Raw genomic sequence first — 54,960 nt, 5'->3', positions numbered from 1 at the left:
TCGCCCGCAGCCTGGTGCTCACCGGCATCTTGCTGGCGCTGTTCTACATGATGCTGACCAAGCCGCTGGTGACGGTGATCGGCGCACTCAGCGGCCGCGACCCGCGCAAACCCCGGCAAACGCGCCTGGAATGCCCCCACGGACACGAGCATGACGAAATCGGCGTGCTGGTGAAGGTCGCCAACCAGCAGTTCGTCAGCATGGCCACCGAGATCGAACAGCGTCGCACCGCGGAAAACCGCCTGACCCAGTACCTGAACGAGCTGGAAGACATTGTGTCGGCACGCACCAACGAGCTCAAGGCCAGCAACAGCAGCCTGAGCCTGTCCAACCAGGAGCTGGAACAAGCCCGCAGCCGAGCGCTGGACATGGCCCAGGCACGCGCCGCCTTCCTGGCCAACATGAGCCACGAAATCCGCACCCCGCTCAACGGCATGCTCGGCATGATCGCCCTGGCACTGGACAACCCGCTGCCCAGCGAGCAACGCCAGCAACTGGCTATCGCCCATGACTCGGGCAAGGTGCTGGTAGAGCTGCTGAACGATATTCTCGACTTGTCCAAGTTCGATGCCGGCCAACTGGAACTGGAACGCATTGCGTTCGACATGGGCTCAATGGTGGAAGACACCGCCAACCTGCTGTCGCAGAACACCGCGCAAAGCGTGGAGCTGACTTGCCTGATCGCCAGCGACTTCCCCAGCAGCGTGCTCGGCGACCCCACGCGTGTGCGGCAGATCGTCAGCAACCTGCTGTCCAACGCGCTGAAGTTCACCCGTTTCGGCCGCGTCGATGTGCGCTTGGTGGCCATTGTCGGTGGTGTGCGTCTGGAGGTACGGGATACCGGCATCGGCATCCCTGAAGACGCCCAGGCGCGCATCTTCCAGCCTTTCACCCAGGCCGGTGCGGGCATCACCCGCCAGTACGGTGGCACCGGCCTGGGCCTGGCGCTGACGCGCAACCTGTGCAAGGCCATGCAGGGCCACCTGCACATTCGCTCCGAGCCAGGCTTTGGCAGCTGTTTTACTGCCGAGTTGCCGTTGACCGTGCACACCGAAGCCATCCCGCCGGCGCCCTTGCATGGCCGCGTGGCAGCACTGAGCGCAGCCGGCAGCGGGCTCAATGAACTGTTGCAGCACTTGCTGCCCGCCTGGGGCCTGACCTACCAGCGCCATGACAGTTGCGCCACGCTGGATGCCGGAGCGATCGACCTGTTGATCACCGACGACGTCGAGCACCTGTTCGAGCTGCGCCCGGCATTGAATACCCCGATTCTGCTGGTGACTGCCTACGGCAACTTCCTGCCCAACGAGCAGTCCTTGGCCTTGGCCCCGCTGCACCAGTTGGCCCGGCCATTGGCACGCAACGCCCTGTACCAGACCCTGCGCCGCACCTTGCAAGGCCATGAGCCCGAACACCCGCTGGCCATCCCGGCCATTACCCAGGAGCAAGGCCGTGCGAGGATTCTGCTGGTAGAGGACAACCCGGTAAACCAGCTGGTGGCCAAGGGCATGCTGGCCAAGCTCGGCTGCCAGGTGCAACTGGCCACCCAGGGCGCGGAGGCCCTTGAGCTGCTGGAGCGTGAGGAATTCGACCTGGTGCTGATGGACTGCAACATGCCGGTGATGGACGGCTACGAGGCCAGCCGGCGTATCCGTCAAAGCGGCCGCTGGCCCGCGTTGCCAATCGTCGCCCTCACCGCCAACGCGATGCCCGAAGAGCGCGAACGCTGCCGGGCGGCGGGCATGAACGACTACCTGGCCAAGCCATTCCGCCGCGAAGAGCTACTGGCCCTGGTCGACCACTGGGTGCCCTTCAGCGGCTGAGCAAACGCTCGATGTCCGCCTCCAGGGCCTGTGGCTTGGTGGTGGGGGCATAGCGCTTGACCTGGCCACTGGCCGGGTCGACCAGAAACTTGGTGAAGTTCCATTTGATCTTCTGGCTCCCCAGAATGCCCGGGCCGCGCCGCTTGAGTTCGACGAACAGAGGGTGAGCGCCCGGGCCGTTGACCTCGACCTTGCGAAACAGCGGGAAAGTCACGCCGAAATTACGCTCGCAGAACTGCGCAATTTCCCGCGCATCGCCAGGTTCCTGCTTGCCGAACTGGTTGCACGGAAAGCCCAGTACCACCAGGCCACGGTCGCGGTATGCCTGCCACAGTTGCTCCAGGCCCTTGTACTGCGGGGTAAAACCGCACTGGCTGGCGGTATTGACCACCAACAGTACCTTGCCCGGGAAGTCGCCGAGCTTTTTGTGCTCGCCACCCAAGGTTACGCAGGGGATGTCCAGTATCGATGCAGCCATTGTCGGGCTCCGGTCAGTCGCGCGGGCGCAGGTCGATGCACACCGAGTTGATGCAGTAGCGCAGGCCGGTCGGTGGCGGGCCGTCAGGGAACACATGCCCCAGGTGCGCATCGCAACGGGCGCAGGTGACTTCGGTGCGAATCATGCCGTGGGATGTGTCGCGGATCTCGATCATCGCACTGTCCTCAATCGGCGCGTAGAAGCTCGGCCAGCCGCAGCCGGCGTCGAACTTGGTCTGCGCATCGAACAGCGCCAGGCCGCAGCAGATGCAATGGTAGATGCCATCGCGGCGCTCGCTGTTGTACTTGCCGCTGAATGGCCGTTCGGTGCCCTTGAGGCGGCAGACCTGGTACTGCTCGGGGTCGAGCATCGACCGCCATTCGTCCAGGGTTTTTTCGATCTTTTTCATGTAGAAACCTCGGCAGGCTGAATTTCACCCCACACCGTCTTTTCCGGGGCGCGGGTGGCACGTATATTAGTTGGCTTCGTGTGCCAGGCGTTCAGTCTGGCACCCGCTTCCTGCCCTTTCAAACCTTTCGGCGGGGCGTAGCGCGTTTTCTCAATCGGGATCCCATCATGCAGTTCAGCAAATCGAACAAGCTCGCCAATGTCTGCTACGACATTCGCGGCCCAGTGCTCAAGCACGCCAAACGCCTGGAGGAGGAAGGCCACCGCATCCTCAAGCTGAACATCGGCAACCCGGCGCCGTTTGGCTTCGAGGCGCCTGATGAAATCCTGCAGGATGTGATCCGCAACCTGCCCACCGCGCAGGGCTACAGCGACTCCAAGGGCCTGTTCAGCGCCCGCAAGGCGGTGATGCAGTACTGCCAGCAGAAGGAAATCGAAGGCGTCACCATCGAGGACATCTACCTGGGCAATGGTGTGTCCGAGCTGATCGTCATGTCGATGCAGGCGCTGCTCAACAACGGCGACGAAGTGCTGATCCCGGCCCCCGACTACCCGCTGTGGACAGCCGCCGTGAGCCTGGCCGGCGGCAAGCCGGTGCACTACCTGTGCGACGAGCAGGCCGACTGGTTCCCCGACCTTGAGGACATCAAGGCGAAGATCACCCCGAACACCAAGGCGCTGGTGATCATCAACCCGAACAACCCGACCGGCGCCGTCTACTCCAAAGAACTGCTGCTGGGCATGCTGGAACTGGCCCGCCAGCACAACCTGGTGGTGTTCTCCGACGAGATCTACGACAAGATCCTGTACGACGAAGCCGTGCACATCAGCACCGCCTCGCTGGCCCCGGACCTGCTGTGCCTGACCTTCAACGGCTTGTCCAAGTCGTACCGGGTGGCGGGCTTCCGCTCTGGCTGGCTGATCATCTCCGGGCCCAAGCACCACGCACACAGCTACATCGAAGGCATCGACATGCTGGCCAACATGCGCCTGTGCGCCAACGTGCCGGCCCAGCATGCCATCCAGACCGCGCTGGGCGGATACCAGAGCATCAACGACCTGGTGCTGCCACCGGGGCGCCTGCTGGAGCAGCGCAACCGCACCTACGAACTGCTCAACGATATCCCCGGTGTCAGCTGCGTGAAGCCGATGGGGGCGCTGTATGCGTTCCCGCGGATCGACCCGAAAGTTTGCCCGATTCTCAACGACGAGAAGTTCGCCCTTGACCTGCTGCTGTCGGAGAAACTGCTGATCGTACAGGGGACGGCGTTCAACTGGCCGTGGCCGGACCACTTCCGCGTGGTGACCTTGCCACGGGTGGATGACCTGGAAGCGGCAATTGGCCGGATCGGCAATTTCCTGAAGGGGTATTCGCAGTAGGGTTCGATGGGGGCGCCGGGGGGCGACGACGAGAGTTTCGACGAGGGGTTCGACGAAAGGTTGATGGTGGGGCGTAGATCGAGCGCCGCCCGCGCGGCGCATCGCGGGTAAACCCGCTCCTACGTTTGTTTCGGGCCAGTCCATCCTGTGCCAGGCGCGCGCGATCGCCTTGTTTGTATGACGCGATATCGAGCCATGCGCCAGGGCGTTCGCGCGCAAATCCCACAGGCATAATTGGCCCGAAACAAATGTAGGAGCGGGTTTACCCGCGATGCGCCGCGCGGGCGGCGCTCGATCTCACAGGCGCCACCCCACTTGCGGCAAACACCCAGCGGCCTTCACGCAGCCCCAAGCCGAATGTTTCTTACATCCTGCAACGCTCTATCCCACAGCCTCCACGCCATCCTCTGCCATACTCCGCCGTACACAGTTTGAAATAGTCCCCCGATTGAATCGGCGCGGCAGGCCCCTTATATACCCCGCAGTAAGCGACAACTCATCCGTCAGGAGAACGTAACAACCATGATGCGCATTCTGTTGTTTGTAGCCACCAACCTCGCGGTGGTGCTGGTTGCAAGCATTACCCTGAGCCTGTTCGGTTTCAACGGGTTCATGGCCGCCAACGGGGTCGACCTTAACCTCAGCAGCCTGCTGGTGTTCTGCGCCGTGTTCGGCTTTGCCGGCTCCCTCGTCTCGCTGTTCATCTCCAAGTGGATGGCGAAGATGACCACCGGCACCCAGATCATCAGCCAGCCGCGCACCCGCCACGAGCAGTGGCTGCTGCAAACGGTCGAAGAGCTGTCCCGCGAAGCGGGCATCAAAATGCCCGAAGTGGGTATCTTCCCGGCGTACGAGGCCAACGCCTTCGCCACTGGCTGGAACCGCAACGACGCGCTGGTAGCGGTGTCCCAGGGCCTGCTGGAGCGTTTCTCGCCCGATGAAGTGCGTGCGGTGCTGGCCCACGAAATCGGCCACGTTGCCAACGGCGACATGGTCACCCTGGCGCTGGTACAGGGCGTGGTGAACACCTTCGTGATGTTCTTTGCACGCATCATCGGCAACTTTGTCGACAAGGTCATCTTCAAGAACGAAGAGGGCCAAGGCATTGCCTATTATGTGGCGACCATCGTTGCCGAGCTGATCCTTGGCATCCTGGCCAGCATGATCGTGATGTGGTTCTCGCGCCGCCGCGAATTCCGCGCCGACGAAGCCGGTGCGCAACTGGCCGGTACCGCGGCAATGATCGGCGCCCTGCAGCGCCTGCGCGTGGAACAGGGCCTGCCAGTGCACATGCCCGACACCATGAAGGCCTTCGGCATCAATGGCGGCCTCAAGCACGGCCTGGCCGGGTTGCTGATGAGCCACCCACCGCTGGAAGACCGCATCGAGGCCCTGCGCCAGCGCGGTTGATCCACCTGATAAAACAAAGGGCGACTTGGGTCGCCCTTTTTTATTCTCCGGCCTTACGCAGTTTCTGTGGGAGCGGGCGCGCCCGCGAACACCGGCAAAGCCGGTGCCATCTACCGCGTCGCCTGTTTCGCGGGCACGCCCGCTCCCACATGGGCCGGGGCAGCCTGCCCTACCTGCTTACCGGCTGAGCCGGTACACCCGCTCCAACAAACTCGACGCCCCGGCCTGCACAAACTTCGGGCTCTCCTCAATCACCTCCACAGCCTTTAACTGCTCCACCTGCCACCCCGCAAACCCCTGTCTCAGCTCTTCATCCCCGACCGAAAACGGCGGCCCGGCCAACAATGACTGGTCATAGTCCAGCGTCACCACCAACCCCCGGCAGCTTGTCGGCAGCAACCCCGACAACAGCTGCATATACCGCGCACGCATCTGCACCGGCAGCGCAATCACCGCCGCCCGGTCATACAGCCCCACGCAGTCAGCCACATCCTCTGCCCGCAAGGCAAAGAAGTCGCCACACCACAGCTGCACATCTCCACTGCACCAAACCTCGAATGCACCCTGCTGCCGCACCTCGGCCTCAAGCCCGTGCTCACGGAAGAAATCCTCCACCGCCCGCCGCGACAGCTCCACACCCAATACGCGATGGCCCTGCCCTGCCAGCCAGGCCAGGTCCAGGCTCTTGCCACACAACGGCACCAGCACGCGGCTGCCGGGCGCCAACTGCAACTGTGGCCAATACGTCTGCAGATAGGGGTTCACCTGCGCTTGGTGAAAGCCGATCTGGTTGTCGGCCCACCGTTGCTGCCAGAACGCTGGCTCCATGATTACTCCCGATTTTTAGATGATTTGTCAGTAAAACTTGGTTTGGATTTCGATCTGTACTTAATCGAAGATGGTTGCATCTTAACCTTCAGGACCCCGCCATGCTGCCCAGCCTGTTCATTTCCCATGGTTCCCCCATGCTTGCCCTGCAACCCGGCGCCAGCGGGCCGGCGCTATCCGGGCTGGCCAACGCGCTGCCCCGGCCAAAAGCGATCGTGGTGGTGTCGGCGCACTGGGAAAGCCGCGAGCTGCTGGTTACCGGCAGCGCACAGCCCGAAACCTGGCATGACTTCTACGGCTTCCCACCGGCCCTGTATGCGGTGCAGTACCCGGCGCCGGGCGAGCCCGGGCTTGCCGGGCAGGTGTGCGAGCGGTTGAAGGCTGCGGGGTTACCCGCGCGCCTGGACATGCAACGCCCATTCGACCATGGCGCCTGGGTGCCACTGTCGCTGATGTACCCGGATGCCAGCATTCCCGTGGTGCAGGTTTCACTGCCCAGCCACATGGGGCCGGCGCTGCAGCTAAAAGTGGGCCAGGCACTGGCGGGGTTGCGTGCCGAGAATGTACTGCTGGTGGGTTCGGGCAGCATTACCCACAACCTGGGTGAGCTGGACTGGCATGCGGGGCCGGATGTGATCGAGCCGTGGGCGCTGGCGTTCAGGGATTGGGTGGTAGGCCGGCTGCAGGAGGATGACCAGGCGGCGCTGCTGGATTACCGACAGCAGGCGCCGTTTGCGGTGCGCAACCATCCCAGTGATGAGCATTTGCTGCCGCTGTTCTTTGCCCTTGGGGCCGGGAGCAAGTTCGGCGTGGTGCATCAGGGGTTTACCCTGGGCGCGCTGGGGATGGACATCTATCGGTTCGACTGAAGGGCCTCTTCGCGGGCAAGCCCGCTCCTACAGGTACTGAAATCTGTGGGGTACCTGTAGGAGCGGGCTTGCCCGCGAAAGGGCCGGTACAGGCAAAAAAAATCCCCGACCTAAGCCGGGGATTTTTTCGTTACGCCAGGATCAATCTTCGCGGTAGCGACGCAGCTTCAACTGCTTGCCAGCCACGCGGGTGTCCTTGAGCTTGGACAGCAGCTTCTCGAGGCCGTCTTCCGGCAGCTCGACCAGGCTGAAGCTGTCGCGCACCTGGATGCGGCCGATAGCGTCACGCGCCAGGCCACCTTCGTTGAGGATCGCACCCAGCAGGTTCTTGGCAGCGATGCCATCACGGGCACCCAGGGCGGTACGGCAACGCACGCGGCCTTCAGCCAACGGCAGCGGCGCACGGCGCTCACGGTCACCACGGTCAGGACGCTCGCCACGCTCACCGCGCTCGGTACGCTCACCACGCGGGGCAAAGCTAGGCACCAGCGGCTGCTCACGCTCTACCGCCGCCAGGTCCAGCGCCTGGCCATTGGTGGCCTTGCGCAGCAGGGCCGAAGCCAGTGCACGCGCGCTGCAACCCAGGTCGGTGGTCAGGCGGTCGAACAGCTCGCCGTGGGTGGCTTCTGCTTCGGCTACCAGCGGCGCCAGGCTCGAGGTCAACTTCTTGATGCGGGCATCCAGCACAGCCTGGGCATTCGGCAGGCGCGCTTCGGCAACCTTCTGCCCGGTTACACGCTCGATCACCTGCAGCATGCGGCGCTCACGCGGGGTAACCAGCAACAGTGCACGGCCATCGCGACCGGCACGGCCAGTACGGCCGATACGGTGTACGTAGGACTCCGGGTCGTATGGCATGTCAACGTTGAATACGTGAGTGATGCGCGGCACGTCCAGGCCACGGGCAGCGACGTCGGTGGCGACGACGATGTCCAGGCGGCCATCCTTGAGCGAGTCGATCACACGCTCACGCTGGTTCTGGGCGATGTCGCCGTTCAGCGCAGCAGCCTTGTAGCCCTTGGCTTCCAGCGCGGCGGCCAGGTCCAGGGTGGCTTGCTTGGTACGCACGAAGGCGATCAGCGCGTCGAACTCTTCCACTTCCAGCAGACGCAGCACAGCCGGGATCTTCTGGTCCGCATGGACCATCAGGTGGGCCTGCTCGATCGCGGTAACGGTCTGGGTCTTGGTCTGGATCTTGACGTGCTTGGGTTCACGCAGGTGACGCTCGGCGATCGAACGGATCGACGACGGCAGGGTTGCGGAGAACAGTACGGTCTGACGGGTAGCCGGGATTGCGTCGAAGATCACTTCGAGGTCGTCCATGAAGCCCAGCTTCAGCATCTCGTCGGCTTCGTCCAGTACCAGGTACTGCACAGTCGACAAGACTTTTTCGTCACGACGCAGGTGGTCGCACAGACGGCCCGGGGTGGCCACGACGATTTGCGCGCCGTTGCGGATCGCACGCAGCTGTGGGCCCATCGGGGCACCACCGTAGACGGCGACAACGTTCACGCCCGGCATCTGCTTGGCGTAGGTTTCGAAAGCGGTAGCAACTTGCAGCGCCAACTCACGGGTTGGCGCCAGGATCAGGGCTTGCGGTTCGCGCTTGCTCACATCGATCTTGTTCAGGATCGGCAGGGCGAAGGCAGCGGTTTTGCCGGTGCCAGTCTGCGCCTGGCCGATCATGTCGTGACCGGCGAGGATGATCGGGATCGATTGTTGCTGAATGGCGGACGGCTCTTCATAGCCGGTAGCCACAACGGCAGCAACAATGTTCGGGTTAAGATCGAGAGCGGCGAAGCCGCCGGTTTCCTGGGTCATGGGTCTGCCTCTAGGTGCATCCGCAAAGACCCATGCTCCAAAGCTGCACATGCCTTGAAAGACCGTCAGGTCACCCAGGCAGCTTTGGCGGCGGGGATTTGCGAAAACGATTGAAAAAGAAAACTTGGGAAGGTCCGCCTAGCGGACGCGCAGCCGAAGCTGGACTCGGAGGATTTGCACCACCTGATTTTGAGGTCCGCTAAAAGACCGGCGCGTACTATACCTGAAATAGTCACGTACGTGAGGAAAATTTTCATGGGTGCGGGGCCAGTATCGGGCCACCAAGCACGACAGGCTGAATCGATAATCCCCTGAAGCCTTGCGCGCTCGGTATCGGAGCGGTTGAGCCTTTCAGGTAGCCGGCCGAATCTCGCGGATCAGCCCATCGAGGCTGTACCCCAAAAGGGGCGCCAACGCCTCGGCCCGGGCTCTCAAACCGTCCAGGTCCAGCGACTGCTCCAGGTCTGCCGGCACCAACAGAATCACATTACCCTCCTTCACAGGCAGTTCCCAGTAATGCCGGTGGTACAACCCGCGCAACAACGCCGCGCCCAGCGGCCTGCCATCATCGGTGGCCCACTGGTTGATCACCAACCAGCCGCCTGGGTTCAGGTGTTGCTGGCAGTTCTCCAGAAAGTTCCACGCCAGGTGCCCGACCCCAGGACCATGGTCGGTGTACAAGTCAACGAACAGCAGGTCGGCCTTCTCTGCCGTGGGCAGCAGCTCCAGGGCATCACCGATGCGCACATACAGCCGTGGGTCGTCGTCCAGGCCCAGGTAATCCATGGCCAGGCGCGGCACATCCGGGCGCAGCTCGATGGCCTCGATGTCTTCCAACGGCAGGAACTTCATGCAGGCCTGGGTCAGCGTGCCGGCGCCCAGGCCCAGAAACAGTGCACTCTCAGGCAGTTCGTGGCACAGCGCCCCCACCAGCATGGCGCGGGTATAGTCGTACTCCAGCCAGCTGGGGTCGGCCGTGAACACACAGCTTTGCTCGATCGCATCGCCGAATTCCAGAAAGCGGTAGTCGTCTACTTCGTACACGCTGATGACGCCAAACGCATCTTCCACCCGTGCCAGCAGCCGCTCTTGCCGTTCCGCCGTCATTCCACCACCCACCTGCGCAAAAACGCGCATTGTCCGCCAACACCCTTGATGCAACAAGCGCAGCGCCAACTGTTACCATGGCCCATCGCCTACAACCGACAAGACCGAGCCCAAGATGAACCAACCGTGGAGCCCCGACAGCTGGCGTGCCCTGCCGATCCAGCAGCAACCGACCTACCCCGATGCCGCGCACCTGCTGAAGGTTGAACAGACCCTGGCCAGCTACCCGCCGCTGGTGTTCGCGGGTGAGGCGCGCGAGCTGCGCCGGCAGTTTGCCGAAGTCACTGAAGGCCGTGCCTTCCTGCTTCAGGGCGGCGATTGCGCCGAGAGCTTCGCCGAGTTCTCGGCTGCAAAAATCCGCGACACCTTCAAGGTGTTGCTGCAAATGGCCATTGTCATGACCTTTGCCGCCGGCTGCCCGGTGGTGAAAGTGGGGCGTATGGCAGGGCAGTTCGCCAAACCGCGCTCATCTGGCGATGAAACCATCGGCGACGTCACCCTCCCCGCCTACCGTGGCGACATCGTCAACGGCATCGGTTTCGACGCCAAAAGCCGCATTCCGGACCCGGAGCGGCTGCTGCAGGCCTACCACCAGGCCACCGCCAGCCTCAACCTGCTGCGCGCGTTTGCCCAGGGCGGGTTTGCCGACCTGCATCAGGTGCACAAGTGGAACCTGGACTTCATCGCCAACTCGGCGCTGGCCGACAAGTACCACCAGTTGGCCAATCGCATCGATGAAACCCTGGCGTTCATGCGTGCCTGTGGCCTGGACAGTGCGCCGCAACTGCGCGAAACCAGCTTCTTCACGGCCCACGAAGCGCTGCTGCTGAACTATGAAGAAGCCTTCGTGCGCCAGGACAGCCTGACCGGCGACTACTACGACTGCTCGGCGCACATGCTGTGGATCGGCGACCGCACCCGCCAGCTCGATGGGGCCCATGTCGAGTTCCTGCGTGGCGTGCACAATCCGATCGGGGTCAAGGTTGGCCCGAGCATGAACCCCGAAGAGCTGATCCGCCTGATCGACACGCTCAACCCGGCCAACGACCCGGGGCGCCTGAACCTGATCGTGCGTATGGGCGCGAGCAAGGTTGGCGACCACTTGCCGGGGCTGATCCGCACTGTCGAGCGCGAGGGGCGCAAGGTGTTGTGGAGCTCCGACCCGATGCACGGCAACACCATCAAGGCCAGCAGCGGTTACAAGACCCGCGATTTTGCGCAGATTCTGGATGAGGTGAAGCAGTTCTTCCAGGTACACCAGGCCGAGGGCAGCCATGCTGGCGGTATCCATATCGAGATGACCGGGCAGAACGTCACCGAATGCATTGGCGGTGCCCGGCCGATCACCGAGGATGCGTTGTCTGACCGGTATCACACCCATTGTGATCCGCGGATGAATGCCGATCAGTCGCTGGAGTTGGCGTTCCTGATTGCCGAAACCCTCAAGCAGGTGCGGCGGTGAGGCTGGGGCGCATGCCTTGAGTTTTGTAGCGCCTGGGAGATCGAGCGCCGCCCGCGCGGCGCATCGCGAGCAAAGCTCGCTCCTACATCTGTTTCGGGCCAATTTTTCCTGTGGCATTTGTGCGCGAACGCCTTGGCGCATGGCGCGACATCACGTCGAACTAACAAGGCGGTCGCGCGCGCCTGTCACAGGCGTAACTGGCCCGAAACAAATGTAGGAGCGAGCTTTGCTCGCGATGCGCCGCGCGGGCGGCGCTCGATCTCCCGGACGCTGAAAAGCTGAAGCCAGGCGCTTGGACCCAACTCACTTCCTCAGTGGATCATCCCAGAAATGCCGCTCGGCCTCTTGATGGATATCCGCCCGGCTCAACCCCAGATCGTGCAAGGTTGCATCACTGAGACTGGCCAACTCCTGACGCTGACGGTACAGCTCCAGCCAACGCGCCGGGCGCTGCAGAGCCGCGTGCCACAGGTAGCTCAGGGAAAAGGCAGGTTGCTGGATGCTGCTGACATGACCTTTCATCGTGAAGCCCTCCGTGTTGATGGCCTCAGTCTCACGCCAGGCATAAGATCAATCCAACGAATGTTTCTGATGCGATGCATCTCGGAGATTGATGCAATGTCCCAGTACCAAAGCCTCGACGCGGACGTCCTGCGCACCTTCGTAGCCATTGCCGAGCAAGGCGGCTTTACCCGCGCAGGCGAAGTGGTCAACCGCACCCAGTCAGCAGTCAGCATGCAGATGAAACGCCTGGAAGAAGACGTTCTGCAGCGCCAGCTCTTCGAACGTGATGGCCGTCAGGTGCGGCTGACCGCCGAAGGTCAGGTCCTGCTGGGATATGCCCGACGCATTCTCAAGTTGCATGGCGAAGTGTTCAACACCCTGCGCATGCCGCACATGGTTGGCCTGGTGCGCATTGGCACACCGGACGACTACGCCATGCGCTTCCTGCCGACCATCCTGTCGAGCTTTGCCCAGGCCTACCCGCTGGTGCAGGTGGAAGTGCATTGCGATTCGTCCAAGCACTTGATGCTGCGCCAGGATCTGGACCTGACCATCGTCACCCGCGAGCCCGGCAACGAGATTGGCCAGTTGCTGCGCCAGGAACGCCTGGTGTGGGCCGCGGCAGAAGGCTTTTGCCCGCACGAACAGCGGCCGATGCCGGTGGCGCTGTTCAACACCGACTGTTTCTGTCGCGCCTGGACCTGCAATGCGCTGGAGGCACAGGGCATCGATTACCGTATTGCCTACACCAGCCCGAGCCTGGCAGCGATCTTTGCCATCGTCACCGCCGGGCTGGCAGTGACCGCGCAGCTGCAGAGCCTGATCGGGGGCAACATCCGCATACTGGGTGAAAGCGAAGGGCTGCCACAGTTGCCCATGGCCAATGTAATGCTGGTGCGCAGTACGCAGACCCCCTCGCCAATCACCGACTGCATGGCCGACTACATCATTGAGGGTTTCAAGTGATCGGGGGCCGAAAAACGGCCCCAACATCTCAAAGCTCAAACCCCAGCATAACCGCACAGACCACCAGAAACACACAGAACATTGCCCGCAATACCTTCTCCGGCAACGCGTGGGCCAGCTTCACGCCCCAGCTGATGCTGAGCAAGCCACCCACCGCCAAGGGAATCCCAACCCCCCAGTCAACGCTATGGTGCACGCCATAGGTCACCAGCGTGACCAAGGTACTCGGCGCCGCCAGCGCCAGTGACAACCCCTGCGCCACCACCTGAGTAGCGCCAAACACACTGGTCAGGATCGGCGTGGCCACCACGGCCCCACCCACGCCGAACAAGCCGCCCATGGTGCCGGCAAAGCTGCCCAGCACACCCAGCCACGGCCAGGCATGACGCAGCTCGGCACTCGGCGGCGACACCTTCATGAACATCCGCACCACGTTCCACACCACCAGCGCCACCAGAAAGCCGACAAAACCCAGGCGCATGGAATGCGCATCAAGCCCCACCGCCCAAATCGACCCCAGCCAGGCGAACAAGAAGCTGCATGCCGACAGCGGCAACGCATGGCGCAACGCGATGCGGTTGCGCTGGTGATAACGCCACAGTGCCAGCAGCACGTTCGGCACCACCATCACCAACGCGGTCCCCTGCGCCAACTGCTGGTCCAGGCCAAACAGCACGCCCAGCGCCGGAATCGCAATCAGCCCGCCACCAATGCCAAACAAGCCCCCCATGGTGCCCAGGGCCGCGCCCAGCACGATATACAACAACCACTCGATCATCAGGGCCTCGTCCGCCTGTACCAATAATGCGAGCATGCTAACGACTGTGCGCTGGCGGGGAAACGCACAGCAGCGCACAATGGCTGTGCGTTTTTCGCAAAAGCAAGGTAGCCATGAGCCCCGATACCCTGACCGACCAATTGAGCCTGTTCCTCGATGTGCTGGAAACCGGCAGCTTTTCTGCCGCCGCCCGTCGCCACCCGCTGACCCCGTCTGCGGTAGCACGGCGCATCGACAACCTGGAAAGCGCCGTCGGCAGCCGCCTGTTTACCCGCAGCACCCACGCGGTGCGGGCAACGCCTGCAGGCAACGCCTTTGCCGAGCGGGCCAGGCGCATCATCGAGGAGTTGCGCCTGGCCCGGGCTGAAGCGGTGTCATTGAGCAATGCCCCGGAAGGCCTGATCCGCATCGACGCACCTGCCGCGTTTGGCCGCCGCCACCTGGCCCCGGCCATTGCCGACTTCCTGGTGGCCTACCCGGGCCTGGACGTGCAACTGCGGTTGATCGACAGCTTCGTCGACCTGCATGGCAGCCACCTGGGCGAGGTCGACCTGGTGTTGCGCGCCGGCCCTTTGGCCGACACCCGTCTGGTCGCCACGCCGCTCGCCTACATGGTGCGCATCGCCTGCGCCAGCCCCGCCTACCTGGCCAGCCGCGGCATCCCCACCTGCCCCAGCGAACTGCCCGGGCATGACGGGCTGGACTGGGATGGCCTGGCGCCGCCGTTCGCCTGGCGCTTCAGTGTGGCCGGGCAAACCCGCCTGTATCGCCCCGCGCGCATGCGCATGGCCGCCAACAATGCCGAAACCCTGCTGTTCGGCGCCCTCGCCGGCCTGGGGATAGCCCACCTTCCCACCTGGCTGATCAGTGAATACCTGCTGCGCGGCGAGCTTATCCCGTTGTTCTGCGACGGCGGCTTGCCTGAAGCCGAGACCAGCGGCATTTACGCGCTACGCCTGGCACATGAAACGAACTCTCGCAGCCGTTTGCTGCTCGAATTCCTCAAGAGCCGATTCAGCCCGATACCACCCTGGGACCTGGCCTTGCGCAGTGAACTGCGCGATTAACTCGCGCACTGATTATCAGCGTGCCAGAATTTTCCATTGATCACTTTCAAGGACCTGCATGAACGCCGACACCCAAGCCTCCTGTGACGAGCTGCTGCTGGACAATCAGGTCTGTTTTGCCCTGCACTCCACCTCGTTGCTGATGACCAAGGTCTACAAGCCGCTGCTGCAGGCGCTGGGCCTGACCTACCCGCAATACCTTGCCATGCTGGTGCTCTGGGAGCGTGACGGCCTGACCGTGGGCGAAATCAGCCAGCACCTGCTGACCGACCCAGGCTCGCTGACCCCGCTGCTCAAACGCCTGGAAAGCGAAGGCCTGTTGCAGCGCAACCGCAGCCGCGAAGATGAACGGGTAGTCATGGTGCAACTGACCGACAAGGGCCGCGCCCTGCAACAGCAGGCCAAAGCGGTGCCGCAGTGCATTCTCAAGGCCAGCGGGCGCAGCCTGGAGCAGCTGCAGCAACTGCAAGCCGACCTGCTGAACCTGCGCGACAACCTGCAAAAAAACCTCTGAACGCTATGCTGTGAAATGGCCGTTCCGATGAACGGCGATGATTTATCTTGCGCACTAACTAATTGCGCGCTAATTTAAATCCCACACCAACCCCCGCCCTCCTGCAAACGGGAGTGCACAGCACATTAGCGAGGCTCAAGATGCAAAAGGTCACTCCGCTGTACATCGCAGAAGCAACCTCCACCGGTGGGCGCGACGGCAAATCCCGCTCCAGCGACGACAAGCTCGTCGTCAGCCTGAGCACCCCCAAGGAACTGGGCGGCGCGGGCGGTGACGGCACCAACCCCGAGCAGATGTTCGCCGCCGGTTACTCGGCCTGCTTCATCGGCGCCTTGAAGTTCGTGGCCGGGCAAGAGAAGAAAGCCCTGCCGGCAGATACCTCGATCACCGCCAAGGTGGGCATCGGCCAGATCCCGGGCGGTTTCGGCCTGGACATCGACCTGCACATCAGCCTGCCGGGCCTGGCCCAGGCCGAGGCCGAAGGGCTGGTGGAAAAGGCGCATCAGGTGTGCCCGTACTCCAATGCCACCCGCGGTAATGTGGATGTACGCCTGCACGTAACCGTCTAAGGCGCAAAGGCTTGCGCGATCCCCTATGGGAGCGGGTTTACCCGTGAAGAAAACACCGCGGTGGATGGCACGGGCTTCGCCCGTGTTCGCGGGCAAGCCCGCTCCCACACGGATCTGCGCCAGCTTTTAGAAATTGAGCACGACAGTTGCACCCACAAAAGCACGAGCACACAGGCATAAAAAAACCCGGCTTGCGCCGGGTTTTTTGCGTCTCGCAAGAAGCATTACTTCTTGGAACGGCCTTTGAAGCTGTTGTCGCGAGTGTCGATGTCGATCCACTCGTCGATCTGGATGAAGTCGGCAACCGAGATCTCGGTACCGTTCGCCAGCTTGGCAGGCTTCATGACTTTGCCGGAGGTGTCACCGCGAGCAGCGTTCTCGGTGTAGACAACTTTACGGCTGATGGTGGTCGGCAGTTCAACCGACACCAGACGGCCTTCGAAGAACACGGCTTCGCAGACGTCTTCCATGCCTTCTTCGATGTACGGCAGAACGGCTTCGATGTCTTCGGCGTTCAGCTCGTACATGGTGTAGTCGGTGGTGTCCATGAAGGTGTACTCGTCACCATTGATGAACGACAGGGTCGCTTCTTTGCGATCCAGGATCACGTCGTCCAGCTTGTCGTCCGCACCGTATACGGTTTCGGTCTTGTAGCCGGTCAGCAGGTTCTTCAGCTTGGTCTTCATGATCGCGCTGTTACGGCCCGACTTGGTGAACTCAGCTTTTTGAACCAGCCACGGGTCGTTGTCGATCCGCAGTACGGTACCGGGTTTCAGTTCTTTACCAGTTTTCATTACGAAGTATCCGAATCTGGATGGATTTATAAAAATCGAGGCCGCGTATCATAGCGAATTTCGGTAAAAGTGTACTAGCGCTTCGGCAAGGTCCGGCTGAGCGGCCTGTCGCGCCCCCCAAAGGCGGGCATGCTGCTGCAGTTCCGGCCAATGCTGGCGGGCCGCCCGCCAGGCCTGGCCCATGTCGAAATCCATGTTCCAGGCACGCCACAGGCCCAGCAGGGCTGCATCGGCATCGTCTGACAGGCCGCAGCGATAATGCGCGAGGAACGCTTCGAGTTTTTCCCAATGGGCATTCTCGTCCTGCACATAGATGTGCCACAGCATCGGCTGCCCCGCCCACTGCGCACGCACGAACGAGTCTTCGCCACGCACGGCATTGAAATCGCAGCTCCATAGCAGCCGGTCGAAGTCGTCCTGGCTGACGAAAGGCAGCACCTGAACGGTCAGCGCCCCACGGGTGCGCACATCACCCACATGCAGCGGCCCCTCGCCCAGCCACTGGCTGAGCCCCGCGACGATGCGCCCCTGCGGGACCAACAGGTGGCAGGCCTGGTCAGCCGCGGCCAAGGCATCAAGCCAGTTGCCCAGCTGTGGGTTTTCATAGGCGAACAGCGAGATCAGCAGCGCACCCGGCAAAGGGTCTACACCAAGCCCCTGCAAAAAGGCACGGCGCGCATCCGCCGACTGCTGGAACGCATCACGCCGGGCCAGCAGCGAACCCTCGCGCAGCAAACCGCCCGTTTTGTCGGTAAAGCCCGGGAAGAAAAAAACCTTGCGCAAACCGTTGGGCTGCGGCGAAGGCAACCCATGGCAACCCTCCACCCAGTCCTCGGCACTCAGGTACTCAAGGTTGAGCCAGAGCGGCGGCTGCGAACGGGCACGCATGGCCTCGACATACCCCGCCGGCAACTGGCAGGCGAACGCGCCGATCACCACATCGGCGGGGGCCACCGGCAACCACCCTGCCGGCCAGTGGCGCACATCCACACCGTGCTGCCACTGTTGCGCCGCCGTGGCATCGGCGCCAGGGCACATGGGCGTGAAAGCGTTGAGGTCATCCACCCACAGGCGCACCGCCAGGCCGTGCTCGGCCACCAACTGCCGGGCCAGGCGCCAGGTCACGCCGATATCGCCGTAGTTGTCGACGACGCTGCAGAAGATGTCCCAGGTGGCTTTCATGCGCCCCTCCCGTGCTGGTGCAAAAACCGCGAATTCTGCGCATTAATTGCCGCCGACAAAAGCACCTGCGCAGAAAAATGCCCAAGTGCATGCGACAATGCCCCCCTACCACGCTGCCAGGAGGCTGACATGCCGCGCCACCGTGAACTGAAGATCACCCTCAAGCCGTTGCCGTTGATCATGTGCGTTGCCTTGGGCTTGTGGCTGGGCGCCATGGCCATTGCCGTGAGCCTGTGGCTGGCCCAGCAGTTGTGGCCCCAGCAGGTGCAACCGCTGGCCCAGGTTGTAGCCCCCCACGCCTACCGTGCCGCTGCAACACCCGCGCCGACCACTGCCCAGGATGGCCAGGCCGAGATGTTCGAACGCTACAAGGACATCCTGCACAAACAGGAGCTGCAACAGGCCGCCGATGCCGCACAGGGCAACCCGCGCAACCTCAACAGCCCCAAGTGCCAGTTCTGGCTGCAGCAAAACCGTACCGCGCCCACCGAAAAAAGCCAGGCCAACGTGCTGGAGTTCTGTTACTGACCATGGACAAGCCCCACCTGCTGGCGCTGATTGTCGCCACCCTCGAGCATGACCTGGACGTGCTGACCCGCGCGGCGCAAACCGCCTACGAGGCCGCCACCGCCGAAGAGAACATTGCCGAGAACAAGTATGACACGCTGGGCCTGGAGGCCTCGTACCTGGCCACCGGCCAGGCCCGCCGCAGTGCCGAGATCCGCCAGGCGCTGGTGATCTACCAGCAGTTGCTGCTGCGTGACTACGACCCGGCGCGCGGCGTGCAGGTAAGCAACCTGGTGACCCTGGAAGATGAAGAGGGCGGGCAGCGCCGGCTGTTTCTGGGGCCTGAGGCAGCGGGGTTGAAGATTGGCGAAGGCAGCGGGTTGGTGACGGTGATTACCCCGCGTTCGCCGCTGGGGCAGCTGTTGCTGGGCAAGCGGGTGGATGACGAGGTGAGCTTGGGGGCGCAGGTATCGTTCATTGTCGATGTTGTCTGAACCGGCCGCTCCCACAAGGATCCCACTGTCTTCAAGGCTGTGATATCCCTGTGGGAGCGGGCGGGCCCGCGAAAGGGCCGGCACAGGCAATAATTCTCTAAAGGGCCTGCAAGGCATCGAACCGCCCCGCCAGCCCCTGCTCGGCAAACTGCTCCACCACAAAATCGACGAACGCCCGGGTCTTGCCCGGCAACAGCTTGTGCTCGGCGAAATACAGGCTGATATGCCCATCGTCCACATACCAGTCCGGCAACACCCGCAGCAGCCGCCCGGCCAGCAAGTAGGGCACGGCAAACGGCAGGCTCACCAGGGCAATGCCCAGCCCCTGCTCGGCCACCGCGCATGCCGCGTCCGAATCGCTCATGGTCATCGCCTGGCGCAATTGCAGCGGCTGCTGCACCTGCCAACGGCTGGTCAACGGCCACGAGCGCACCCGCCCGGTCTGCGGTGACCGGACCAGGATGCCGTCATGGCGTTGCAGCACCTGCGGGTCTTCTATCGGCGCGTGCCGCTGCAGATAGGCTGGCGCCGCCACCAATACCCGGTGCGCCGGGGTCAGCTTGCGCGCCACCACCCCCGGTGGCAGTTCAAAACCACCACCAATCGCTGCATCGAAGCCCTGGCCGATCAGGTCGACCTGGCGGTTGTCGAAATGCCAATCCGGGGTAATCGCCGGGTAGCGGCGCAAGAATTCCCCCAGCAACGGCAGCACATACAAACGCCCGAATACCGTGCCCATGCTCACCCGTAACGACCCGGCTGGCTGGCCTTCGGCACTGGCCAGGTTGGCCACGGCGTACTGAATGGTGCGAAAGCTGTCACTGACCTCGCCGAGAAAACGCTGCCCCGCTTCGGTCAAAGTCAGCTTGCGGGTACTACGCTGGAACAACCGCACACCCAGGCGCGCTTCCAGTTGCGCAACGTGCTTGCCCACGGCGGCCGGGGTAAGGCTCAGGCGCCTGGCGGCTTCGGCAAAACTGCCGACCTCGGCACTGCGGATAAAGCATTCCAACGCGCTGAACGATTCCATGGCCATGATTAGCAACCAAAGGTTTACTCTGCTGATAGTGATTACCATCTTATCAGTAGGCAATCGAGCGCCGATACTGTGCCCATCCAAGGCATTTCGGCCTGGCTTCCAGCAGGAGAACAGCATGTCCAAGCAACTTACACTCGAAGGCAAAGTGGCCCTGGTTCAGGGCGGTTCCCGAGGCATTGGCGCAGCCATCGTGCGGCGCCTGGCCCGCGAAGGCGCGCAAGTGGCCTTCACCTATGTCAGCTCTGCCGGCCCGGCTGAAGAACTGGCTCGGGAAATTACCGAGAACGGCGGAAAAGCCTTGGCCCTGCGGGCTGACAGCGCTGATGCGGCAGCCGTGCAACTGGCGGTGGATGACACCGTGAAGGCCTTCGGCCGGCTGGATATCCTGGTCAACAACGCCGGTGTGCTGGCAGTGGCCCCGGTGACCGAGTTCGACCTGGCCGACTTCGATCACATGCTGGCCGTAAACGTACGCAGCGTATTTGTCGCCAGCCAGGCCGCGGCACGCTACATGGGCCAAGGGGGTCGTATCATCAACATTGGCAGCACCAACGCCGAGCGCATGCCGTTTGCCGGCGGTGCACCGTACGCCATGAGCAAGTCGGCACTGGTTGGCCTGACCCGCGGCATGGCACGCGACCTCGGGCCGCAGGGCATTACCGTGAACAACGTGCAGCCCGGGCCGGTGGACACCGACATGAACCCGGCCAGTGGCGAGTTCGCCGAGAGCCTGATTCCGCTGATGGCCATTGGGCGGTATGGCGAACCAGAGGAGATTGCCAGCTTCGTGGCTTACCTGGCAGGGCCTGAAGCCGGGTATATCACCGGGGCCAGCCTGACGGTGGACGGTGGGTTTGCAGCCTGATTGAAGGGTTGCCTGTGCCGCGACAGCGCCGGCACAGGCTTAGCCTTTCTTGGCCCTCAGGCACTGTTCCATTACGTCCAGAAAAGCCCGGGCAGCCGGTGTGGGGCTGGACGACCACACCGCATACAAGTGCCGCACCGGCGCATCCACCAGCCGCGCTATTGCCACCCCTTCGATGCCCTGAGCTACCCGCTCAGGCACCAGGCCGACGGCCATGCCCCGCTGCACAAATTTCTCCACCAGGCGAACATGCCCGATCTCGAACTGCACCCTGCGCTGCAACCCCACCGCCTGAAACGCCTCGTCGGTTTGTCGTCGCGCCCCGGTGCCTTCGGGGAAATCCACCAACACTTCGCCTGCCAGGTCAGCCAGCGCCAGCTGTGCCCTGCCCGCCAGGCGGTGCGCCAACGGCAACACAGCCACCAGTTCTTCCCTCGCCAGCAACCGATGCTGCACCCCCTGCACCTCCTCGCCCTGCCACAGCCCGATAAAGCCCACGTCCAGGCGCCGCTCGAGCACATCAGCGATCAGCGATTCGCTCTTGGCCGTGAGCCAGCGCACATCCACATCCGGATAACGACCGTGGAATACCGCCAACAGGTCGACCAGGTCCAGCGCGGTGAGCGAACTGATTTCACCAATCGCCAGCCGCCCGCGCACCTGGCCGCAGGCCGCCGCAACGTCATCGGCAATGCGCCGGGCCGCCTCCACCGCTGGCCGTGCACTGAGCACAAAAGCTTCCCCCGCAGGTGTCAGGCGCACCCGTCGCGAACTACGCTCGAACAGGCTCACCCCCAGCTGCGCCTCCAGCCGCGCCACCTGATGGCTAAGGGCCGACTGCACCACATGGCAGCGCTCCGCCGCACGGGTAAAACTGCCGGTGTCGGCCACGGCAAGGGCATATTCGAGCTGCTTGAGGTTCATCGATCTATCTGCTTTCAAGATGAATAGGTTGAAAACTATACATTGGTGTCATGCCAGACACTTGCTGATAATCATCACCACACACGACTGCCCCCACGAGAATTGCATGCACACCCCCACTCTCAGCCGCGCCCTGATCCTGCTGATGGCTACCGCCACAGGCCTGGCCGTGGCCAGCAACTACTACGCCCAACCGCTGTTGCACAGCATCGCCCAGCAATTTGGCTTGAGCACCGCCAGTGCCGGCAGCATCGTGATTGCCGCGCAACTCAGCTATGGCGCCGGCCTGTTGCTGCTGGCACCGCTGGGCGACCTGTTCGAGCAGCGCCGGCTGATTACCGTGATGACCGTTGTCTCCACCCTGGGCCTGGTCATCAGCGCCTGTGCACCCAGCCTGCCCTGGCTGCTGCTCGGCACGGCGCTGACCGGGCTGTTCTCGGTGGTGGCACAGATCCTCGTGCCGATGGCAGCGACCCTGAGCGAGCCGCATCAGCGTGGGCGCGCGATCGGCACGCTGATGAGCGGCCTGCTGCTGGGCATCCTGCTGGCGCGTACTGCTGCCGGCTTCATGGCCGAGCTGGGTGGCTGGCGCAGTATCTACGTGCTGGCCGCCGTGCTGATGGCACTGACCGCGCTGGCGCTATACCGCAGCCTGCCGCAGCACCACAGCCACGCCGGGCTGAAATACCCTGCACTGATCGGCTCCGTGTTCCGCCTGTTCATCGAAGAACCCGTGCTGCGCCTGCGCTCGCTGCTCGGTCTGTTGGCATTCAGCCTGTTCGCCCTGTTCTGGACACCCCTGGCGTTTCTGCTGGCGAAAGGCCCCTACCACTATTCGGATGCAGTGATCGGCCTGTTCGGCCTGGCCGGTGCGGCGGGTGCGTTGTCGGCCAACTGGGCCGGGCGCCTGGCGGACCGTGGCAAGGGGTCGCTGGGCACCACCGTGGGCCTGGTGGTATTGCTGCTGTCGTGGGTGCCGCTGGGGTTTGCCGAACAGTCGCTGCTCGCCTTGCTGCTGGGCGTGCTGATGCTCGACCTGGCGGTACAGCTGGTGCATGTGAGCAACCAGAACGCGGTGATCGCCCTGAGGCCCGAGGCACGTACGCGGCTGAATGCCGGTTATATCACCTGCTACTTCATTGGCGGGGCGCTTGGGTCGTTGCTGGGCACACAGCTGTTCCAGCGCCAGGGCTGGATGGGGATTGTGGTGGCCGGGCTGGTGATTGGCGGGCTGGGATTGCTGGTGTGGGGCCTGGCCGAGCGTAAGCGCAAGAACACCTTGCAGGTGGCCTGATAAATGACCACTGGATTCTTCGCGGGCACGCCCGCTCCCACAGGTGCCTCACAAACCTCAGGGCAGTGATACACCTGCGGGCGTGCCCGCGAAGAGGCCATTAGCCACGGCGACAAAGTACCGCACTACCCTCCGTCGCAATGCCGTTGACTTGCCTGCCGGGGCAGCGCTCAGTAAGCGCTGGAAAATGCCCTTTCCCTGACAGGATGACTTTATGACAAGACTCACGGTGCAATCCGGCGATTTCTTGCAAGGTGAAGGCGAGTATCGCAATGGATCGCTCACACTCAAGACCGCGCGCAGCCCCTCACCCGGTGAACGGATTTCCCTGGCACGCATCAGCGACTTGCGGCTGGCCAGCCTGGAAACCAACCGCAGCCTGGGCAGCGCCTTGGGCTGGGGCGTGGCCGGCGCCCTTGTGGCAGGGCCAGTGGGGCTGCTGGCCGGGCTGTGGCTGGGTGGCAAGGAAGAAGAAGCGACCTTCCTGGCCACCTTCAAGGATGGACGCAAGCTGATGGCCATTACCGATGGCAAGACCTGGTCGAAGATCGATGACAACTGGCGGCAGCACAAGCGGCCGATCAGGACAGGCTGATTATCACGGGGCCCTGATCGTTTTATGGGGAAGGCGGCTGGTAAGATGCCGCCTTTTTCATGGCCTGTGCCGGCCTCTTCGCGGGTAAACCCGCTCCTACAGGGATATCACCACCTGGGGTATCGCCACCCGGTGCATCACCAATCGGTGTTTCACCACCCGGTGTATCGCCAACCGGTGTAGGAGCGGGTTTACCCGCGAAAGGGCCGGCACAGGTATCGCGCATCCAGGAGCCCCATCGCATGCCCCCGCATCACCCCCGCCTGCCCCTGAGCCTGCTCAGCCTGGGCCTGGCCCTGCAGTGCCCGTCTGTGCTTGCCGAAGACAGCGTGGTGCTTGCCCCCTTGCAGGTCTCCGACACCTTCGCCAGTGATGGCTACCAGGCACGCCAGGCGGCTGTGGGCGGTTTCCAGCCCGCGCCGCTGCTCGACACCCCCGCCTCTGTCAGCGTATTCAGCCAGCAACTGCTGGAAGACCGCCAGGTACGCACGCTCAGCGAAGTGTTGCAAAGCGATGCGTCAGTCGGCGAAAGCTATGCGCCCATCGGCTACTACGAAAACTTCAATGTGCGCGGCTTCGAGCTGAACGCCGCCAGTAGCTATCGCATCAATGGCCAGACCATTGCCGGGGAGCAGAACGTAGCCCTGGAGAACAAGCAGCAGGTGGAACTGCTCAAGGGTCTGTCCGGGCTGCAGAGTGGCGTGTCGGAGCCGGGCGGCCTGGTCAACTATGTGACCAAGCGCGCCGAAGACATACGCAGTGTCACGGTGTCGACCAACGAACAGGGCGAACGCTATCTGGCCACCGACCTTGGCGGCTGGTTCGGCAGCGAAAAGCAGTTCGGCCTGCGCGCCAACCTGGCCCATGAAGACATCCGCGCCTACGTCGACCACGCTGACGGCAAGCGCGACTTCGCCTCGCTGGCGTTCGACTGGCAGATCAGCCCGGATGCCACCCTGCAGCTGGATGCCGAGTACCAGCACCGCGAACAGGCGTCGGTGCCGGGTTACCAGCTGCTCGGAGGCACTGAAGTGCCCCACGGCATCGACCCGGAAGACCGCCTGGCCTACCAGCATTGGGCAAAGCCTGTGCAGAACGACTCGCTGAACCTGGGCGGGCGCTTCGAATACCGCTTCAACGATACCTGGACCGGCACCTTGAGCGCCTCCCGCAGCAAAGTGGTGATCGACGACTACAGCGCGTTCGCCTGGGGTTCGAGCGAGGGGGCGTTTTTCGGCAGCAATGGTGACTACGACATCTATGACTTTCGCAGCCCCGACGATACCCGTCGTACCGACGAAGCACAGGCCATGCTCAATGGGCACTTCGATGCCTTGGGCGTGGGGCATGAGCTGACCGTGGGTACCAGTGCGCAACGGCGTACACTGGATCAGCGCCCGTACTACAACGAGTGGCTTGGTACCGGCAACATCAACACCGGCGCCCCTGCATTCGCCCCGTCCGACAAACCCGTAGGCGCCAGCGAACGTCGACTGGACAGCCGCCAGTACGGCTTGTTCATCAGCGACCGCATCAGCTTCAACGAGCAATGGCAGACCGTGCTGGGCGCCCGTGAAGTGCGCCTGGATGAAAAGACCTGGGACGAGAACGGCGTTGCCGGGCGCCACACACGTCAATACGAGCTGCTGCCCAACGCTGCGCTTATCTACAAGCCGCAGCCGAACACCACGGTATACGCCAGCTACGCCAAAGGCCTGTCCGCCGGAGGCACGGCCCCTTGGTTCGCCAGCAATGCAGCTGAAATCCTTGCGCCCACCACCTCCCGCCAACTGGAACTGGGCCTCAAGCACGACTGGCAAGGCCTGAGCCTGAGCGCCGCACTGTTCCAGATCCGCCAGGCTTACCAGTACGCGCGCCCGGACGGCACCGGCAACTTCACCTACGTGCAGCAAGGCCAGCAGAAAAATACCGGCCTGGAACTGGGCGCCAGCGGCTGGGTGACCCCGAAGCTGCAGGTACAGGCCAGTGCGGCAGCCATCCGGGCACGGGTGCAGAACAGCGGTACCGAAGCCTATGAAGGGCACCAGGCGATCAACGTGCCTAAATTCCGGGCGGCGCTGCATGCGGAATATACCCTGCCGGTTCCGGGGCTGGCGCTGCTGGGAGGGGCGCGGTACAGCGCCAGCAAGTATGCGAGCCAGGCGGGCAATGTGGAGGTTGGCGGGTACACCGTGTTCGATCTGGGTAGCCGTTACCGTACGCGGGTCGGCGGGTATGACACGGTGCTGCGGCTGACGGTGGATAATGTGTTCGACAAGCGTTACTGGCGCGATGTGGGGGATTACCTGGGGGACAACTACCTGTTCCAGGGGGCACCGCGTACCGCTCGGCTGTCGGCTTCGATCAGCTTCTAGATTGCCGGGGCCGCCCCCACAGGAAATCGGGTACGCCTGTGGGAGCGGCCTTGTGTCGCGATGGGCTGCGCAGCAGCCCCAATGGCCCTGAAAACAAAAAGCCCCCGTGCTTTTCAGCGCGGGGGCTCTTCGTAGAATGTGGCGGTGAAGAAGGGATTTGAACCCTTGATACGATTTCTCGTATACACACTTTCCAGGCGTGCTCCTTCGACCACTCGGACACTTCACCGTTTCTCTTCAAGCCTTGCGGCCCGTCGAGGTGCGCTAATTTAGTGAAAGACTTTCCCTTTGGCAAGCATTTTTTTCAATTTTTTCATGTATTTGCACTTGGGCTGCCGTGAGCGCTGACCGACCGGTCAGCCTTGCTGCTTTACCTCGCCCCTGACGCTGGGTAACGTCGTCGCCACGCCAACAAAAGGACTCTGCCATGAGCGAGCTGATTACCTACCACGCCGAAGACGGCATCGCCACCCTTACCCTGAACAACGGCAAGGTCAATGCCATCTCGCCGGACGTCATCACTGCCTTCAATGCAGCGCTGGACCGCGCTACCGAAGCGCGTGCCGTGGTGATCATTACCGGGCAGCCGGGCATTCTGTCGGGCGGTTACGACCTCAAGGTGATGACCAGCGGCCCCAAAGAGGCCATCAGCCTGGTCACCGCCGGTTCCACCCTCGCCCGCCGGCTGCTGTCGCACCCGTTCCCGGTGGTGGTCGCCTGCCCCGGCAATGCCGTGGCCAAGGGCGCTTTCCTGCTGCTGTCGGCCGACTACCGCATTGGTGTCGAAGGGCCGTACAAGGTATGCCTGAACGAAGTGCAAATCGGCATGACCATGCACCACGCCGGTATTGAACTGGCCCGCGACCGCCTGCGACGCTCGGCCTTCCACCGCTCGGTGATCAACGCCGAAGTGTTTGACCCGCAGGGTGCAGTGGATGCCGGCTTCCTCGACAAGGTCGTGCCGGCCGAGCAGTTGCAGGAAGCGGCAATGACCGCGGCGCGGGAGCTGAAGAAGCTGAACATGCTGGCGCACAAGAACACCAAACTGAAAGTGCGCAAAGGGCTGCTGGAGGCACTGGACAAGGCGATCGAGCTGGACCAACAGCATATGGGCTAGCCGCACGGCCCCTTTCGCGGGCAAGCCCGCGCCTGCACATCCGCCCTCTACGCGGGGAAATCCGCAATTCAACGGGCATACGCAACCTGTGCAGGAGCGGGCTTGCCCGCGAAAGGGCCGGAACAGGCCTGCACCAAGGTTTGCCCCAACCAGTGCACACCCGTACACTGCCCGGCGACTGTCTGGTGTGAGTCGTACCATGCTTTATTCATTGCGCATGTTCCTGCTGGGGCTGCATTTTCTTGCCGTTGGCGTCGTGGGCCTGATCATTGGTCTGTGCCGCCCCTTCAACCCTGACAACAGCCGCGTTTTCGCCCGGCTCTACAGCTTGCCGGCCACTTGGCTGATGCGCATCAAGGTCAAGGCTGAAGTCGGCCCATTGTGGGACCACCCGCCCGGCTGTGTGATCGTGGCCAACCACCAGTCCAACTTCGACCTGTTCGTGCTGGGCCAAGTGGTGCCACAACGCACCGTCGCCATCGGCAAGAAGAGCCTGGGCTGGATCCCGCTGTTCGGCCAACTGTTCTGGCTGGGCGGCAACGTGCTGGTCGATCGCAAGAATGCCTACCAGGCGCGCAAGGCCATACAGAAGACCACCCGGGTTCTGCAGGACGACACCTCGATCTGGATTTTCCCCGAAGGCACCCGCAATGCCGGCGAGCATTTGCTGGCGTTCAAGAAAGGCGCATTTCACATGGCCATCGAGGCCGGTGTGCCGATCGTGCCGGTCTGCGTCAGCCGCTATGCCAGGCGCCTGAGCCTGAACAGCTGGCGCCAGCGCACGGTGATTGTGCGCTCGCTGCCGCCCATTGCCACGACGGGCATGACGCCGCAGGATCTGCCAGCGCTGATCGAGCAGTGCCGGGGGCAAATGCAGCAGTGCATTGACCGCATGGAAAAAGAACTGGCCTGATCCGGGTTGCTCTGGCGCCGGGTACAGCCCAAGCTGTATCCGTGTTCAACCGAATAAGCGGACAACCATGGGTCGAGTCGTGGCATCGGCGGTGTACAGCGCCGGCAGAAAGGTCACCAACATCAGCATCGACGAAGGCAGCGAGTGGGCGCGCAAGCCGGGGCATTTCGTGTGGATCGGCCTGGAAGAGCCCAATGCCGAGGAACTGGCCAACCTGCAGTCCCAGTTCAACCTGCACGAACTGGCCATCGAAGATGCCCTGGAGAAACACAGCCGGCCCAAGCTGGAAACCTTCGGTGACGCGTTGTTCATCGTCACCTACTCGCCCGTGCGCCACGAAGGCAAGCTGGAATTCATCGAAACCCATATCTTCGCGGGCAACGGCTACATCATCACCTGCCGCAACGGCCACTCCAAATCCTACGCCATGGTCCGCCAGCGCTGCGAGGCTCGGCCCCTGCTGCTGGAACATGGCGAAGACTTCGTGCTGTACGCCCTGCTCGACTTCGTCACCGAGAACTACCAGCCGGTCAGCGAGGCCATTCATGGCGAGATCGAAGAGCTGGAGGAAAGCGTACTGGGCGGCTCGCTGCAAGAAGACGACATCCGCCGCCTGCACAGCCTGCGCCGCGACATCCTGCGCCTGCGCCGCTACGTGGCGCCCATGGTTGAAGTGAGCGAAGAACTGCAGCGCCTGAGCTTCCCGTTCATCGACAAGAACATGCGTCCGTATTTTCGTGATGTGCAGATTCACGTGACACGGCAGATGGAAGACTTGGCCGGGATCCGTGACATTGCCAGCCAGACCATCGAGATCGGCATGCTGCTGGAGTCGTCACGGCAAAGCATCGTGCAGCGCAAATTCGCGGCCTGGGCGGCGATTCTGGCGTTCCCTACGGCGATTGCCGGGGTGTACGGCATGAACTTCCAGAACATGCCAGAGCTGAGCTGGCACTACGGCTACTTCGCGGTACTGGGGGTGATTGCGACGGGGTGTGCCGGGTTGTATGCCAGCTTCAAGAAATCGGGTTGGCTTTGATGGCCTCTTCGCGGGCGCGCCCGCTCCCACAGGTTGCGCACAATGCTGGAAGTTGTGCATCACCTGTGGTGGCGGGCGTGCCCGCGAAGGGTTGTCACCGATTACGCGGCGCTGTCGCTGGCCTTTGATGGCTGCTGGATAAACCGCAACATCCACTCCCCTACCAGATCGCCCTGGTGCTCGGTGGCCAGGCTGGCTATGGCCTTGTGGTACACCTCGTCACCCAAGTATTCCTGGCGCGCATCGAGCAGTGCGCGGGAGTAGTCGTGCACGAACTCCGGGTGGCCCTGGAAGCACAGCACCTGGTCGCGAATGTGGTACGCCGCATTCGGGCAGAAATCGCTGGAGGCGATCACCGTGGCGCCTTCCGGCAGTTCGGTCACCTGGTCCTGGTGACTGATCAGCAAGGTCAGCTCCGACACCTCCGGGTCCATCCACGGCGCATGCGCCGCCAACGAGTAGCGGTGGATACCCACGCCCCAGCCTTGCTCGGCCCGCTCGGCCTTGCCACCCAGGGTCAAGGCCAGCAACTGGTGGCCAAAACACACGCCCAGCAGCTTCTCACCGCGCTCGTACAGTTTGAGCAGGTAGGCCTTGAGGGTCTGGATCCACGGATCGGTACCGAACGAATCGGCCTTGCTGCCCGTCACAAGATAGGCATCGAACTTTTCACTGTCGGCGGGATAGTCGCCGTGCATCACGTTGTACACACAAAATTCGGCGGCAATCGGCTGACGCGAGAAGAGCTGCTCGAACATCCTGCCGTAGCCCTGGTATTGCGCCGTCAACTCCGGTCGCAGGACATCGGTTTCAAGGATGCAGATGCGTAACGACATAGGGGTAGTCCTGAACGACATGGGTGGGAATCTGCTGTAGAGACTGCCGCGAAAGGCACGTACAAGCAAGTAGGCTGCGCTGACGAACGGTCACATTTCGTCGGTGCGTGCGTGGCACTTGCGCCAGTGTCTAGATAGAGCATGCCAGCTGGCTGGCACTTGGCCTCATAGCCAAAAGAAATGTTTTTACCAAGCATTTAGAACAAAGGGTTCTCAAGCATGGATAACGCACACCCTACTGTTGGATGTATATCCACTTTCAAGAGGCAAGCAGTCAGGCGCCACGCAGCGCCACTGTGATCGACCCGAAACGCGACAAGGAAGCCAACGGGTATTCAGGAATAACAACAAGAAGGCGGTCCGCCATGTTCAGACAATCGAAAATTCGCCAAGCTGGGCTCATTCTATTCGCCACCACATTGCTATTGATCTTGCCGAACCTTACACGTTTGTTTGGCTGACGGCGGCGGTGGCGCCAAGGGGCAACGCACAGGTAACCTGCTGGCCTTGATGGTCGGAGATTGCCTATGCGCCACTGCCTTGCCTTGCTAGCGTTGCTCCTGAGCCTGCCATTGTCGGCGGCGCAACTGCACCTTGAACTGGGGGCTACACCGCGCCAGTGGAGCAGCGCCGAACTGCTTGGCCATCCTGAGGCCCAGGATATCAGCATCGAACAGGACGTTTCCTACAAACGCCCCGTGCGCTATCGGGCGGTGCCGCTGGCCACGCTGCTGGAAGGTGTGAGCGCGAGCGATCACCTGCAGGCCGTGGCGCTGGATGGCTTTGCCGCCGAAATGCCCGCTGCGGCATTGCTGCAGCCAGGGCCGGCGCGGGCCTGGTTGGCCGTGGAAGACCCAGGCAAACCGTGGCCGCCACTGGGTCAAGGCAAGCCAAGTGCCGGGCCGTTCTACCTGGTGTGGACTGCACCGCAGGCCAGCGGCATCCGCCCTGAACAGTGGCCCTTCCAGATCGCCACCCTTCGCAAGCTGGCCCCGGTGGACCAGCGGTTTCCCGCACTGCTGCCCGACCCGAAGCTGCCGGCCGACAGCCCGGTGCGCCAGGGCTTTGCCCTGTTCCAGCAGAACTGCCTGGTGTGCCACCGGTTGAACGGTGCGGGAGATGGGCAGGTGGGGCCGGACTTGAATGTGCCGCATAACCCGACCGAGTATTTTCAGCCGGTTTATTTGCGCAAGTTGATACGCGACCCGCAGAGCCTGCGGCAGTGGCCGCAGGCGAAGATGCCGGGGTTTGCCGAAAGCGTGTTGAGTGAGCAAGAACTGGATGCACTGCTGGCGTATTTGGGGCACATGGCAGCACGTAAGCCTTGAGGGCCACTTCGCGGGTGAACCCGGCCCTACAAGGTGATGGACACACACCGGGGGTTGAACACAGACCGTCGTAGGAGCGGGTTTACCCGCGAAAGGGCCGGTCCTGCTGGCCAATACCCCTGGCCATTCATCGTTGCCGCCGCCACCGTATTCGCGGGTGAACCCGGTCCTACAACGACAGGTGGTCTCCACCATCCATCAATGTGTAGGCGCGGGTTAACCCGCGAAGGGGCCAACACAAAACTGTCAGGCCGTGAGCCGTTCGTGCTTGACGCCCCACCCTTCCACCTCACCCCCATACGGTGTCACCAACTGCTCGAAGGCCTCTTCAAAGTCGCCAATCCCGCCATGGGTGGCGTACATGACCTTGCTCAGTTCCAGGTGCCAGGCACCGTCGCCCAGCTCCTTCACCTGGGCATTGAGCGATTCCCCGCGAAACTGCCCGGCTGCACGACGGGCCCCTGCTTCGTCCGGGAATACGGCATAGAACTCGATGGGGTGGATTTGGGTGAAGTCGAAACCGCCTGCTTTCATCTGGCGCAGGACGTTGCTGCTGATATCGTCGTTCTGGCTGCTCATGAATCGTCCTCCTGAATAAAGCAATGGATAGACTTTCCGTGCACTACGCACCTGCCGGCAACGGCCGGGCAGTTCGAGCTGATGCAAGACGCGAATTATTGAGGCGGCGCCAACCCACAGAACAGGCAGGCCCTCCACCAGCGTAGCGCCTGCCAAGGCACCACGCAAACGTGTGGTTCAGGGTGCTTCGTGAATGCTGGTGATGGTCACACCACTGTGCTCTTTGAGCCAGCGAGCGGTCGGGGAGATGATACGGTCCTGGAAGTCGTTGAGGTCCAGCTCGTCCATCACCGGAAACAGGTGTGAGCGGATGGCCCGCGCAGCGTCCTCCTCACTGGGGCAATGCTCGGCATGCAACAGCAATGCGGACGGTTCGCCCTTCTGGTCGGCAAAGATGACTTCCCACTCTTTCATTGAACGGCCCCTCTCAGTCAACGAACACCAGGTGTGTGATGCCTGAATAACTGACCTTGGGGCGGGGAGAATGTTCAGTCCGGGAAAATTGTGCGGAGCCTATTCGCGGGCTTGCCCGCTCCCACAGGACCCGCACAAGGTTCGAACCCTGTGCAATGCCTGTGGGAGCGGGCAAGCCCGCGAATGGGCCGCAACGCGGCCCCGGTTTACTTCTGCGTGCTGTGCACTGCGCCAGCGGTGTTATCCAGCAGGCTCTTGGTCGCAGTCTGGATATACGCTTCCAGCCTCTTGAGCATTTCCGGCTGGTCCGGGCTTTCGATCAGCTCGGCCTTGAACTCGCTGCCCAGCTGGTAGCGGTACATCCGCGGGCTCATGTCCTTGGACTCGATCAGGATACGGTCACCCTGCACCAGCCCGACGATCTGCTCGCTGCCCGACGGCTTGATCATGCCCACGCCCTGGTCACCCTCAGGCAGGTTGAGCAGGTCGCGCCCCCAGCACTGATGGCGCGTCTTGCCGCCCAGGCGACCCATGATGGTCGGCACGATGTCAACCTGGGTACCCACGGTGTGGTTCACCGCCCCGAACTTCTCCTGAATGCCCGGGGCAATCAGCAGCAACGGCACGTTGAAACGGCCCAGGTCCAGCTCGGTAACCTGCTGGTGGTTGCCAAAGCCATGGTCACCGACGATGACGAACAGGGTGTCCTTGAAGTAAGGCTCTTTACGCGCCTTCTCGAAGAACTGGCCCAGCGCCCAGTCCGAATAACGCATGGCGGTCAGGTGCTCGTCCAGACGGCCCTGGCCGGTAACCTTCTCTACCGGCAAGTCCTTGGGCAGCGCATACGGCGTGTGGTTGGACAGCGTCTGCAGCAGCGCGTAGATCGGCTTCTTGCCATCATGCTTGGCCAGCTCTTCGTTGCCGCGGTCGAACATGTCCTGGTCGGACACACCCCAGGTCGGGTCGGAGAACACCGGGTTGACGAAGTCATTACGGCCGATGAAGGTGGTCATCCCCTGGTTGCCAAAGAACCCGGACTGGTTATCCCAGGCAAAGTCGCCGTTGTAGACATACACGTCGTCGTAGTCACGGGCGCCGAGCAGGGCCGGCAGGCCCGACAGCTTATGGCCGCCTTCCGGGGTCTGCATCAGGTATTCGAAACCTGGCAGGTTGGGGAAGCAGGCCATGGTGGCGAACATACCCTGGTGGGTATGGGTGCCGTTGGAGAAGAAGCGGTCGAACAGCAGGCCTTCTTTGGCCAGCTTGTCGAAGTACGGGGTGATGTTGTTGGGGCTGCCCAGCGCACCTACCGAGTGGCCGGCGAAGCTTTCCATCAGGATCACCACCACGTTCTTGATCGGCAGGGTCCGGTCAGCCGGCGGCACAAAGTCGCGACGGATAGCGGCTTCGTCGGCGTCGACCAGTGTGTCGTCGGCCGTCAGCAGCTGCTCACGCACACTTTGCGTGGCCACGTCCTGCTCCAGTACTGGCTTCCAGATGTTGGCTCGGTCCTCGCTGAAGCGGCTCTTGGCGGCGTCGATCAGGGTCAGGGTACCGTTCAGGCCCAGCTGGTTGACGAAGTTGGAGTCAGTGGTAAAGGCATCACCCCAGCGCATCGGCGGGCCCTGGCGCAGGGTGCCACGGGCAGCGACCACGGCCATCAGCAAGATCACCATGAATACCGCCAGGCGCTTGTACCACGGGGCAACGCGGTACAGGCCTTCGACTCGGGTAGCGCGATCGATACCTTTGAACAGCAGGCTCAGTAGCCAGGTACCGAGGGCCCAGGCCAGCAGGTAGCGTACCACCGGGAAACCGTACCAGAGCATGCTCATGACGGTTTTAGGGTCTTCCTGGATGTACTGGAACACCAGGCCATTGAGGCGCTGGTGGAACTCGCGGTAAAAGTCCATTTCCATCAGGCCGAGGAACATCACCACGCTCGAAGCGAGGGTCAGCCAGAAACGGAACACACCACGCCGGGCCATGGCCCAGGGGCTGAGCATGGCCAGCAGCAGCGGGATGCTGATGTATACCACCACCCGCAGGTCGAAGCGCAAGCCGTTGAGGAAGCCTTCGGCAACAGTCGCATAAGGGGTATCGCCGACCATGTCGTTGTTGTAGGCCAACAGCGCCAGGCGCACGAGGCTGAGCATCAGCATGATCACCAGGCCGCTGAGCAGCGTGTAGGCCAGGTGGGATTTCAGGGTCGGCGAAAACGACGTTCGCGCGCCCTGGTGCTTCAAGGCGTCCGTGTTAGCCATGAATGGGAAGGTCCTAGGATTGCGGTTTGCGAAGAGGCGATGGCGCTAGACCAACGCAGCATTATGCGGGTGCGGATTCTGTTTAAACCCATGTGAAAATTTTGTCACGGCCCTATTTCTGGCTATGTCAGTACCGCGCCTAGAGCCGCACATTCCCCCGCGGTCCGGCAATCGCCCAGATAACCAGCCCCACCACCGGCAGCAATGCGATCAACAAGATCCACAACACCTTGATGCCCACCTCGCTGCCACTCTTGATCACGTTGAGAATGGCCCAGATATCCAGCGCCAGAATGATCAGCCCGACCAGGCTGTTGAAGGTAGATCCCATGTCTGAATTCCTGTCCAGAGGCTTTGCTGCACAGCATAGTCAGCTATCGCGCCAATAGAAGGGAATCCTTGGCGGATGTCACAGGTCCCTCGGTAGACTGACTGCATTCATTGATTCGAGGTTCGCATGCCATCCGCCCACAGCCAAAGCGCCGCCCCACCCTCACTGCTGCAAGCCTGGCGCCAGCAGGTTACCGATACCCCCTGGCTCAGCGCCGGCCTGGGGCTGAGCCTGCTGGCGGTGTGCGTGCTGCTGGCCGCCAGTTTCTGGAACGCGGTGAACGGCGACCATGCCGACAACCTGCACCTGGCCATGCTGGGCGGGTTATCCGGCTTTGGCGCCACTGCGCTGGGCGCGGTGCTGGCAGTGGTGCTGCGCGATGTCAACGCGCGCACCCAGGACGTGATGCTGGGCTTTGCTGCCGGCATGATGTTGGCCGCCAGCTCGTTTTCGCTGATTCTGCCGGGCCTGGAGGCTGCCCGCGAGATCACGGGCAACGGCCCGGCCGCCGCGTTTACCGTGGTGCTGGGCATGGGCTTGGGTGTGCTGCTGATGCTGGGCCTGGACCGCTTCACCCCGCATGAACACGAAAGCACCGGCCCGTGCGGGCCCGAAGCCGAGCGCATCAGCCGGGTGTGGCTGTTCGTGCTGGCGATAACCCTGCACAACCTGCCTGAAGGCATGGCGATTGGTGTGAGCTTTGCCAATGGCGACATGAACATCGGCCTACCGCTGACCAGTGCCATCGCCATTCAGGACATCCCCGAAGGGCTGGCCGTGGCGCTGGCCTTGCGCGCCACGGGGCTTTCGAACCTGAAGGCGGCGTTGGTGGCGATTGGGTCGGGTCTGATGGAGCCGCTAGGGGCGGTGATCGGGCTGGGGATTTCTACCGGCTTTGCCCTCGCCTACCCGATCAGCATGGGGCTGGCGGCAGGGGCGATGATCTTTGTGGTCAGCCACGAGGTGATCCCCGAAACCCACCGCAATGGGCACCAGACAGCGGCGACCCTGGGGTTGATGGGCGGGTTTGCGGTGATGATGTTTCTCGACACTGCGCTGGGCTGAAGATTGATGTTTCGTGAGCCGGCCTCTTCGCGGGCTCGCCCGCTCCCACAGGGTTATCACAGGGCCTGATGCGGTGGAGTACCTGAGGGAGCGGGCATGCCCGCGAACAAGCAATTACTGGTATCAGATGTGGACGGCGACTTTCAAAGCCTCCAGCGCCGGCTCAACCTTGATGCCCAGCTCTGCTCCCAGCTCCATTACCCGCGCCAGGTCCTGCTGCCCCACCATGACCATCTGCAGTTCGTCATCCAGCAACTGGCTGAAGTTGAGCAGCACATAACCACCCGCCTCCTTGTTCAGCGCGCCCATCTGCACCTGGATGCGGTTGAGCGCAGTCAGTGGTTCGGTACGGGCCAACTGCTTGGGCTTGAGGGTAAACGGCACGCTGTTGTCGAACGAGTCGCTGATCTGCTGGAACAGGTCCTGGTAGCTGTCAGCCTGGAACACCACGGTATCCGGCAGGCTGCCGAGCACCACCCATTCGCCCAAGGGAATCGGGAAAGTGTCGTCGTAGTTGATGTCGGGGTTGGCGGCCAGGAAGGCGACAGGGTCGGCGTAGGCCTGGGCGGCCTCGTCGGCGATACGCTCGATGTCTGCCTCACGCATGCAGCCGGCGCCAATGAGGCTGATGAATTCGAGCAACTGAGTTTTCATGAAAGGGGGCCTGCGACGGGTGAAAAGGCGCCAAGGATAGCCGCAAATGCCCCCTGGCGGTTAGCCGGCCAGCGTTTGCAGGCGCGCCGCGGTGTCTGCTGCACCCATGGTTTGCGCCGCCATCAGGGCGGTGATGCCGCGGGCATCCTGGTGCGCCGGGTTGGCCCCTTGTGCCAGCAGGTAGTCGAGGATTTCGCTGCGATTGAACATGGCCGCCAACATCAGCGCGGTGCGACCGTCCTGCGCGGCAGCGTCCACCGGCACGCCATGCTCCACCAGCAGGCGAATCATCGCCAGGTCCCCTTTGAATGCGGCACCGGCAATCGGCAGCTGGCCATTGTCGTTGGCAATCAGCGGGTCGGCACCTTGCGCCAGCAGCACGCGCACCGCATCGTGGTGACCGTGGTAGCTGGCCAGCATCAGCAAAGTATCGCCCTTGTGGTTACGCAGGTTGGCCGGCAGGCCACTGGCAAGCAGGCGCTCGAGCATGTCGGCATCGCCCTGGCGGGCACGTTCGAACACCTGCTCGGCGAACGCAGCGGTTTCGTCATCGGTCATGGTGGCGGGTGCGGTCTGGCTGGGCATAGGGAACCTCCTGGCATAATTGATGGCCCAAGTGTTCGTCAGGCATGCCAGGGCAGTCAAAGGTTCAGATTCTATAGGGCTGATAGGCACGTACTGACCCGTGCAAAATGCACTGTGCAAAATGCACGACCATGCAGCTTGCACGATACCGCTTCTGAAAATTCTCCGTAACAGCCTGTATTTACTGGGTTTTTCGCCAAACAGGATTCTGGCACGGTCACTGCAACCATCAACTCATGTCTGCCACACACCAGCCAGGAGTTGATATGGACCTCATCCAGCAAAAGTTCGCCTCGGTATTTTCGGCCTATCAGGTAAATACCCAAGCCCGGCCCGATGGCGGTGTACTGCTTACCCTGCGCGCAGCGGATGGCAAGGTTACCCGCCGGGTGCTGACCTATGGGCAATTGCACAGTGCCGAACAGCTGTCCTGGGCGATCAGTGCCATCCGTCGTGACCTGGCTGAAGAAGCAAGCGAATTGCCGGTCATCTCGATGCTGCAGAGCCAGCAGCGGTTTGCCCTGCCGACTTACCGCTGAGGGGTGTATTGCCTGAACTGGCCTCTTCGCGGGTGAACCCGCTCCTACATTGACTGCGCGATGCCTAAGGGCGGCGCAACCGCTGTAGGAGCGGGTTCACCCGCGAAGAGGCCGGCAATGCCATTACAACTCATCGATCCCCAGAAACGCTCGCGCCGTTACATCCCCGGTAAACCGCGCCTGCATGCCCTGCTCGCTGCCGTACAAGCGAAACGCCAGGCAAAACGGTGCATCCCCCAGCTCAACCCAGCGCCGCGTCCCGGCCGGCACCAGCAGCTGGTCACCTTTTTCGCACAGCACCGAATACACCCAGTCGCCCAACCGCAGGCCAACCTGCGCCCGCCCGCTGACCACGGCGAACAGCTCGTCGACCTCATGCACATGTTCATCACGCACATCGACCTGTGCCGGGTCTTCACCGTCGCGGTTGAGCAACGCGAAGGCCTTGCTGCCATGCGCCGTCATCAACTCATCCAGGTACACGCGGCAAGCATCCAGCACCTCGTCCTGGGCCGTGCCCGGGCGCACCCGCAGGCCAGGTTCGGCATGCACGAAGCGCACGCCCTGTTCAGCCAAGGTGGCAGCAATATCGTCGTGGTGAGTCAGCACCTTGTTCGGCAGTGCCGGGCTGGCGGGGTGGAAAACGCTGAGAATGCTCATCAGGGGCGGGTCCTGGTCGGTTGCGAACAAAGGGCAATGATAACGGCTGCGGCCAAGGCTGCGGCACTGGCCATACCAAAGGTGAAGGTGGGGCCCAGCAGCTTCCAGCTGTAGCCTGAGTACAGCGCCCCCAGCGCACCGCCGGTACCCGACAGCGCTGCGTAAAGCGCCTGGCCCTGGCCCTGCTGGCGGGCGCCGAAGCTGGCCTGGACGAACGCGATACTGGCAGCATGGAAGCAGCCAAAGGTGGCCGCGTGCAGCAGTTGGGCGAAGATCAGTACTGTCGGCTCCTGGGCCAGGTTGCCCAGCAGCAGCCAGCGCAATGCCGCCAGCAGGAAGCTGACCAACAGTACACGCTGCACGCTGAATCGGGCGAACAGGCGGCTCATGACCATGAACATCAGCACCTCGGCCACCACCCCAAGCGCCCAGAGCAGACCGATGGCACCGCGCGTGTAGCCCAAGTGCTCCAGGTGCAGGGTAAGGAAGGTGTAGTAAGGCCCGTGGCTGAGCTGCATCAGTGCCACGCACGCGTAGAACGCGATCACCCCCGGGGCACGCAACTGCTGCAGGAAGCCCCCCGTGCCGCTGCGCCCGCCCTGCTCCACCGCCTGGGCATTGGGCACCCACAGGCTGGCGGCAACGATGCCGGCCATGATCGTGACCAGCGCCACCGGGTAGATGTCCAGGCTCAACCATTCGAACAAGCGGCCCAGGCCGACCACGGTGAGGATGAAACCGATCGAACCCCACAGACGTACCTGGCTGTAGCGCGACGTCTGCCCGTGCAGGTGGGCCAGGGTAATGACCTCGAACTGCGGCAGCACCGCATGCCAGAAGAACGCGTGCAGGGCCATCACCAGCGCCAGCCAGGCGTAGCTTTTGCCGAAGAAGATCAGGGCGAAGGTGGCCAGGGTGCACAGCGCGCCAAGGCGTACGATCAACAGGCGTTGGCCCGTGCGGTCGCCCAGCCAGCCCCACAGGTTAGGGGCGACGCAGCGCATCAGCATGGGGATGGCCACCAGCTCGCCGATGCGTGCCGGGGAGAAGCCCAGGTGGTCGAAGTACAGCGCCAGGAAGGGGGCGGTGGAGCCCAGCAGGGCGAAGTAGAACAGGTAGAAGCTGGACAGGCGCCAGTAGGGGACGGGTTGCATGGGATGGCCTTGTGGGGACCTGGGCCGGCCTCTTCGCGGGTGAACCCGCTCCTACGCGGATTCCACCCTGTCACTGCACCTGAGGGCAGTGATATCCCAATGTAGGAGCGGGTTTACCCGCGAAGAGGCCGGTGCAGTTGGATCAGCGCTGGCCCAGCACCGGGGTATTCACTTGCACATCGGCATTCTGCGCACGGTGGCGCAGCAGGTGGTCCATCAACGCGATGGCCATCATCGCCTCGGCAATCGGCGTGGCGCGGATGCCCACGCACGGGTCGTGGCGGCCTTTGGTGATGACGTCCACCGGGTTGCCATCGACATCAATCGAGCGACCCGGGGTGGTGATGCTGGAAGTGGGCTTCAGTGCCAGGTGGGCAACGATCGGCTGGCCCGAGGAAATACCGCCCAGAATGCCGCCTGCATTGTTGCTGAGGAAGCCGTCCGGGGTCAGTTCGTCCCGGTGCTCGGTGCCGCGCTGGGCGACACTGGCAAAGCCGGCGCCGATCTCCACGCCCTTGACCGCGTTGATGCTCATCAGCGCATGGGCCAGCTCTGCATCCAGGCGGTCGAAAATCGGCTCGCCCAGGCCGGGCATCACGCCTTCCGCAACCACGGTGATCTTGGCGCCCACCGAGTCCTGGTCACGGCGCAGCTGGTCCATGTAGGCCTCCAGCTCAGGTACTTTGTCCGGATCGGGGCTGAAGAAGGCGTTCTGCTCCACCGACTCCCAGGTCTTGAACGGGATTTCGATCGGGCCCAACTGGCTCATGTAGCCACGCACGGTGATGCCCTGGGTGGCCAGGAACTTCTTGGCGATAGCACCGGCGGCCACGCGCATGGCAGTTTCACGGGCCGAGCTGCGACCGCCGCCGCGGTAGTCGCGGATACCGTACTTGTGGTGGTAGGTGTAGTCGGCGTGGGCCGGGCGGAACAGGTCCTTGATGGCCGAGTAGTCCTTGGACTTCTGATCGGTGTTGCGAATCAGCAGGCCGATCGAGCAGCCGGTGGTGCGGCCTTCGAATACGCCGGAAAGGATTTCTACCTCGTCGGCTTCCTGGCGCTGGGTGGTGTGCCGGCTGGTGCCGGGCTTGCGCCGGTCAAGGTCGTGCTGCAGGTCGGCGAGGGAGATTTCCAGGCCCGGTGGGCATCCATCGACAATGGCGACCAACGCCGGGCCATGGCTCTCGCCAGCGGTGGTGACAGTGAACAGCTTGCCGTAGGTATTGCCGGACATGGACGCTCCGCGAGTTCTGCCTGAAATGGACGAAAGCAGCAGTATACAGATGGTTGGGCGGACTGTGCTGGCCTCTTCGCGGGTAAACCCGCTCCTACGCGGTCACCACCAGATTCCAATGGTGTGCAGCCCCCGTTGGAGCGGGTTCACCCGCGAAGAGGCCGAACCTGCCATGCACACCCGAGAACCTTCCCGCAAACAGTGGGTCAAACCCACATCTCCCCAAGTAGTACCGCATGATGTCGCGCCTCGTCGCCTTGTTCTTCCTGCTGTGCACCGGCCTGGCCCAGGCCGCCGCCCCCACTGTGCTGCAACGCCCGATCGACCTGGACACCGGCCAGGGCGTGCTGCATGGCAGCCTGCTGCTGCCGCAACAGGCCACCCCGCCGCCCGTGGTGCTGATCATTGCCGGCTCCGGCCCCACCGACCGCGACGGCAACAACCCGGCCTCCGGCAAGGTCGACAACCTCAAGCGCCTGGCCCTGCTGCTGGCCAACGAGCACATTGCCAGCGTGCGTTACGACAAACGCGGGGTGGCCGCCAGCCAGCCGGCCACGCCTGACGAACGTGACCTCAGCGTGGAGCGCTATGTGGCCGATGTGGTCGCCTGGAGCCGCAAGCTCAAAGCCGACCCGCGCTTCGGCCCGCTGATCCTGATTGGCCACAGCGAAGGCGCGCTGATTGCCAGCCTGGCCGCCGAGCAGGCAGGGGCCAGCGCGGTCATCACCCTGGCCGGCAGCGGCCGGCCGCTGGCCGAGGTACTGCGCGAACAACTCGCCAAGCGCCTGCCGCCGGCGCAACTGGCCGGTGGCAGTGCCCTGCTCGACCGCCTGCAGGCCGGGCAGACCAGCCTGGATGTGCCAGCGCCGCTGCGCCAGGTGTTTCGTCCCAGCGTGCAGCCGTACCTGATTTCGCTGTTCCAGCAAAACCCGGCAGCCGCCTTTGCCCGCCTGCCCATGCCGGCGCTGATCGTGCAGGGGCGCAATGACGTGCAGGTGGACGTGGCCGACGCCCAACGGCTGAAAGCGGCCAAGCCAGATGCGCAACTGGTCCTGATCGATGGCATGAACCACATGCTGCGCATCAGCCCCAAGGGCATGAGCCAGCAGCGCGACAGCTACCTCAACCCCGAGCTACCGCTGGCGCGCGAGCTGGGTGAGCGAATTGTGACATTCATCCAGCATTTGCCTGCGGCGTAAGTCAAACAGGCTCAGGTCTCGGGCATGCCTGCCGATACAGCAGGCATAGCTGAGGACAACCCCTGATGACCACCTCCCCCACCGCCGTCGAGCCGGCCGAAGAACCCCGTGAAATCCCCGCCCTGCCCTGGGCCGAGCTGACCGTCGAGCATTTCCAGCTGCTACGCCTGGCAGCACTGCCGACCGACCGCAGCACCGGCGCGCGGCCGCTGCGCTTTGTGCAGTTCGGCTATGCCGAGCGCCATGACAAGGCGCACAGCCTGCTGCGCATGGAAATCCAATTGCCCGGCCAGAAGGTGCACAAAGAGCAGAACCGCCTGGACATCCGCGTCGACCATGCCGAGCGCCTGGTACGCATTGGCAATGAACATGGCCTGCAAGTGGAACCCGTGAACCGCGGCATCGGCCGCTTCATGCTGGCCCAGGCCGCCCAGTGGCTGCAGCGCAAGTGGTCGCACTACCGGGTGGAAGGCATGGCGCTGCCGAGCAAGGATGCCCTGAACGAGGACTCGCGCCTGCGCCGTGACCACTGCTTGCGCGGGGTGGGTATCGAGGTGCAGTACGAGGACAGCCAGCAGCTGAAAGGCCGTACCGCGGATATGACGGTGGGCCAGCTCAAGGCCGTCTGGAGCAGCGAGCGCCTGCAGCGGGTGGAGATTCTGGATGCCGCCAGCCTGCTGCAGCAGGCGGACCAGCAACTGCTGGAAAAGGAAGGGCAACTTCGCGAGCGGGATGAGCGCGTGGCCAAATACCAGCGCGAAGACGGCGGTTTGCGTTTCACCATTACTTGCCTGGTGGCGTTTGCCGTGTTCCAGGCAGGGCTGTTGATCTGGATTGCAACCCGCTAAGACCGCATCAGCCGGTAAAGATTGGGGCCGCTTCGCGACACAAGGCCGCTTGTGTCTTGCTCAATTTCTAAAAGTTGGCGCGATCCGTGTAGGAGCGGGCTTGCCCGCGAACACGGGCGAAGCCCGTGCCATCGACCGCGGTGTATTCTTCGCGGGTAAACCCGCTCCCACACGCTTGTGTTGCGATGGGCTGCAAAGCAGCCGCAAATAGCCTAAACGCGGGCCTTGAACAATTCCTGATGCTGGCGGCACTGCTCGGCAGTGAGCATGAACACCCCGTGCCCGCCACGCTCGAACTCCAGCCAGGCAAAGTCCACCTCGGGGTACAACGCCTCGACATGCACCTGGCTGTTGCCCACTTCGACAATCAGCAAACCCTTCTCGGTCAGGTGGTCAGCCGCTTCGGCCAGCATCCGCCGTACCAGGTCCAGGCCGTCGCTGCCGCAGGCCAGGCCCAGCTCGGGCTCATGGTGGTACTCGGCCGGCATGTCGTCGAAGTCTTCAGCATCGACATACGGCGGGTTGGACAGGATCAGGTCGAAACGCTGCCCCGGCAAACCGCCAAAGCCATCGCCCTGCACGGTGTACACGCGCCCGTCCAGGCCATGGCGTTCGATGTTCTGGTTGGCCACTTCAAGGGCCTGGAACGACAGGTCGGCCAACACCACCTCGGCCTCGGGGAACACGTCGGCAGCAACGATGCCGATGCAGCCCGACCCCGTGCACAGGTCCAGAATGCGCGCCGGGTCGCTGGCCAGCCACGGCTCGAAACGTTTTTCGATCAGCTCGCCAATGGGCGAACGCGGCACCAGCACCCGCTCGTCGACGATGAACGACATGCCGCAGAACCACGCCTCGCCCAGCAGGTAGGCGGCCGGCACACGCTCTTCGATACGGCGCTTGAGCAGGTGCTGAAGGCGTACCCGCTCGTCGTCCTCGAGCATGCAGTCCAGATAGCTGTCGGCCACCTCCCATGGCAGGTGCACGGCACCGAGCACCAGCATGCGGGCCTCGTCCCAGGCATTATCGGCACCGTGACCGAAGAACAGATCATGCTCGTGGAAGCGGCTGACCGCCCAGCGGATGTAGTCGCGCAGCGTGCGCAGACGGGATGTGATCACGGGGTACTCCTATTTTCAGACCGGACAAAAGTCTAACAGCCCCACCCGCACATTTGTTCCTTTGCCTTGCCCAAAGGCTAGCCACAAGCCAGTAACCATGCCGCCTGCGTTGTCAACCATTCCCATTGGCGCCAAGGCAGGGGAGAATAGGTATACAAAAGCCCTATCCAAGGAGCCCTTGATGTCCGTTCCAACCACGATGTTCCGCCTCACTGGCCGCGACTATCCGCCGGCCAAGCTGAGCCACGCCAGCCTGATCATCATCGATGCACAAAAGGAGTACCTCAGTGGTCCCCTGAAGCTGTCGGGCATGGACGAGGCCGTGGCCAACATCGCCAGGTTGCTCGACGCCGCACGTAAAAGCGGCCGTCCGATCATCCATGTTCGCCACCTGGGCACTGTCGGGGGCCGCTTCGACCCCCAGGGGCCGGCTGGCGAGTTCATTCCGGGGCTGGAGCCGCTGGAAGGTGAAATCGTCATCGAAAAGCGCATGCCCAACGCGTTCAAGAACACCAAGCTGCATGAAACATTGCAGGAGCTGGGCCACCTTGACCTGATCGTCTGTGGTTTCATGAGCCATTCCAGCGTCAGCACCACCGTTCGCCGCGCCAAGGACTATGGTTATCGGTGCACTCTGGTAGAAGACGCGTCGGCCACCCGCGACCTGGCATTCAAGGACGGCGTCATTCCGGCCGCACAGATTCACCAGTGCGAAATGGCCGTGATGGCTGACAACTTCGCTTGCGTGGCACCCACCGCCAGCCTGATCTGAGCGGCTTGCAGGACCGCCCGGCAGCCGGGCGGAACCCGATGGGCAGCAGCAGGTCGAATTCCGGATATCCACCGAGGAGAGCGGAATGAAGCTTAAAGGCAGTTTCGACGCCAAGCGCCTGCGCCCGCGCGAACCGCGTAACTGGGGCGCCCGCCTGGCGGCCGGCCTGTCGGCCCTGCTGGCGACGCTGGGCGTGTTACTGGCCATGGCCGGCGCCGCCGGCCTGCTGGGCAACTACCCTGCCCTGCAGGAATTGAATGCCAACAAACCGTTGTCCGGCACCCTGACCGTGGCCGGCCTGCTGTTGCTATGGCTGGGCGTGCGCTTCTGGCGGCGCAGCCGTATCCGCTTGCGCCGCGGGCGGGAGCTGAACCTGTCGCCGCACCTGATGAAGAAGCACGATTGATGTTTTTGCGTAACCTGTGCGGGCCTCATCGCGGGTAAACCCCCTCCTACAGGTACCCGGCCGCCTTCAGGCTCTGTGATATCCATGCAGGAGCGGGTTCACCCGCGAAGAGGCCCGCACAAGCTGCACACGGCCCCACAGTCGCGTAAACTACGCCGCCTACGTGGAGGCATCATGCAAGACGACGATTTTTCCCTGTTCAAGGCCGAAGTGCGCGGCGTAAAACCGATCCGCCACGATCGTGCCGAAGTCGGCAAGCCCAAGGCCGACCGCCAAAAGCTGGCCGGCCTGCGCCAGGCGGCAACCGTGCGCAGTGACAAGGCTTTGGTCATCGATGGCATGTCCGACCAGTTCGTCATCGACGTCGGCGCCGAAGACGAACTGATGTGGCGCCGCGATGGCGTGCAGGAAGGCCAGCTGCGCAAGCTGAAGCTGGGGCAGATCCCGTTCGAGGGCAGCCTCGACCTGCACGGCATGACGGTGGAAAAGGCCCGCGAAACCTTGTGGGACTTCATCGCCGAAGCCACCAAACTGGAGGTGCGCTGCGTGCGGGTGACCCACGGCAAGGCCGCGCGCCTGGACGGCAAGCGCCCGATGATCAAAAGCCACGTCAACACCTGGCTGCGCCAGCACCCGCAAGTGCTCGGTTTTGCCTCGTGCAGTGCCCGCCACGGCGGCACTGGCGCTGTGTATGTGATGCTGAAGCGAACCATGCTCGAAGGGCGCGACGAGTAACGCCGCGCTTGCAGCGCCGCCCTCACCGCCGTACCCTTCGTTTTTGCGATTTTTTCCCACAGGTAGATCCATGTCCCTGGAACAGAACTACACCGAGATCCTCAGCCAGATTGGCGAGGACGTCTCCCGTGAGGGCCTGCTCGACACGCCCAAGCGGGCTGCAAAGGCGATGAAGTACCTTTGCCGCGGTTATGAGCAAACACTGGAAGAAGTCACCAACAACGCTTTGTTCAGCTCTGACAACAGCGAAATGGTGCTGGTCCGGGACATCGAGCTGTATTCGATGTGCGAACACCACATGCTGCCGTTCATTGGCAAGGCACACGTTGCCTACCTGCCAAAAGGCAAGGTACTGGGCCTGTCGAAGGTGGCACGTATCGTCGACATGTACGCCCGCCGCCTGCAAATCCAGGAAAACCTCAGCCGCCAGATCGCCGAAGCCGTGCAGCAGGTAACCGGTGCCGCAGGCGTGGCCGTGGTGGTCGAAGCCAAGCACATGTGCATGATGATGCGCGGTGTCGAGAAGCAGAATTCGACCATGATCACCTCGGTGATGCTGGGTGAGTTCCGTGATAACGCCGCCACCCGCAGCGAGTTCCTCAGCCTGATCAAGTGATTGGTTGCTGGCCCCAAGCCGACCCTTCAGGGTCGGCTTTTGCATTTCAGGAGTTGTCCATGATCGTCAAAGCCCTGCGGGTTGGCCTCGGCCAGCTCATCGTGTTCGGTGACTGGATCAGCCGCCCGGCCAAGCGCAAGCGCGACGCCGCCGCCCAGGCCCGCATCGAGCAAGCGGCCAAGGGGCTGGCGCTGTACCAGTTCCACGCCTGCCCATTCTGCGTCAAGACCCGCCGCACCCTGCACCGGTTGAACGTGCCGGTGGCGCTGCGCGATGCCAAGAACGACCCGCTGCACCGCCAGGCCCTGCAAGAAGGTGGCGGCCGGGTGAAAGTGCCATGCCTGCGCATTGAAGAAGCCGGCAAGGTGACCTGGATGTATGAGTCCAAGGCCATCATTGCTTACCTGGATGAGCGGTTTGCGTCGGCCTGACGGTTTGTAGACATCCTGTTCTGGCCCTTTCGCGGGTAAACCCGCTCCTACAACGGTGCGCGCAGTCCCTGCGATACGCGATCCCTGTGGGGGCGGGCTTGCCCGCGAAGGGGCCGTTACAGGATGAAGATCAGCCCACCATCGGCACATGCCGCGGGTGGCTGCTGACCCGCTCCAGCCAGGCCCTTACCGCCGGGTACTCCGCCAGGTCGAACCCGCCCTGCTGCGCCACATGGGTGTAGGCATACAACGCCACGTCGGCAATCGAGTACTGCTCACCTACCAGGTAAGGCGTCATCTGCAACTGTCGCTCCATCACCCTCAACGCCTTGTAGCCGCCCTTGTGCAACTTGCGGTACTCGTCCAGGCGCTCGTCCGGCAACCCCAGGTAGAACTGGATGAACCGCGCCACAGCAATGTATGGCTCGTGGCTGTACTGCTCGAAAAACTGCCACTGCAACACCTGGGTGCGCAGGCGCGGCTCGCTGGGCAGGAACTCGCTGCCATCGGCCAGGTAGTTGAGAATGGCGTTGGACTCCCACAGGTAGCTACCGTCTTCCAGTTCCAGTACCGGCACCTTGCCGTTGGGGTTCATCGCCAGAAACTCGGGCGTTTCGGTCTCACCCTTGAGAATGTCCACCGGGTGCCATTCATACGGCCGGCCCAGCAGGCTCAACATCAGCTTGACCTTGTAACAGTTACCCGACTGGTAGTCGCCATAGACCTTGTACATCGACCCTCCCTGCAAAGCAGTTTCGCAATTGCGCCCAATATTTGGCGACTGTACGGCTAAAAGCAATGGCCGCTGTATGGCAAGGATCAACCTTGCTCGCTGTAGTCTGAAAAAACTGCTTACACCTTTACAAGGATTTTGTTCATGACCGATGCCACTTCCGCACGCCTGCGGCCCCTGGCAGACACCTCCCCGTCGGCGGTGGTCGCCGGCTTCATTGCCATGCTTACCGGTTATACCAGTTCACTGGTGCTGATGTTTCAGGCCGGCCAGGCGGCCGGGCTGACCACCGCGCAGATTTCGTCATGGATCTGGGCGCTGTCGATCGGCATGGCGGTGTGCAGCATCGGCCTGTCGCTACGCTACCGCACGCCGATCACCATCGCCTGGTCCACCCCCGGCGCGGCACTGCTGATCACAAGCCTGGGTGGGGTCAGCTATGGCGAGGCCATTGGTGCCTACATTACCTGCGCCTTGCTGGTGCTGGTGTGTGGCATGACCGGCAGCTTCGAGCGCCTGGTCAAGCGCATTCCGGCCTCGCTGGCCTCGGCGCTGCTGGCGGGCATCCTGTTCAAGATCGGCAGCGAAATCTTCGTGGCCGCGCAGCACCGCACATTGCTGGTACTGGGCATGTTCTTCAGCTACCTGCTGGTCAAACGCCTGTCGCCGCGCTATTGCGTGCTGGCCGCGCTGTTGGTGGGCACGGCATTGTCCGGCGCGTTGGGCCTTCTGGACTTCAGCGGCTTCCACCTGGAAGTGGCCAAGCCGGTGTGGACCACGCCAAGCTTTTCGCTGGCGGCAACCATCAGCATCGGCATTCCGCTGTTCGTGGTGGCCATGACCTCACAGAACATGCCCGGCGTGGCCGTACTGCGTGCAGACGGCTACCAGGTACCGGCCTCGCCGCTGATCTCGGCCACCGGCTTTGCCTCGCTGGTGCTGGCGCCGTTCGGCTCGCATGGGGTCAACCTGGCGGCGATCAGCGCGGCGATCTGCACCGGGCCGCATGCCCATGAAGACCCGAACAAACGCTACACCGCGGCGGTGTGGTGCGGGATTTTCTACGGCATTGCCGGGGTGTTCGGGGCCACCTTGGCAGCACTGTTCGCGGCATTGCCGAAAGAACTGGTGCTGTCGATTGCAGCACTGGCGCTGTTTGGCTCGATCATGAACGGTTTGACCGTGGCCATGAGCGAAGCGCGCGAGCGAGAGGCAGCGGTGATCACCTTCATGGTGACCGCTTCGGGGCTGACCTTGTTCTCGATTGGTTCGGCGTTCTGGGGGATTGTGGCGGGGGTGTTGGCCCTGGTGATTCTTAACCCGCGCAGGGGGTGAGGGTAGTTGTTGCCTGTGCCGGCCTATTCGCGGGTAAACCCGCTCCTACAACGGGAAATCACAAAACCCGCGAATGGGCCGCCACAGGCAACGAGATTACAACCTGAAATGCCCCACCATGCCCTTCAAATCGGTGCCCAGCTGCGCCAGCTCGACACTGGACCGGGCATTGTCCTGCATCGCCAATGCCGCCTGGTCCGCACTGCCGCGAATCTGCGTGACACTGCGGCTGATCTCTTCCGCCACCGAACTCTGCTGCTCGGCGGCTGCGGCAATCTGCTGGTTCATCTGCTGAATCAATGACACCGCTGCGGCAATGCTGCCCAACGCGCTTTCGGTCTGCAGGGCATCAGCCACGGCCAACCGTACCAACTCGGTGCTGCCACGGATCTGCGCCACCGACTGCTGGGCATTGCCGCGCAGGCTGGCCACCAAGGTTTCGATCTGCTCGGTGGATTGCCGGGTACGCCGCGCCAGCGCGCGCACTTCATCGGCCACCACGGCAAAGCCACGCCCCTGCTCGCCGGCGCGGGCAGCCTCGATGGCGGCATTGAGCGCCAGCAGGTTGGTTTGCTCGGCCACGCTCTTGATCACTTCCAGCACGTCGCCAATGGTGTGGATTTCGGCACTGAGGCTGTCGATGCCGGCGCTGGCGGCTTCTGCTGCCGACGCCAGTTGCTCGATGCGCTGCATGCTCTGGCGCACCACCTGCTGACCGGAGTCGACCTTCTGGTCCGCTGCCTGGGCCGCCTGCGCCGCCTCCTCGGCATTGCGCGCCACATCGTGCACGGTGGCAGTCATCTGCTGCATGGCGGTAGCCACCTGTTCGGTTTCCTCTTTCTGGCTGCCCACCTCGCGGTTGGTCTGCTCGGTCACCGTCGACAACGCCTGGGCACTGCCGGCCAACTGTTCGATGCCCTGCTGCAAGCCGCTGACAATGCCCGAGAGGCCCGCCGCCATCTGCTGCATGGCCTGCATCAGTTGCCCCACCTCATCCCGGCGCGGCGCCTGGGCGTCGAAGCCCAGCTCACCTGCAGCAATGCGCTGGGCGCGGGCAATCACATGCTTCAACGGGCCGACCACAGCCCGGGTAATCAGCCAGGCCGCCAACACGCCTACAAGCAACGCCAGCGCCGTCGCCAGGCCGATGGCCAGGGCATTACGCTGCAGCTCGCCTTGCAGGGCCTGCTCTTGCCCAAGGTAGGCTTGGTCGACACGCCCGGTCACCCGCTCGGCGCTGGCTTGCAACTGCGCCTTGAGCCCCTGCTCGCGGGCCAACTGGTCGGTGTATTCGTTGAGTTTTTCCGAGAAGCTGCCAATGTGCCCAGCCACTTCACCCAGCACGCTCTGGTAGCCGGCATCGCCAACTGCGCCTTGCAACTGGCTGACCAGGCCGGCGGCCTCCACCGTCTGGGCAATACGCTCCTGGCTCACGCCCTCCTCGCCCTTGCGGCTTTTATCCAGACGCACCCGTGCTTCGTCCATGGCCTGCAGCATCAGCCGCGACACCTGGGCCACCTGCGCGGCTTGCTCAAGAAACTCGCTACCCTGCTGGCCCTGGGACTGCTTGAGGGTGTACGCGCCGTCATCGGCTAGGCCAGCCTGCAGCACGTCAAGGTTATTGGACACGTTGGACACCGACCAGCTGGCCATGTCCAGCGCCAGCTCCTTGGCCTGCACAGCCTCGACAAAGGCTTCGAATGCCTGGCCATAGGCGGCAAGATCGGTTTGCGCCGCCGCCAGCGCCGGCAGGCCTTGGGCGCGTTTGACCAAACCCTGTAAGCCGCCACGCAAGGCGTCTGCCTGCTGAATGTCGGAGCGCAGGGCAAATGCCTGCTCATGCTCGCGCAAGCGCAGCAGGTCGGTATTGAACTGGGCCAGCTGACGCAAACTGTCGAAGCGCTGGCCAACGCTTTGCAACGCCACAACGCCGATAGCCGCCACCGCCAGCGTCAGCAGCAGCACCAGGGCAAAGCCCAGGCCAAGTTTGCGGGCCATGCCCAGGTTGGCCAGCACACCGTGCTTGCTCGCGCCCATCGCCGATCCCCTTTCAGCCAGTGAGGTTATCCCGAAGGCTAAGGGTGGCAACGTTATCTGCCAATGAACAAGGGGGTGGCGCCAGAATAGTGTCAAATAGCTATGTATTGTCGTTTTTGGCTGCAAAGGGGTCGCTTTCAGTGCCCGCTGTGCGCGATATCACTAGGCCATTAATGATAGCCCGCCCATCAACCTGCATTGGCGCTCGCCCATATTAAATCGACGCAAGTAAGCCATTAATTTATTCCAATCCACACTTTATAAAACACTATTGACGCCATTAAATTTGCGCCAAATGTGGGGTATTTAATTTTTTTAAATACACCTGCACGCATTAAAAACGTCGCTATCGTGATCGGTAACTGGCCCGTTCTCCGGACCTGCAGTGCCCCCTGGAGTTTGTAAATGAAAACAGCCATATTTACTGCTGTGGCCACCCCGTTGCTGCTGTTTACTGTACCAACAGCGGGGTACGCCGAAACTTCCACCGCACCGTTGTTTACCCTCGGCGTACAAGGGAGCTACACCCAACTGGAGCTAAACGGCCGCAATAATGAAACCGAAGATATGCCCGAAGGTGGCTTATTCATCAACTACGGCAACAAGATGACGGCCAGGCAAGGCCTTGTCTACCAGGCCGAAGCCAGCGGCATGTACTCGAAACAGCATGACCAGAAGCTCAAGGACGGCCAGGCCGACCTGGACCTGGGCTGGCGGCTGGCGCTGGCCGAACGGCATTCAGTCGACCTGCTGTTGGGCGCCGGCTATAAATGGAACCGGCTGGAACCCAATACCAGCCGTCATGATGTCGACCTTACCAACCGCACGCCGTTCGCCAAGCTAACAGCGGGGTACAATTACCGCTTCAATAATGCCACCTTGCGTTTTGAAGCCGGTATACGCCGGGTTATCAATGGCAATTCGCAATTGAAAATACATGGCATCAGCAGCGAAGAGGTTGATTTGAAAGATACCACCAACCCCTTTGCCGAACTTAGCGTGCTATTCAACCAACAAGGTACTGTGCCGGTATACGCTTCGCTTTACTTCAGCCGCTACAACTATGAGTTGGATAGGCAGTTCCAGATGACCGACTCGGACGAACAAACCCGTGACGAGTATGGCCTGAAGATAGGTGTCAGCTTTTAGCCGGGTGGTCAGCTGACTGCGCGGCCCGCTCAGGAAAGGCCTGGGCACACGCAACCTGTCCATACGCGACATTGTGGGCTTTGGCCTGGCGATCGCACTTGTCAGGGGTGGGCTTGCCCGCGAGCAGCCCGCACGGTATATCCACTCAGATCGCCGTTGCCCCACCATCCACCGCCAGGCAATGCCCGGTGGTAAACGCCGCGCCGTCACTGCACAGGTACAGCACGGCACTGGCGATTTCCTCGACCTTGCCAATGCGGCCCACCGGGTGCATGGCTGCGGCGAACTCGGCCTTGCGTGGGTCGGCCTGGTAGGCGCGGCGGAACATGTCGGTATCGATCACGGCCGGGCACACGGCGTTCACGCGGATGCCCTTCTTGGCGTACTCAATGGCCGCCGACTTGGTCAGGCCGATTACCGCATGCTTGCTGGCGCTGTAGATGCTCATCTTCGGCGCCGCCCCAAGCCCCGCCACCGACGCGGTATTGACAATGGCCCCGCCACCTTGGGCCAGCAACAAGGGCAACTGATACTTCATGCACAACCACACGCCCTTTACGTTCACACCCATGATGGCATCGAACTCCGCTTCGCTGCCTTCGGCCAGGCGGTGTTGCTCGATCTCGATCCCGGCGTTGTTGAAGGCGTAGTCCAGCCGGCCGTACGCGGCAATCAGGCGCTCATGCAACTGGCGCACCTCGGCGTCGCGGGTAACGTCGCAGGCAATGAACAGCGCTTCGCCGCCCGCCGCGTGGATCAGCGCCACGGTGGCCTCGCCGCCAATCGGGTCGAGGTCGGCCACCACCACTTTCATGCCCTCGTGGGCGAACGCCAGGGCGGTTGCCCGGCCGATGCCAGCAGCCGCGCCGGTCACCAGGGCTACCTGGCCAGAAAAGGTCATGCTCATCACGTGCTCCTGTGAGGGTTTGGGTGGGGTTCAGAGCATAGTCAGCCACCACTCGGCCGGGCAGCATCATCACAGCAACGGTTGGGCTACCATGCTTGTCAGTGATTTTAAGGAACCGCCTTCATCAACAAGGTAGATTGAACACCTAACGCCCTCCACTGCCCACAAGGACCCGCCATGACCCAGACCAACCGCCGCTTCCTGCTTGCCAAACGCCCGGTCGGCGCCGTGCGCCGTGACGACTTCAGCTTCGAGACCGTACCCGCCGAACAACCCGGCGAAGGCCAGATACTGGTGCGCAACCTGTACCTGTCGCTGGACCCGGCCATGCGCGGCTGGATGAACGAAGGCAAGTCCTACATCCCGCCCGTAGCCTTGGGCCAGGTAATGCGTGCGCTGGGCGTCGGTGAGGTGGTTGCCTCCAATCACCCCGGCTACCAGCCCGGCGATTACGTAAGCGGCGCCCTCGGCGTGCAGGACTACTTCACCGGCGAGCCCCAGGGCCTGCACAAGATCGACCCCAAGCTGGCCCCCCTGCCCCGTTACCTGTCAGCGTTGGGCATGACCGGCATGACCGCCTACTTTGCCCTGCTGGACGTCGGCCAACCCAAAGCTGGCGACACCGTGGTCATCTCCGGCGCGGCCGGTGCGGTGGGCAGCATTGTCGGGCAGATTGCCAAGATCAAAGGCTGCCGCGTGGTCGGCATTGCCGGCGGTGCCGAGAAGTGCCAGTACCTGAAGGACGAACTGGGCTTTGACGGCGTGATCGACTACAAGGCCGAAGACGTGCTGGCCGGCCTGAAGCGCGAATGCCCCAAAGGTGTGGACGTGTACTTCGACAACGTGGGCGGCGACATCCTCGATGCCGTGCTGACGCGCATCAACTTCAAGGCACGCATCGTGATTTGCGGCGCGATCAGCCAGTACAACAACAAAGAAGCGGTGAAAGGCCCGGCCAACTACCTGTCGCTGCTGGTGAACCGCGCGCGCATGGAAGGCTTTGTGGTGATGGATTACAGCAAAGACTACGGCAAAGCCGCGCTGGAGATTGCCGGCTGGCTGGCCAGCGGGCAGGTGAAGAGCAAAGAGGATGTGGTGGAAGGGCTGGAAACCTTCCCGGAGACCTTGTTGAAGCTGTTCAGCGGGGAGAATTTTGGCAAGTTGGTTTTGAAGGTTTAACCCCCTGCATGGCACCGATGGCCCGGCACAGCCCGTCGTAGGAGCGGGTTCACCCGCGAAAGGGCCGGGCCTGCCAGCCAATTTCCACCGGCCGTTCACCGTTGCCGCCGCCACCGTATTCGCGGTGACACACATCGGTGGCTGGGCACAGCCCGTCGTAGGAGCGGGTTCACCCGCGAAAGGGCCGGGCCTGCCGGCCAATTTCCACCAGCCGCCCACCGTTGCCGCCGCTACCGTATTCCCGGGTAAACCCGCTCCTACACGGATCGGGGGTGCAGCCACATCAATGGTTCGACACAGGCATCGGTGGCCCGAAAGGGCCAGACCTGCCGGCCAATTTCCACCAGCCGCCCACCGTTGCCGCCGCCACCGTATTCGCGGTGACACACATCGGTGGCTGGGCACAGCCCGTCGTAGGAGCGGGTTTACCCGCGAAAGGGCCGGGCCTGCCGGCCAATTTCCACCGGCCGTTCACCGTTGCCGCCGCTACCGTATTCGCGGGTAAACCCGCTCCTACACGGATCGGGGGTGCAGCCGCATCAATGGTTCGACACAGGCATCGGTGGCCCGAAAGGGCCGGGCCTGCCGGCCAATTTCCACCAGCCGCCCACCGTTGCCGCCGCCACCGTATTCGCGGTGACACACATCGGTGGCTGGGCACAGCCCGTCGTAGGAGCGGGTTCACCCGCGAAAGGGCCAGGCCTGCCGGCCAATTTCCAACAGCCGC

56 protein-coding genes, 1 tRNA gene and 2 pseudogenes (1 of these 59 only partly in view) are annotated in these 54,960 nt (G+C 62.8%); 32 read left to right on the top strand and 27 right to left on the bottom strand.

What is annotated here, in order from left to right:
- Positions 1–1,823, top strand: the 3' portion of a protein-coding gene (locus INQ47_RS20385) for a response regulator (protein WP_404702442.1). The gene continues 535 nt to the left of window position 1, outside the view; 1,823 of the gene's 2,358 nt are visible here — the last part of the coding sequence; the start codon falls outside the window, past its left edge; its stop codon occupies positions 1,821–1,823.
- Here INQ47_RS20385 and INQ47_RS20380 read toward each other — a convergent pair.
- Both INQ47_RS20380 and msrB read right to left on the bottom strand, forming a co-directional pair.
- Entirely contained in the window at positions 1,813–2,301 is a 489-nt protein-coding gene (locus tag INQ47_RS20380; RefSeq protein ID WP_103443893.1) for a glutathione peroxidase, read from the bottom strand. The two genes, INQ47_RS20385 and INQ47_RS20380, sit on opposite strands and share 11 nt — an antisense overlap.
- 13 nt (positions 2,302–2,314) lie before the next feature.
- Positions 2,315–2,710 carry a peptide-methionine (R)-S-oxide reductase MsrB gene (msrB, locus tag INQ47_RS20375; protein WP_003247101.1) on the bottom strand — a complete coding sequence of 132 codons (396 nt, stop codon included), beginning with the start codon at positions 2,708–2,710 and terminating at the stop codon, positions 2,315–2,317.
- Positions 2,711–2,877: 167 nt separating this feature from the next.
- Here msrB and INQ47_RS20370 point away from each other — a divergent pair, with 167 nt between their 5' ends.
- A complete protein-coding gene (locus tag INQ47_RS20370; protein ID WP_003247100.1) occupies positions 2,878–4,089 on the top strand; it encodes a pyridoxal phosphate-dependent aminotransferase in 1,212 nt (403 codons plus the stop codon).
- A gap of 522 nt (positions 4,090–4,611) precedes the next feature.
- A complete protein-coding gene (gene htpX / locus INQ47_RS20365; protein WP_010952899.1) occupies positions 4,612–5,499 on the top strand; it encodes a protease HtpX in 888 nt (295 codons plus the stop codon).
- Between the two features lie 177 nt (positions 5,500–5,676).
- Here htpX and INQ47_RS20360 read toward each other — a convergent pair whose 3' ends face one another.
- Positions 5,677–6,327, bottom strand: coding sequence for a thiopurine S-methyltransferase (locus INQ47_RS20360; protein WP_404702441.1), 651 nt, complete (start codon positions 6,325–6,327; stop codon positions 5,677–5,679).
- Positions 6,328–6,428: 101 nt separating this feature from the next.
- Between INQ47_RS20360 and INQ47_RS20355 the strand changes: the two genes are divergently transcribed.
- Positions 6,429–7,196 carry a DODA-type extradiol aromatic ring-opening family dioxygenase gene (locus INQ47_RS20355; protein ID WP_404702440.1) on the top strand — a complete coding sequence of 256 codons (768 nt, stop codon included), beginning with the start codon at positions 6,429–6,431 and terminating at the stop codon, positions 7,194–7,196.
- A gap of 141 nt (positions 7,197–7,337) precedes the next feature.
- Here INQ47_RS20355 and INQ47_RS20350 read toward each other — a convergent pair.
- Positions 7,338–9,051 (bottom strand): annotated as a pseudogene (locus tag INQ47_RS20350) (DEAD/DEAH box helicase).
- 317 nt (positions 9,052–9,368) lie between these two features.
- Positions 9,369–10,124 carry a spermidine synthase gene (locus INQ47_RS20345; protein ID WP_252458535.1) on the bottom strand — a complete coding sequence of 252 codons (756 nt, stop codon included), beginning with the start codon at positions 10,122–10,124 and terminating at the stop codon, positions 9,369–9,371.
- A gap of 115 nt (positions 10,125–10,239) precedes the next feature.
- Between INQ47_RS20345 and INQ47_RS20340 the strand changes: the two genes are divergently transcribed.
- Positions 10,240–11,586 (top strand): class II 3-deoxy-7-phosphoheptulonate synthase, encoded by a 1,347-nt coding sequence (locus INQ47_RS20340; protein ID WP_404702439.1) that lies wholly within the window; start codon positions 10,240–10,242, stop codon positions 11,584–11,586.
- A 303-nt stretch (positions 11,587–11,889) separates the two neighbouring features.
- On the opposite strand, the gene INQ47_RS20335 is transcribed toward INQ47_RS20340, so the two are convergent.
- Positions 11,890–12,108, bottom strand: coding sequence for a DUF1127 domain-containing protein (locus tag INQ47_RS20335; protein ID WP_021783113.1), 219 nt, complete (start codon positions 12,106–12,108; stop codon positions 11,890–11,892).
- Between the two features lie 96 nt (positions 12,109–12,204).
- Between INQ47_RS20335 and INQ47_RS20330 the strand changes: the two genes are divergently transcribed.
- A complete protein-coding gene (locus tag INQ47_RS20330) occupies positions 12,205–13,056 on the top strand; it encodes a LysR substrate-binding domain-containing protein (protein WP_392522982.1) in 852 nt (283 codons plus the stop codon).
- 28 nt (positions 13,057–13,084) lie between these two features.
- On the opposite strand, the gene INQ47_RS20325 is transcribed toward INQ47_RS20330, so the two are convergent.
- The gene (locus INQ47_RS20325) at positions 13,085–13,834 is read right to left on the bottom strand and encodes a sulfite exporter TauE/SafE family protein (RefSeq protein ID WP_404702469.1); all 750 of its coding nucleotides are present in this window, start codon (positions 13,832–13,834) and stop codon (positions 13,085–13,087) included.
- 113 nt (positions 13,835–13,947) lie between these two features.
- On the opposite strand from INQ47_RS20325, the gene INQ47_RS20320 reads away from it, so the two are divergent.
- The 3 genes from INQ47_RS20320 to INQ47_RS20310 all read left to right on the top strand — a co-directional run bounded on the left by INQ47_RS20320 (position 13,948) and on the right by INQ47_RS20310 (position 15,984).
- Positions 13,948–14,901, top strand: a complete 954-nt coding sequence (locus INQ47_RS20320) for a LysR family transcriptional regulator (protein ID WP_404702438.1) — start codon at positions 13,948–13,950, stop codon at positions 14,899–14,901.
- 58 nt (positions 14,902–14,959) lie between these two features.
- The gene (locus tag INQ47_RS20315) at positions 14,960–15,415 is read left to right on the top strand and encodes a MarR family winged helix-turn-helix transcriptional regulator (RefSeq protein WP_392487623.1); all 456 of its coding nucleotides are present in this window, start codon (positions 14,960–14,962) and stop codon (positions 15,413–15,415) included.
- Positions 15,416–15,555: 140 nt separating this feature from the next.
- On the top strand, positions 15,556–15,984 hold the full coding sequence (locus INQ47_RS20310) for an organic hydroperoxide resistance protein (protein WP_404702437.1): 429 nt from the start codon (positions 15,556–15,558) through the stop codon (positions 15,982–15,984).
- Between the two features lie 224 nt (positions 15,985–16,208).
- Here the strand turns inward: INQ47_RS20310 and efp are convergent, their stop codons facing one another.
- Both efp and earP read right to left on the bottom strand, forming a co-directional pair.
- Positions 16,209–16,778 carry an elongation factor P gene (efp, locus tag INQ47_RS20305; RefSeq protein ID WP_003252871.1) on the bottom strand — a complete coding sequence of 190 codons (570 nt, stop codon included), beginning with the start codon at positions 16,776–16,778 and terminating at the stop codon, positions 16,209–16,211.
- Positions 16,779–16,826: 48 nt separating this feature from the next.
- Positions 16,827–17,960, bottom strand: a complete 1,134-nt coding sequence (earP, locus tag INQ47_RS20300) for an elongation factor P maturation arginine rhamnosyltransferase EarP (protein WP_404702436.1) — start codon at positions 17,958–17,960, stop codon at positions 16,827–16,829.
- A 129-nt stretch (positions 17,961–18,089) separates the two neighbouring features.
- On the opposite strand from earP, the gene INQ47_RS20295 reads away from it, so the two are divergent.
- Positions 18,090–18,488 (top strand): hypothetical protein, encoded by a 399-nt coding sequence (locus INQ47_RS20295; protein WP_404702435.1) that lies wholly within the window; start codon positions 18,090–18,092, stop codon positions 18,486–18,488.
- Between the two features lie 2 nt (positions 18,489–18,490).
- Positions 18,491–18,961 carry a transcription elongation factor GreAB gene (locus tag INQ47_RS20290; protein ID WP_404702434.1) on the top strand — a complete coding sequence of 157 codons (471 nt, stop codon included), beginning with the start codon at positions 18,491–18,493 and terminating at the stop codon, positions 18,959–18,961.
- 97 nt (positions 18,962–19,058) lie between these two features.
- Here the strand turns inward: INQ47_RS20290 and INQ47_RS20285 are convergent, their stop codons facing one another.
- Positions 19,059–19,997, bottom strand: coding sequence for a LysR family transcriptional regulator (locus tag INQ47_RS20285; protein WP_084852256.1), 939 nt, complete (start codon positions 19,995–19,997; stop codon positions 19,059–19,061).
- A gap of 118 nt (positions 19,998–20,115) precedes the next feature.
- Between INQ47_RS20285 and INQ47_RS20280 the strand changes: the two genes are divergently transcribed.
- The gene (locus tag INQ47_RS20280; RefSeq protein WP_021783104.1) at positions 20,116–20,865 is read left to right on the top strand and encodes a 3-oxoacyl-ACP reductase family protein; all 750 of its coding nucleotides are present in this window, start codon (positions 20,116–20,118) and stop codon (positions 20,863–20,865) included.
- A gap of 39 nt (positions 20,866–20,904) precedes the next feature.
- Here the strand turns inward: INQ47_RS20280 and INQ47_RS20275 are convergent, their stop codons facing one another.
- Positions 20,905–21,789, bottom strand: coding sequence for a LysR family transcriptional regulator (locus INQ47_RS20275; protein ID WP_404702433.1), 885 nt, complete (start codon positions 21,787–21,789; stop codon positions 20,905–20,907).
- Positions 21,790–21,895: 106 nt separating this feature from the next.
- On the opposite strand from INQ47_RS20275, the gene INQ47_RS20270 reads away from it, so the two are divergent.
- From INQ47_RS20270 to INQ47_RS20260, 3 genes are all read left to right on the top strand, one after another.
- Complete coding sequence (locus INQ47_RS20270; protein ID WP_084852258.1) at positions 21,896–23,083, top strand: MFS transporter; 1,188 nt, start codon at positions 21,896–21,898, stop codon at positions 23,081–23,083.
- A gap of 214 nt (positions 23,084–23,297) precedes the next feature.
- The gene (locus INQ47_RS20265) at positions 23,298–23,678 is read left to right on the top strand and encodes a hypothetical protein (RefSeq protein WP_012053335.1); all 381 of its coding nucleotides are present in this window, start codon (positions 23,298–23,300) and stop codon (positions 23,676–23,678) included.
- 242 nt (positions 23,679–23,920) lie between these two features.
- On the top strand, positions 23,921–26,053 hold the full coding sequence (locus INQ47_RS20260; RefSeq protein WP_404702432.1) for a TonB-dependent siderophore receptor: 2,133 nt from the start codon (positions 23,921–23,923) through the stop codon (positions 26,051–26,053).
- Positions 26,054–26,192: 139 nt separating this feature from the next.
- Here INQ47_RS20260 and INQ47_RS20255 read toward each other — a convergent pair.
- Positions 26,193–26,282 (bottom strand) — tRNA-Ser (locus INQ47_RS20255).
- A 198-nt stretch (positions 26,283–26,480) separates the two neighbouring features.
- Here INQ47_RS20255 and INQ47_RS20250 point away from each other — a divergent pair.
- From INQ47_RS20250 to INQ47_RS20240, 3 genes are all read left to right on the top strand, one after another.
- On the top strand, positions 26,481–27,170 hold the full coding sequence (locus INQ47_RS20250; protein ID WP_021783100.1) for a crotonase/enoyl-CoA hydratase family protein: 690 nt from the start codon (positions 26,481–26,483) through the stop codon (positions 27,168–27,170).
- A 199-nt stretch (positions 27,171–27,369) separates the two neighbouring features.
- Positions 27,370–28,083: a 1-acyl-sn-glycerol-3-phosphate acyltransferase gene (locus INQ47_RS20245; RefSeq protein WP_021783099.1), complete on the top strand. Its 714-nt coding sequence runs from the start codon at positions 27,370–27,372 to the stop codon at positions 28,081–28,083.
- Positions 28,084–28,150: 67 nt separating this feature from the next.
- On the top strand, positions 28,151–29,122 hold the full coding sequence (locus tag INQ47_RS20240; protein ID WP_084852262.1) for a magnesium and cobalt transport protein CorA: 972 nt from the start codon (positions 28,151–28,153) through the stop codon (positions 29,120–29,122).
- A gap of 101 nt (positions 29,123–29,223) precedes the next feature.
- On the opposite strand, the gene INQ47_RS20235 is transcribed toward INQ47_RS20240, so the two are convergent.
- Positions 29,224–29,958, bottom strand: a complete 735-nt coding sequence (locus INQ47_RS20235) for an amidotransferase (protein WP_084852264.1) — start codon at positions 29,956–29,958, stop codon at positions 29,224–29,226.
- 527 nt (positions 29,959–30,485) lie between these two features.
- On the opposite strand from INQ47_RS20235, the gene INQ47_RS20230 reads away from it, so the two are divergent.
- Positions 30,486–31,286 (top strand): c-type cytochrome, encoded by an 801-nt coding sequence (locus INQ47_RS20230; protein WP_404702431.1) that lies wholly within the window; start codon positions 30,486–30,488, stop codon positions 31,284–31,286.
- 246 nt (positions 31,287–31,532) lie between these two features.
- On the opposite strand, the gene INQ47_RS20225 is transcribed toward INQ47_RS20230, so the two are convergent.
- The 4 genes from INQ47_RS20225 to INQ47_RS20210 form a co-directional block, all read right to left on the bottom strand.
- Positions 31,533–31,865: a ribonuclease E inhibitor RraB gene (locus INQ47_RS20225; RefSeq protein ID WP_003252824.1), complete on the bottom strand. Its 333-nt coding sequence runs from the start codon at positions 31,863–31,865 to the stop codon at positions 31,533–31,535.
- 177 nt (positions 31,866–32,042) lie between these two features.
- Complete coding sequence (locus INQ47_RS20220; RefSeq protein ID WP_021783096.1) at positions 32,043–32,279, bottom strand: hypothetical protein; 237 nt, start codon at positions 32,277–32,279, stop codon at positions 32,043–32,045.
- Positions 32,280–32,485: 206 nt separating this feature from the next.
- Positions 32,486–34,543 (bottom strand): LTA synthase family protein, encoded by a 2,058-nt coding sequence (locus INQ47_RS20215; RefSeq protein ID WP_252461589.1) that lies wholly within the window; start codon positions 34,541–34,543, stop codon positions 32,486–32,488.
- Positions 34,544–34,682: 139 nt separating this feature from the next.
- Positions 34,683–34,874, bottom strand: coding sequence for a PLDc N-terminal domain-containing protein (locus tag INQ47_RS20210; protein ID WP_003252818.1), 192 nt, complete (start codon positions 34,872–34,874; stop codon positions 34,683–34,685).
- A gap of 126 nt (positions 34,875–35,000) precedes the next feature.
- Here INQ47_RS20210 and INQ47_RS20205 point away from each other — a divergent pair, with 126 nt between their 5' ends.
- Positions 35,001–35,939 carry a ZIP family metal transporter gene (locus INQ47_RS20205; RefSeq protein ID WP_404702430.1) on the top strand — a complete coding sequence of 313 codons (939 nt, stop codon included), beginning with the start codon at positions 35,001–35,003 and terminating at the stop codon, positions 35,937–35,939.
- Positions 35,940–36,062: 123 nt separating this feature from the next.
- On the opposite strand, the gene INQ47_RS20200 is transcribed toward INQ47_RS20205, so the two are convergent.
- Together INQ47_RS20200 and INQ47_RS20195 are read right to left on the bottom strand one after the other, a co-directional pair.
- Complete coding sequence (locus tag INQ47_RS20200) at positions 36,063–36,593, bottom strand: hypothetical protein (RefSeq protein ID WP_028698247.1); 531 nt, start codon at positions 36,591–36,593, stop codon at positions 36,063–36,065.
- Between the two features lie 60 nt (positions 36,594–36,653).
- Positions 36,654–37,178, bottom strand: a complete 525-nt coding sequence (locus INQ47_RS20195; RefSeq protein ID WP_404702429.1) for an ankyrin repeat domain-containing protein — start codon at positions 37,176–37,178, stop codon at positions 36,654–36,656.
- A 266-nt stretch (positions 37,179–37,444) separates the two neighbouring features.
- Between INQ47_RS20195 and INQ47_RS20190 the strand changes: the two genes are divergently transcribed.
- Entirely contained in the window at positions 37,445–37,717 is a 273-nt protein-coding gene (locus INQ47_RS20190) for a DUF3509 domain-containing protein (RefSeq protein ID WP_021783091.1), read from the top strand.
- Between the two features lie 123 nt (positions 37,718–37,840).
- On the opposite strand, the gene INQ47_RS20185 is transcribed toward INQ47_RS20190, so the two are convergent.
- The 3 genes from INQ47_RS20185 to aroC form a co-directional block, all read right to left on the bottom strand.
- A complete protein-coding gene (locus INQ47_RS20185) occupies positions 37,841–38,377 on the bottom strand; it encodes an oxidase (protein ID WP_392460461.1) in 537 nt (178 codons plus the stop codon).
- Entirely contained in the window at positions 38,377–39,531 is a 1,155-nt protein-coding gene (locus INQ47_RS20180; protein WP_404702428.1) for an MFS transporter, read from the bottom strand. The genes INQ47_RS20185 and INQ47_RS20180 overlap by 1 nt, the downstream gene beginning before the upstream one ends.
- 142 nt (positions 39,532–39,673) lie before the next feature.
- Positions 39,674–40,765 (bottom strand): chorismate synthase, encoded by a 1,092-nt coding sequence (gene aroC, locus INQ47_RS20175; RefSeq protein ID WP_129933735.1) that lies wholly within the window; start codon positions 40,763–40,765, stop codon positions 39,674–39,676.
- A 236-nt stretch (positions 40,766–41,001) separates the two neighbouring features.
- Between aroC and INQ47_RS20170 the strand changes: the two genes are divergently transcribed.
- Together INQ47_RS20170 and INQ47_RS20165 are read left to right on the top strand one after the other, a co-directional pair.
- Positions 41,002–41,964, top strand: a complete 963-nt coding sequence (locus INQ47_RS20170; RefSeq protein WP_404702427.1) for an alpha/beta hydrolase — start codon at positions 41,002–41,004, stop codon at positions 41,962–41,964.
- 65 nt (positions 41,965–42,029) lie between these two features.
- Positions 42,030–42,812, top strand: a complete 783-nt coding sequence (locus tag INQ47_RS20165; RefSeq protein ID WP_404702426.1) for a hypothetical protein — start codon at positions 42,030–42,032, stop codon at positions 42,810–42,812.
- A 212-nt stretch (positions 42,813–43,024) separates the two neighbouring features.
- On the opposite strand, the gene prmB is transcribed toward INQ47_RS20165, so the two are convergent.
- Complete coding sequence (gene prmB / locus INQ47_RS20160) at positions 43,025–43,933, bottom strand: 50S ribosomal protein L3 N(5)-glutamine methyltransferase (protein WP_021783085.1); 909 nt, start codon at positions 43,931–43,933, stop codon at positions 43,025–43,027.
- A gap of 181 nt (positions 43,934–44,114) precedes the next feature.
- Here prmB and INQ47_RS20155 point away from each other — a divergent pair, with 181 nt between their 5' ends.
- The 5 genes from INQ47_RS20155 to INQ47_RS20135 all read left to right on the top strand — a co-directional run bounded on the left by INQ47_RS20155 (position 44,115) and on the right by INQ47_RS20135 (position 46,893).
- Positions 44,115–44,705 carry a cysteine hydrolase family protein gene (locus INQ47_RS20155; protein WP_021783084.1) on the top strand — a complete coding sequence of 197 codons (591 nt, stop codon included), beginning with the start codon at positions 44,115–44,117 and terminating at the stop codon, positions 44,703–44,705.
- Positions 44,706–44,790: 85 nt separating this feature from the next.
- Complete coding sequence (locus tag INQ47_RS20150; protein WP_252461583.1) at positions 44,791–45,111, top strand: hypothetical protein; 321 nt, start codon at positions 44,791–44,793, stop codon at positions 45,109–45,111.
- A 174-nt stretch (positions 45,112–45,285) separates the two neighbouring features.
- A complete protein-coding gene (locus INQ47_RS20145) occupies positions 45,286–45,846 on the top strand; it encodes a Smr/MutS family protein (RefSeq protein ID WP_010952859.1) in 561 nt (186 codons plus the stop codon).
- 70 nt (positions 45,847–45,916) lie between these two features.
- Entirely contained in the window at positions 45,917–46,462 is a 546-nt protein-coding gene (folE, locus tag INQ47_RS20140) for a GTP cyclohydrolase I FolE (protein WP_003252789.1), read from the top strand.
- A 59-nt stretch (positions 46,463–46,521) separates the two neighbouring features.
- Positions 46,522–46,893 carry a glutaredoxin gene (locus tag INQ47_RS20135; protein WP_252461582.1) on the top strand — a complete coding sequence of 124 codons (372 nt, stop codon included), beginning with the start codon at positions 46,522–46,524 and terminating at the stop codon, positions 46,891–46,893.
- A gap of 130 nt (positions 46,894–47,023) precedes the next feature.
- Here INQ47_RS20135 and INQ47_RS20130 read toward each other — a convergent pair whose 3' ends face one another.
- Entirely contained in the window at positions 47,024–47,626 is a 603-nt protein-coding gene (locus tag INQ47_RS20130; protein ID WP_021783080.1) for a glutathione S-transferase family protein, read from the bottom strand.
- A gap of 144 nt (positions 47,627–47,770) precedes the next feature.
- Between INQ47_RS20130 and INQ47_RS20125 the strand changes: the two genes are divergently transcribed.
- Entirely contained in the window at positions 47,771–48,961 is a 1,191-nt protein-coding gene (locus INQ47_RS20125; protein ID WP_404702425.1) for a benzoate/H(+) symporter BenE family transporter, read from the top strand.
- Positions 48,962–49,057: 96 nt separating this feature from the next.
- Here INQ47_RS20125 and INQ47_RS20120 read toward each other — a convergent pair whose 3' ends face one another.
- Both INQ47_RS20120 and INQ47_RS20115 read right to left on the bottom strand, forming a co-directional pair.
- Positions 49,058–49,762 (bottom strand): methyl-accepting chemotaxis protein, encoded by a 705-nt coding sequence (locus tag INQ47_RS20120; RefSeq protein ID WP_404702468.1) that lies wholly within the window; start codon positions 49,760–49,762, stop codon positions 49,058–49,060.
- Positions 49,763–49,966: 204 nt separating this feature from the next.
- Positions 49,967–50,446: pseudogene (locus INQ47_RS20115) on the bottom strand (methyl-accepting chemotaxis protein); the annotation flags it as partial.
- A gap of 957 nt (positions 50,447–51,403) precedes the next feature.
- Here INQ47_RS20115 and INQ47_RS20110 point away from each other — a divergent pair.
- Positions 51,404–52,147, top strand: coding sequence for a hypothetical protein (locus INQ47_RS20110; RefSeq protein ID WP_404702424.1), 744 nt, complete (start codon positions 51,404–51,406; stop codon positions 52,145–52,147).
- 145 nt (positions 52,148–52,292) lie between these two features.
- Here the strand turns inward: INQ47_RS20110 and INQ47_RS20105 are convergent, their stop codons facing one another.
- Positions 52,293–53,054: an SDR family oxidoreductase gene (locus INQ47_RS20105; RefSeq protein ID WP_230064501.1), complete on the bottom strand. Its 762-nt coding sequence runs from the start codon at positions 53,052–53,054 to the stop codon at positions 52,293–52,295.
- 177 nt (positions 53,055–53,231) lie between these two features.
- Between INQ47_RS20105 and INQ47_RS20100 the strand changes: the two genes are divergently transcribed.
- Both INQ47_RS20100 and INQ47_RS20095 read left to right on the top strand, forming a co-directional pair.
- Entirely contained in the window at positions 53,232–54,233 is a 1,002-nt protein-coding gene (locus tag INQ47_RS20100) for an NADP-dependent oxidoreductase (protein ID WP_230064502.1), read from the top strand.
- A 528-nt stretch (positions 54,234–54,761) separates the two neighbouring features.
- Positions 54,762–54,960 (top strand): hypothetical protein (locus INQ47_RS20095; protein WP_404702423.1); only part of this gene is annotated, 199 nt, incomplete at its 3' end.

The organism is Pseudomonas sp. 3HC3 (assembly GCF_044904505.1).
In the GTDB taxonomy this organism is placed as follows: Bacteria; Pseudomonadota; Gammaproteobacteria; order Pseudomonadales; family Pseudomonadaceae; genus Aquipseudomonas; species Aquipseudomonas putida_Y.
This window is presented reverse-complemented; position numbering and strand designations above follow the sequence as displayed.

Coding starts and splice junctions, on each gene's coding strand:
- INQ47_RS20380 (WP_103443893.1), bottom strand. CDS start 2,301: ATGGCTGCATCGATACTGGACATCCCCTGCGTAACCTTGGGTGGCGAG.
- msrB (WP_003247101.1), bottom strand. CDS start 2,710: ATGAAAAAGATCGAAAAAACCCTGGACGAATGGCGGTCGATGCTCGAC.
- INQ47_RS20370 (WP_003247100.1), top strand. CDS start 2,878: ATGCAGTTCAGCAAATCGAACAAGCTCGCCAATGTCTGCTACGACATT.
- htpX (WP_010952899.1), top strand. CDS start 4,612: ATGATGCGCATTCTGTTGTTTGTAGCCACCAACCTCGCGGTGGTGCTG.
- INQ47_RS20360 (WP_404702441.1), bottom strand. CDS start 6,327: ATGGAGCCAGCGTTCTGGCAGCAACGGTGGGCCGACAACCAGATCGGC.
- INQ47_RS20355 (WP_404702440.1), top strand. CDS start 6,429: ATGCTGCCCAGCCTGTTCATTTCCCATGGTTCCCCCATGCTTGCCCTG.
- INQ47_RS20345 (WP_252458535.1), bottom strand. CDS start 10,124: ATGACGGCGGAACGGCAAGAGCGGCTGCTGGCACGGGTGGAAGATGCG.
- INQ47_RS20340 (WP_404702439.1), top strand. CDS start 10,240: ATGAACCAACCGTGGAGCCCCGACAGCTGGCGTGCCCTGCCGATCCAG.
- INQ47_RS20335 (WP_021783113.1), bottom strand. CDS start 12,108: ATGAAAGGTCATGTCAGCAGCATCCAGCAACCTGCCTTTTCCCTGAGC.
- INQ47_RS20330 (WP_392522982.1), top strand. CDS start 12,205: ATGTCCCAGTACCAAAGCCTCGACGCGGACGTCCTGCGCACCTTCGTA.
- INQ47_RS20325 (WP_404702469.1), bottom strand. CDS start 13,834: ATGATCGAGTGGTTGTTGTATATCGTGCTGGGCGCGGCCCTGGGCACC.
- INQ47_RS20320 (WP_404702438.1), top strand. CDS start 13,948: ATGAGCCCCGATACCCTGACCGACCAATTGAGCCTGTTCCTCGATGTG.
- INQ47_RS20315 (WP_392487623.1), top strand. CDS start 14,960: ATGAACGCCGACACCCAAGCCTCCTGTGACGAGCTGCTGCTGGACAAT.
- INQ47_RS20310 (WP_404702437.1), top strand. CDS start 15,556: ATGCAAAAGGTCACTCCGCTGTACATCGCAGAAGCAACCTCCACCGGT.
- efp (WP_003252871.1), bottom strand. CDS start 16,778: ATGAAAACTGGTAAAGAACTGAAACCCGGTACCGTACTGCGGATCGAC.
- earP (WP_404702436.1), bottom strand. CDS start 17,960: ATGAAAGCCACCTGGGACATCTTCTGCAGCGTCGTCGACAACTACGGC.
- INQ47_RS20295 (WP_404702435.1), top strand. CDS start 18,090: ATGCCGCGCCACCGTGAACTGAAGATCACCCTCAAGCCGTTGCCGTTG.
- INQ47_RS20290 (WP_404702434.1), top strand. CDS start 18,491: ATGGACAAGCCCCACCTGCTGGCGCTGATTGTCGCCACCCTCGAGCAT.
- INQ47_RS20285 (WP_084852256.1), bottom strand. CDS start 19,997: ATGGCCATGGAATCGTTCAGCGCGTTGGAATGCTTTATCCGCAGTGCC.
- INQ47_RS20280 (WP_021783104.1), top strand. CDS start 20,116: ATGTCCAAGCAACTTACACTCGAAGGCAAAGTGGCCCTGGTTCAGGGC.
- INQ47_RS20275 (WP_404702433.1), bottom strand. CDS start 21,789: ATGAACCTCAAGCAGCTCGAATATGCCCTTGCCGTGGCCGACACCGGC.
- INQ47_RS20270 (WP_084852258.1), top strand. CDS start 21,896: ATGCACACCCCCACTCTCAGCCGCGCCCTGATCCTGCTGATGGCTACC.
- INQ47_RS20265 (WP_012053335.1), top strand. CDS start 23,298: ATGACAAGACTCACGGTGCAATCCGGCGATTTCTTGCAAGGTGAAGGC.
- INQ47_RS20260 (WP_404702432.1), top strand. CDS start 23,921: ATGCCCCCGCATCACCCCCGCCTGCCCCTGAGCCTGCTCAGCCTGGGC.
- INQ47_RS20250 (WP_021783100.1), top strand. CDS start 26,481: ATGAGCGAGCTGATTACCTACCACGCCGAAGACGGCATCGCCACCCTT.
- INQ47_RS20245 (WP_021783099.1), top strand. CDS start 27,370: ATGCTTTATTCATTGCGCATGTTCCTGCTGGGGCTGCATTTTCTTGCC.
- INQ47_RS20240 (WP_084852262.1), top strand. CDS start 28,151: ATGGGTCGAGTCGTGGCATCGGCGGTGTACAGCGCCGGCAGAAAGGTC.
- INQ47_RS20235 (WP_084852264.1), bottom strand. CDS start 29,958: ATGTCGTTACGCATCTGCATCCTTGAAACCGATGTCCTGCGACCGGAG.
- INQ47_RS20230 (WP_404702431.1), top strand. CDS start 30,486: ATGCGCCACTGCCTTGCCTTGCTAGCGTTGCTCCTGAGCCTGCCATTG.
- INQ47_RS20225 (WP_003252824.1), bottom strand. CDS start 31,865: ATGAGCAGCCAGAACGACGATATCAGCAGCAACGTCCTGCGCCAGATG.
- INQ47_RS20220 (WP_021783096.1), bottom strand. CDS start 32,279: ATGAAAGAGTGGGAAGTCATCTTTGCCGACCAGAAGGGCGAACCGTCC.
- INQ47_RS20215 (WP_252461589.1), bottom strand. CDS start 34,543: ATGGCTAACACGGACGCCTTGAAGCACCAGGGCGCGCGAACGTCGTTT.
- INQ47_RS20210 (WP_003252818.1), bottom strand. CDS start 34,874: ATGGGATCTACCTTCAACAGCCTGGTCGGGCTGATCATTCTGGCGCTG.
- INQ47_RS20205 (WP_404702430.1), top strand. CDS start 35,001: ATGCCATCCGCCCACAGCCAAAGCGCCGCCCCACCCTCACTGCTGCAA.
- INQ47_RS20200 (WP_028698247.1), bottom strand. CDS start 36,593: ATGAAAACTCAGTTGCTCGAATTCATCAGCCTCATTGGCGCCGGCTGC.
- INQ47_RS20195 (WP_404702429.1), bottom strand. CDS start 37,178: ATGCCCAGCCAGACCGCACCCGCCACCATGACCGATGACGAAACCGCT.
- INQ47_RS20190 (WP_021783091.1), top strand. CDS start 37,445: ATGGACCTCATCCAGCAAAAGTTCGCCTCGGTATTTTCGGCCTATCAG.
- INQ47_RS20185 (WP_392460461.1), bottom strand. CDS start 38,377: ATGAGCATTCTCAGCGTTTTCCACCCCGCCAGCCCGGCACTGCCGAAC.
- INQ47_RS20180 (WP_404702428.1), bottom strand. CDS start 39,531: ATGCAACCCGTCCCCTACTGGCGCCTGTCCAGCTTCTACCTGTTCTAC.
- aroC (WP_129933735.1), bottom strand. CDS start 40,765: ATGTCCGGCAATACCTACGGCAAGCTGTTCACTGTCACCACCGCTGGC.
- INQ47_RS20170 (WP_404702427.1), top strand. CDS start 41,002: ATGATGTCGCGCCTCGTCGCCTTGTTCTTCCTGCTGTGCACCGGCCTG.
- INQ47_RS20165 (WP_404702426.1), top strand. CDS start 42,030: ATGACCACCTCCCCCACCGCCGTCGAGCCGGCCGAAGAACCCCGTGAA.
- INQ47_RS20155 (WP_021783084.1), top strand. CDS start 44,115: ATGTCCGTTCCAACCACGATGTTCCGCCTCACTGGCCGCGACTATCCG.
- INQ47_RS20150 (WP_252461583.1), top strand. CDS start 44,791: ATGAAGCTTAAAGGCAGTTTCGACGCCAAGCGCCTGCGCCCGCGCGAA.
- INQ47_RS20145 (WP_010952859.1), top strand. CDS start 45,286: ATGCAAGACGACGATTTTTCCCTGTTCAAGGCCGAAGTGCGCGGCGTA.
- folE (WP_003252789.1), top strand. CDS start 45,917: ATGTCCCTGGAACAGAACTACACCGAGATCCTCAGCCAGATTGGCGAG.
- INQ47_RS20135 (WP_252461582.1), top strand. CDS start 46,522: ATGATCGTCAAAGCCCTGCGGGTTGGCCTCGGCCAGCTCATCGTGTTC.
- INQ47_RS20130 (WP_021783080.1), bottom strand. CDS start 47,626: ATGTACAAGGTCTATGGCGACTACCAGTCGGGTAACTGTTACAAGGTC.
- INQ47_RS20125 (WP_404702425.1), top strand. CDS start 47,771: ATGACCGATGCCACTTCCGCACGCCTGCGGCCCCTGGCAGACACCTCC.
- INQ47_RS20120 (WP_404702468.1), bottom strand. CDS start 49,762: ATGACTGCCACCGTGCACGATGTGGCGCGCAATGCCGAGGAGGCGGCG.
- INQ47_RS20110 (WP_404702424.1), top strand. CDS start 51,404: ATGAAAACAGCCATATTTACTGCTGTGGCCACCCCGTTGCTGCTGTTT.
- INQ47_RS20105 (WP_230064501.1), bottom strand. CDS start 53,054: ATGAGCATGACCTTTTCTGGCCAGGTAGCCCTGGTGACCGGCGCGGCT.
- INQ47_RS20100 (WP_230064502.1), top strand. CDS start 53,232: ATGACCCAGACCAACCGCCGCTTCCTGCTTGCCAAACGCCCGGTCGGC.